The following is a 57,671-nucleotide window of genomic DNA, read 5'->3' on the forward strand; positions in this document are numbered from 1 at the left end:
CAGATGAGCCGGTTCCTGCCCCCGGAGAGCGGCGCCGGGCGCCAGTCCGCGGTGCTGGTCCTGTTCGGGGACGGGCCGCGCGGGCCCGAGCTGCTCCTCATGGAGCGGGCGAGCCAGCTGCGCTCGCACGGCGGCCAGCCGTCCTTCCCGGGCGGCGCCCTCGACCCCGAGGACGGCGACCCGGCGACGACCGGCCCCCTGCGGGCCGCGCTGCGCGAGGCCGAGGAGGAGACGGGGCTCGACCCGGGCGGCGTCCAGCTCTTCGGCGTACTGCCCCGGCTCTACATCCCGGTCAGCGGTTTCGTGGTGACGCCGGTGCTCGGCTGGTGGCGCGAACCCACGCCGGTGCGGGCGGTCGACAGCGGTGAGACGGCGCGGGTCTTCACGGTGCCCGTGGCGGATCTCACGGATCCGGCCAACCGCGCCACGGCCGTCCACCCGCGGGGCCACGCAGGCCCGGCATTCCTGGTCGAATCGGCGCTGGTCTGGGGCTTCACGGCAGGTGTGATCGACCGGATCATGCATTTCGCGGGGTGGGAGCGCCCCTGGGACCGAGCCAAGCGGGTGCCGCTCGACTGGCGCGCGTGACAGGCTGGGGCCCGTGAACGTGCTGGACATCCTGTTGCTGGTCGCCGCCGTGTGGTTCGCGATCGTCGGCTACCGCCAGGGCTTCGTCGTCGGCATCCTGTCGGTGATCGGGTTCCTCGGCGGTGGCCTCATCGCCGTGTACCTCCTCCCGCTCATCTGGGACCAGTTGACCGACGAGTCCCAGGTCTCGACGACGGCGGCCATCGCCGCGGTCGTCGTGGTGATCGTCTGCGCCTCGGTGGGCCAGGCCTTCACCACCCATCTGGGCAACAAGCTGCGCCGGTACATCACCTGGTCGCCCGCCAGAGCCCTGGACGCGACGGGCGGCGCCCTGGTCAACGTCGTGGCGATGCTGCTCGTGGCCTGGCTGATCGGCTCCGCGCTGGCCGGCACCGCGCTGCCCACGCTGGGCAAGGAGGTCCGCAACTCCAAGATCCTGCTCGGGGTCTCCAACGTGATGCCCCAACAGGCGTCCACCTGGTTCAGCGACTTCTCCTCGGTCCTCGCGCAGAACGGCTTCCCGCAGGTCTTCACGCCGTTCTCCAACGAGTCGATCACCGAGGTCCAGGCGCCCGATCCGAAGCTCGCCGGCAGCCCGGTCGCGGCCTCCGCCCAGAAGTCCATCGTCAAGGTCGTGGGCATGGCCCCGAGTTGCGGCAAGCGCCTCGAAGGCACCGGCTTCGTCTTCGCCGACCGGCGTGTGATGACCAACGCCCACGTGGTGGGCGGGGTCGAGGAGCCGACGATCCAGATAGGCGGTCAGGGACGCACCTACGACGCGAAGGTCGTGCTCTACGACTGGCGCCGCGACATCGCCGTCCTCGACGTGCCCGATCTGAAGGCGCCCCCGCTCCAGTTCACCTCGACCGACGCCCGCACCGGCCAGAGCGCGATCGTGGCGGGCTTCCCCGAGGACCACCCCTACGACGTCCGCTCCGCCCGCATCCGCGGCCGGATCAGTGCCAAGGGCCCGGACATCTACCACCGCGGCACAGTCCGCCGCGACGTCTACTCGCTGTTCACCACGGTCCGCCCCGGCAATTCGGGCGGCCCGCTGCTGACCCCCGAGGGCAAGGTGTACGGCGTGGTCTTCGCCAAGTCGCTCGACGATCCCGACACGGGATACGCGCTGACCGCCGACGAGATCCAGAGCGACATCCAGCAGGGCCGCACCGCGGGCCAGCAGGTCGACACCCAGCAGTGCGCCCTGTGACCCGCTGACGACGACGTTCCGACCCCCCGACGAGAAGGCTGCGATGCGACTGACGATCCTCGGCGGGGGCGGCTTCCGCGTCCCGCTCGTGTACGGCGCCCTGCTGCGCGACCACGCGCCCGGGCGGGTCACCGAGGTGGTCCTGCACGACCTGGACGCGGCGCGGCTGCACGCCATCGGCCGGGTCCTCGCGGACCGGGCGTACGGGATCGAGGACGCGCCCGCGGTGCGCACCACCACCGACCTCGACGAGGCGCTGCGCGGCACCGACTTCGTGTTCTCGGCGATCCGCGTCGGCGGCCTGGAGGGCCGGGCGGCCGACGAGCGGATCGCGCTCGCCGAGGGAGTGCTGGGCCAGGAGACGGTCGGCGCGGGCGGCATCGCGTACGGGCTGCGCACCGTGCCGGTGGCCGCCCACATCGCCCGCCGCGTCAAGGCGCTGGCCCCCGACGCCTGGGTCATCAACTTCACCAACCCGGCCGGCCTGGTCACCGAGGCGATGGCCGAGCACCTGGGCGACCGCGTGGTCGGCATCTGCGACTCGCCGGTGGGTCTCGCCCGCCGCGTCGCGCGGGCCGCCGGCGTCGACCCCGGCGCGGCGCGCCTCGACTACGTCGGGCTCAACCACCTGGGCTGGCTGCGCGGCCTGTACGACGGCGGGGAGAACGTGCTGCCGCGCCTGCTCGCGCAGGACGACGAGGTGCTGACCTCGTTCGAGGAGGGCAGGCTGTTCGGCGCGGAGTGGCTGCGCTCGCTGGGCTCGGTGCCCAACGAGTACCTGCACTACTACTACTTCAACCGCGAGGCGGTGGAGGCCTACCAGCGAGCCGGGCAGACCCGCGGCGCCTTCCTCAAGGACCAGCAGGAACGCTTCTACGCGACCGCCGAGACCGTTCCCGACGCCTCGGTGTGGGCGGCCTGGGACCGCACCCGGGCCGAGCGCGACGCCACATACATGTCCGCGAACCGCAAGGCCTCGGGCGGGGGCGAACGCGCCGCGGAGGACCTGGAGTCCGGCGGGTACGAGAACGTGGCGCTGGCCCTGATGCGGGCCATCGCGCGCGACGAGGCGGCCACGCTCGTCCTGAACGTGCGCAACGGATCGTCGCTGCGCGCGCTGGACGAGCGGGCCGTCATCGAGATCCCGTGCCGCGTCGACGCGCGGGGGCCGCGCCCGCTGCCCGTCTCACAGCTGACGGGCCATGAGGCGGGCCTGGTCGGCGCGGTGAAGGCGGTCGAGCGGTGCGTCCTGGAGGCGGCGTCGAGCGGCTCGGCGCGCGCGGCGGTGAAGGCCTTCGCGCTGCACCCGCTGGTCGACTCCGTCCAGGTCGCCCGCAGGCTCCTGGACGGCTACCGGGGCGTACACCCCGGACTCGGCTACCTCAGGACCGACCAGGCCGGCCCGGCCCCGCGATCCTAGGTCCGCGCGTGCCGCAGCCGGGCCGAGACCCAGCGTGCCCGGCGCCGCAGGATGCGCGGAATGCCCACCTCCCGGGAATCCGGGGAGGCGTGTGGCAGCCCTTGTTCCTGAGGGCCGCCCCTCTCGTACGAGACCGGCCCTGCGGCCGTTCGGCGGTTGCGTGCTGCATCACCGTAGTCGTGCGTCCAGCCCATACCCCGACGTCTGCCCGGGGCCCATGGTCGGTAACCGCTTCGGCGGGGGCCAATTGGCCTATGCGCCGGGCATTTGGCCGTTCGTAGGACAACCGTTCCCCCAGGGCCACCGTGCGTCAGCGATCCGGTTCCGGATCCTTCAGCCAGTTGACCAGTTCGGTCGAGAAGGCGACCGGATCCTCCTCGTGCGGGAAGTGCCCCAGACCGTCGAACAGCCGCCAGCGGTACGGGGCTTCGACGTATTCGCCCGATCCCGCGGCGCTGCGGGTGCGCATCACCGGGTCGAGGGAGCCGTGCAGGTGCAGCGTCGGCACCCGCACCGGGCGCTTCATCCGCCGGTTGAACTGGATGCCGTCGGGCCGCGCCATCGACCGGACCATCCAGCGGTACGGCTCGATCGAGCAGTGCGCCGTGGACGGGATGCACATGGCCCGCCGGTAGGTCTCCACGGCCTCGTCCTCGGGACGGCGCGGACCCGACCAGTCCCGTACGAGCCGCCCGACCAACGCGCCCTCGTCGGCGACCAGTTGACGCTCCGGCAGCCAGGGACGCTGGAAGCCCCAGACGTAGGACCCGGCCGCGGTCTGCTTGTGGTCGGCGAGCATCGCCGAGCGCCAGCGGCGCGGGTGCGGCATCGACGACACGACGAGCCGGCGCACCAGCTTGGGGCGCATCACGGCGGCCGTCCACGCCAGATAGCCGCCGAGGTCGTGGCCGACCAGGGCCGCGTCGGGCTCGCCGAGGGAGCGGACGACGCCCGTGATGTCGAGCGCCAGGTTGGCCGGGTCGTAGCCGCGCGGCGTGCGGTCGCTGCCGCCCACACCGCGCAGGTCCATCGCGACGGCCCGGTACCCGGCGTCGGCGAGCGCGGTCAGCTGATGACGCCACGTCCACCAGAACTGCGGGAAGCCGTGCAGCAGCAACACCAGCGGCCCGTCGCCGAGTTCGGCGATGTGGAAGCGGGCACCATTGGCGGCCACGTCCCTATGGGTCCAGGGACCATCGATGCGGACGGGGCTTCCGGTGCCGCCGGGGCTTCCGGTGCCGGTGTCGGGGGCGGTCATGCAGACGAGCGTGCCACAGTGGCGCCGCTGTCCGTGACCGTCACCTCGATGGTGGCCGGGCGCGGGTGCGGCTTGACGCCCTGGAGCGTGGCGGCCGTCGCCTTGGCCGAGGCGATCGACTTCTCCGGCGGCTTGACCTTCTTGAACTTGGTCACCGCCAGCACCCCGAGCAGCGCCGCGAGCAGCAGGAACGCGCCACCGACGATGAGGAACGACCAGGCGAGCCCGAGCCCCAGGTTGTGGATGCCGTACGCCGCCGCGAAGCTCAGCACCGGCAGCGAGAACAGGGCGAGCACCCCGGCCGTACTGATGGCGATGCCACCGATCGCCCCGCGCTTGACGTCCTGGCGCAGCTCCGCCTTGGCCAGCGCGATCTCGTCGTGCACCAGGGCCGACATCTCGGCGGTCGCGGAGGCGACCAGCTGACCGAGGCTGCGCTCGGCGCTGCCGGCGTTGTGGCTGGGGTCGCTCATCGCTGACTCCCTCATCTCTTCTCGGTTGCCGACGGGTCGATCACCGACGGTTCGGTCAAGACCAAAAGGTCCGTGGTCAGATCATGCCGGACTGTCGCCGTCGTCGCGCCCCGCCCCCGCCAGTTGCGCAAGCCGGCGGTGTTCCGCGGCCTTGTTCTCGTAGATCGCGGCCATCCGCAGGTGGTACTCGGGCTTGTCCGCCTCGTAGATGTCGGGGATGCCGTCCTGGTCGTCGTCGCGCTCCTCGTCGTCGACCAGCTGTCGGTACTTGCGCACCCGCAGCTTGAGCAGCACGGTGGCCAGCACCGCGGCGGTGAGCGACCCGACGAGCACGGCGGCCTTCACCTCGTCGGTCAGCTGCTCCTGGCCGTCGAAGGCGAGCTCCCCGATCAGGAGCGAGACCGTGAAGCCGATGCCGGCGAGGGAGGCCACGGCGAAGACGTCGGCCCAGGCCAGTCCCTCGTTCAGCTCGGCCCGGGTGAAGCGGGCGGCGAACCAGGTGCCGCCGAAGATGCCGAGCGCCTTGCCGACGACCAGACCGAGGACCACGCCCAGCGTCTCGGGACGGGTGAAGACGTCGGCCAGGGTGGAGCCGCTGATGCCGACGCCGGCCGAGAACAGCGCGAAGAGCGGCACCGCGAGCCCGGCCGACAGCGGCCGCACCAGGTGCTCGATGTGCTCGCCGGGGGAGTGCTCCTCGCCCTCGGTGCGGTGGCAGCGCAGCATCAGGCCCATCGCGACGCCGGCGATCGTGGCATGGACGCCGCTGTTGTACATCAGCCCCCAGATGACGAGCGCGAGCGGTACGTAGATGTACCAGCCCCGCACGCCCTTCCTGAGCAGCAGCCAGAAGACGGCGAGGCCGAGGACCGCGCCGCCCAGCGCGGCGAAGTCGAGGTCGCTGGTGAAGAAGACGGCGATGATCAGGATCGCGAACAGGTCGTCGACCACGGCCAGGGTGAGCAGAAAGGCGCGCAGCGCGGAGGGCAGCGATGTGCCGATGACCGCGAGCACGGCGAGCGCGAACGCGATGTCGGTCGCGGTCGGTACGGCCCAGCCGCCCAGGGATCCGTCCCCGAGGACGTTCACCAGGGTGTAGACGAGCGCGGGCACGGCCATGCCGCAGACCGCCGCGATCACGGGCAGCGCGGCGGCCTTCGGATCGCGCAGTTCGCCCGCGACGAGTTCACGCTTGAGTTCGATGCCGGCGACGAAGAAGAAGACGGCGAGCAGCCCGTCGGCCGCCCAGTGCTGGATCGAGAGGTCCAGGCCGAGCGCCCCGATGCCGAGGTGGAAGCCGCGTACCGACTCATAGCTCGCGCCCAGGGTGTTCGCCCAGATCAGGGCGGCGATGGCGGCCACCAGGAGCAGCACACCGCCGACCGTCTCGGCGCGCAGTGCCTCGGCGATGTAGGTGCGCTCGGGGAGCGGCAGGCGGCCGAGGAGCTTGCGGTTGCTGGGGGCGGGTGCGGTCACGGGGGCGGCCTCCGGTCGGTTCGGCGGGCATGGCTGAGCACATTGCCGACCAGACTTCCCGGCGCACCTGACGTTCCTGTCGCGTCCTTGACGCTTTGCTTAGATTACCTAACCTTACGGTCGGATGCGTCGTCCGGGTGGATCCAGTGATCATCACTTTAGGGGCAGAGCGGACACGCGGCGCGCGACAGGGGCCCGGCCGCGCCTGCGACCGGGCCCCCGCCGTGCTCCTGCCGCTCAGTCCTCGCTGGAGGCGCTCGGCAGCTTCGTCTGGATGAGCGCCATCACCGAGGAGTCGGTCAGCGTGGTGACGTCGCCCAGCTCACGGTTCTCGGCCACGTCGCGCAGGAGGCGGCGCATGATCTTGCCCGAGCGGGTCTTGGGCAGCTCGGCGACCGGCAGGACGCGCTTGGGCTTGGCGATCGGTCCGAGCGCTGAGCCGACGTGTGCGCGCAGCTCCTCGACCAGGCCCTCGGTCTCGGCCGCGCTGCCGCGCAGGATCACGAAGGCGACGATGGCCTGCCCGGTCGTCTCGTCGGCGGCGCCGACGACGGCGGCTTCGGCGACCGAGGGGTGCGAGACCAGGGCGGATTCGACCTCGGTGGTGGAGATGTTGTGGCCGGACACCAGCATCACGTCGTCGACGCGGCCGAGCAGCCAGATGTCGCCGTCGTCGTCCTTCTTGGCGCCGTCGCCCGCGAAGTACTTGCCCTCGAAGCGCGACCAGTACGTGTCGATGAACCGCTGGTCGTCGCCCCAGATGGTGCGCAGCATGGAGGGCCACGGCTCGGTCAGGACGAGGTAGCCGCCCCCGCCGTCCGGGACCTCGCGGGCCTCGTCGTCGACCACGGTCGCGGCGATGCCGGGCAGCGCGCGCTGGGCGGAGCCCGGCTTGGTCTCGGTGACGCCGGGCAGCGGCGAGATCATCATCGCGCCGGTCTCGGTCTGCCACCAGGTGTCCACGATGGGGCACGTGTCGGCGCCGATGTGCTTGCGGTACCACATCCACGCCTCGGGGTTGATCGGCTCACCGACCGACCCGAGGACCCGCAGACTGCTCAGGTCGAACTTGGCGGGGATGTCGTCGCCCCACTTCATGAACGTGCGGATCGCGGTCGGCGCGGTGTAGAGGATGCTCACGCCGTACTTCTGCACGATCTCCCAGAACCGGCCCTGGTGCGGGCTGTCCGGGGTGCCCTCGTACATGACCTGGGTGGCGCCGTTGGCGAGCGGCCCGTAGACGATGTACGAGTGCCCGGTGACCCAGCCGATGTCGGCGGTGCACCAGTAGACGTCGCTCTCGGGCTTCAGGTCGAACACCGCGTGGTGGGTGTACGCGGCCTGGGTGAGGTAGCCGCCGGAGGTGTGCAGGATGCCCTTGGGCTTACCCGTCGTACCGGACGTGTACAGGATGAACAGCGGGTGCTCGGCGTCGAAGGCGGTGGGCGTGTGCTCCACCGACTGGCGGCCGACGATGTCGTGCCACCACACATCGCGGCCCTCGGTGAACGCGGTGTCCTGGCCGGTGCGGCGCACCACGAGGACGTGCTCGACCTGCGGGCAGCGGGCCACGGCGTCGTCGATGGCGGGCTTGAGCGCGGACGGCTTGCCGCGGCGGTAGCCGCCGTCGGCGGTGATGACGAGCTTGGCGTCGGCGTCCTGGATGCGCGAGGCGACGGCGTCGGCCGAGAAGCCGCCGAAGACCACGGAGTGCGCGGCGCCGATGCGGGCGCATGCGAGCATCGCGACGGCCGCCTCGGGGATCATCGGCATGTACACCGCGACCCGGTCACCGGCCCGGACGCCCAGCTCGGTCAGGGCGTTGGCGGCCCGCGACACCTCGTCCTTGAGCTCGGCGTAGGTGATCGCGCGGCTGTCGCCGGGCTCGCCCTCGAAGTGGATGGCGACGCGGTCGCCGTGGCCGGCCTCGACATGGCGGTCGACGCAGTTGTACGCGACGTTCAGCGTGCCGTCGGCGAACCACTTCGCGAACGGCGGGTTCGACCAGTCGAGCGTCTCGGTCGGCTCGGTGGCCCAGGTCAGGCGCCGGGCCTGCTCGGCCCAGAAGCCCAGCCTGTCCGCCTCGGCCCGCTCGTACGCCTCCGCGGTCACGTTGGCATGCGCGGCCAGCTCGGAGGGCGGCGCGAACCGCCGCTCTTCCTTGAGCAGGTTGGCGAGGCTTTCGTTGCTCACGACATCTCCCTTTCCCAGGGCGTCTTCTGTGCGTATGTGTCCCGGCCATAGCTCATCAGTCCGGAGGGCCGGGTGACAAGAGCCTCCGGGAAATTGGTTTAGACCTGTAGGGGTTCCCGACCCTCGGCGGAGCACGGCGACGGCCCCTGCCACGGCGCGGAGGGCGCCGGACAGAGGCCGTACGGAAGTGCCGCGCGCGGCACGGATTCAGGCGGGCGTGTTCTCCAGGAGGTTGACGCCGACGCCCTCGAAGACCTCTTCGTGGTCGTCCGGGGAGAGCAGATAGGCCTGCGCCTCGCCGACGTGGAAGTACATGCCGTGCAGGGCGAGGGTGCCGGCCGCGATGGCCCGGGCCACCGACTCGTGCCGGCGCAGATGCTCCAACTGCTGGACCACATTGGTCAGACAGAGCTGTTCCACGGCGTCGGCGGGCAGCCGCCCGGCGATCCGGGCCCAGGCGTGCCGCCGGCTCGCCATCCGCTCCAGGCTCGGTGCGCCGTGCCGCAGCCAGCGCCGCAGCGGGGTCATCGGCGCCTCGGGCGCGCCGTTGAGCAGCGCCTGCATGGCGCCGCAGCCCGAGTGCCCGCACACGGTGATCGACTGGACGTGCAGGATGTCGACCGCGTACTCGATGGCCGCGGCCACCGAGTCGTCCGCGCCCGGCGGCGGGACCAGGTTGCCGATGTTGCGCACGGTGAACAGGTCGCCCGGACCGCTGGCCGTGATCATGCTGGTGACCAGGCGCGAGTCCGCGCAGGTGATGAAGAGCTGCTGAGGGCGCTGGCCCTCACGGGCGAGCCGGGCCAGCTCGTCCCGTACCAGCGGCGCGGTGTTGCGCTGGAACGAGCTGAGCCCGCTGGCCAGTTGGTGCCCCTGGACGGGCCGCGGCGGCTGGTCCTGGCAGTGGTGGTTGCGCCACGGCGTCCAGGGCCGGCAGCAGCTCTGGGACGCGGCGGCGGGCTCGGCCACCCGGGCGCCGGCCCGTCCGGTGACGCGGACCTTGCCGCCGCGCGCGTGATGCGCGTCCTGCCAGCTCTGCAGGGCTTCGAAGGCGGCGTGATCCATGAACGATCCGTCCAACTCCACGATGGTGTCCGCTCCTTGGGGGACATGGCCGAGCGTCCGGGTGAGCCGGGGCACGGCGAGAAACGTCAACTGGCCGCGGACGCGCACCAGATACCTGCCGTCGGTCTCCTCATGGGTGGTGATCCGCGTACGGGCGAGGCGGTGCAGCGCGACGGCGACGGCCACCGCGATGCCCAGGAGCACGCCCTGCAGCACACCGAGCAGCAGCACACCGCCGACGGCGGCCACGTACACCGGGAACTCGCGGTGCTTGTGGACGTTGCGGATGTGCGCGAGGTTGACCATCTGGATGCCGACCATCATCACGAGGGCGGCGAGCGCGGCCAGCGGGATCCGCTCCAGGACCGGGACGAGCAGCCCGGCCGCGAGCAGCACCCACAGGCCGTGCATCACGGTGGAGGCCCGGCCGGTGGCGCCGGCGCGGACGTTCGCGCTGCCGCGCACCGCGCCGCCGGAGACCGGCATGCCGCCGAGCAGTCCGGAGACCGCGTTGGCGATGCCCTGGCCGCGCAGTTCGCGGTCGAGGTCGGCGCGCGGGACGGTGCTGCCCGGCCGCTCGGCCGCGAGGCGGTCGACGGCGACCGCCGACAGCAGCGACTCCAGGCTCGCGACCAGCGTCACCGTGAGCACCGCGGTGAGGAGCCCGAGCACCGGGCCGTGCGGCACGGCGGGCAGGACGTGCGCGTCCCAGGAGGGCAGGTCGACCCGGGCGATGCCGGGGGCGGCGAAGGCGGCGACGGCGGTGGCCAGGACGACGCAGGCGAGCGCCGCGGGGATCGTGCGCAGGGCCTTGCCGACCCGCCCCGGCAGGCGCGGCCACAGCAGGAGCACGGCCAGGGTGAGCGCGCCGATGAGCGGCTCGGCCGGGCCGACCTGGGCCAACTGCCCGGGCAGCGCGAGGGCGTTGTCGACGGCAGAGCTCTGCGGGGAGCCGCCGAGGACGATGTGGAGCTGGGCGAGCGCGATGGCGGCGCCGATGCCGGCCAGGGTGCCGTGCACGATGGCGGGGCTGACCGCGAGGGCCGAGCGCGCCGCCTTCAGGGAGCCGAGGGCGACTTGGAGCAGACCCGCGCCGACCGTGATGGCGCAGGTGGTGCGCCAGCCGTACGACTGGATCATCTCGGCGGACACCACGGTCAGGCCGGCCGAGGGGCCGCTGACCAGGAGCGGCGAGCCGCCGAGCAGCCCGGCGACGATGCCGCCGATGCCGGCGGCGATGAGGCTGGCCTCCAGGGGTGCGTCGATGGCGACGGCGAGGCCGAGCGACATCGGGACGGCGAGCAGGAAGACGGTGATGGACGCCGACACATCGGCGCCCTTGATGCGCAAGCGGCGCCCGGATCCGTCTCCCGAAGGAGCGGAGCGGCGCGGTCGCCGGATGCGGGGCGGACGAGCTGGTGGCTGGGCGCGAGTGGGTACGCAAGCAGGCATGTTCCCGTCTCCTCCGGGGCAGCGCGGTCGCGGAACGAGGGGTCGCGGCCGTGGGTCACGGCAGTGCAGCGGCGGGATTCTCAACTCTCGGTAAACGAATCGTAATGCAGAGTAAAGCGACATAAGTGTTGTTTAGGGCAAACAGGCCAGCGATTCACTCTCAGGGATGAATAGGCAGCTTTTAGTTCGGCTTGTCGTGCCGAAATCGTTCAATGTGCATGCGACTTTTGCGGCGCCGTGACGGCATTCAACGCACGAAACCGCAAGGAAGAGGTGGGCGGATGATCGCCGCCAGGCATGTCAGGCACGCCGTGCACGCCCCGCGCATGGCCATGAGGATCGTCGTCGGAGTCATCGCCGCCGCCCTCGCCGCCGGAGCGGCGGGCTGTTCCGCGGGCAGCCCCGCCCCCGCCAAGCCGGGCACCCCGGCCGGACAGCAGGGCGCCGCTCCCCAGCTCGCCCCGCACGTCATCGGGGACGGCTCGACCGCGTACACCGGGCTCCAGCCGCACCTGCTCAAGCCGCAGAAGCTGAAACCGGGCCAGCAGCCCCCGCAGTTCGTGGTGTTCTCCTGGGACGGCGCCGGCGAGGACAGCCAGAAGCTCTTCTCGCACTTCCGCCAGGTCGCCAAGGAGTCCAACGCGACCATGACGTACTTCCTGAGCGGCGTGTACATGCTCCCGGACGCGAAGGCGAAGCTGTACACCGCGCCCAAGCACTCCGCCGGCACCTCGGACATCGGCTTCAACGACGTCAAGGGAATCAAGGACACCGTCACCCAGCTGCGCGCCGCGTGGCAGGAGGGCAACGAGATCGGCACCCACTTCAACGGCCACTACTGCGGGCCCGACGGCGGCGTCGGCACCTGGTCGGTGGACGAGTGGAAGAGCGAGATCGCCCAGGCCAAGTCCTTCGTGAAGAACTGGAAGACCAACTCCGGCCTGAAGACCGAGGCGCCGCTCCCCTTCGACTACGACAAGGAGCTCGTCGGCGGCCGCACCCCGTGTCTCGAGGGCCGCAAGAACTTCGTGACGGCCGCGGGCCAGCTGGGCTTCCGCTACGACACCAGCGCGGTCAACGACCAGGTGTGGCCGAAGAAGAACGACAACGGCGTCTGGGACCTGTCGATGCAGCTGGTGCCGGTCCCGGGCCGCGGCTTCGAGACGCTGTCGATGGACTACAACTTCTACATGAACCAGTCCAACGCGATGACCGGCGACGCCGATCAGCAGGAGGGCTGGGGCAACCAGATGCGCGACGGCCTGCTCCAGGCCTTCGACCGCTCCTACGCCGGCAACCGAGCCCCGCTGATCGTCGGCAACCACTTCGAGTCCTGGAACGGCGGCGTCTACATGAAGGCCGTCGAGGACACCATCCGCACGGTGTGCGTGAAGCGCGACGTGCACTGCGTCTCGTTCCGCCAGCTCGCCGACTGGCTGGACGCGCAGGACCCGCAGGTGCTCGCCAAGTTCCACTCGCTGAAGGTGGGCGAGGCGCCCAAGGGCGGGTGGGCAGCCCTGGAGGCCGCCCGGCCCGCCGTCCCGGCGAAGCCGGTCGCCCCGCTGAAGCCCGCGGAGCCGGCCGTCCCCGCCATCAAGCAGGCTGCGGCTCGCTGACCTCGTCCAGCAGCTCGCTGAGCACGAAGCCCGGGTCGACCTGCGCCGCCAGGTCGGCCCCGGTCTTCGCGTTGCCCCAGCTCTCCGCGTTCTTCAGGTGGAAGTGCACCATCTGCCGCGTGTAGCGGCCCCAGTCGCGGTCCGCGTACGAGTCGTCCGCCGCGTTCTGCAGCGCCTGGAGGGCCAGCCGGTTGTCGGCCTCCAGGAGTTCGAAGCGCGGCGGGCTGCCCTTCTCCATGGCGCGCACCCAGTCCGAGTGGCCGACCGTGACCAGCAGGTCGTCGCCGACCTCGGCGCGCAGGAAGTCCACGTCGTCCTGGCCCTGCACCTTGTTGCCGACGACCTTGAGCGCGACCCCGTAGTCCCGGGCGTACTCCTTGTACTGGCGGTAGACCGACACGCCCTTGCGGGTCGGCTCGGCGACCAGGAACGTCATGTCGAAGCGGGTGAACATGCCGGAGGCGAACGAGTCGGAGCCCGCCGTCATGTCGACGACGACGTACTCGTCCACCCCGTCCACCAGATGGTTCAGGCACAGCTCGACCGCGCCGACCTTCGAGTGGTAGCACGCCACCCCGAGGTCGGACTCGGTGAACGGGCCCGTCGCCATCAGGCGGATGTCCCCGTCGTCCAGCACGACGCGGCGCGCGCACGCCTCGAACACGGGGTTCGCCTCGCGCACCCGCAGCAGCCGCGAGCCGTGGCCGGGCGGCGTCGTCTTGATCATGGTGTCGGTGGAGGCGATCCGCGGGTTGGTGCCGCGCAGGTACTCCTTGATGAGCGGCAGGTGCGCGCCCATCGCGGGCAGGGCCGCGGCCTCCTCCTCGTCGAGCCCGAGCGCGGCCCCGAGGTGCTGGTTGATGTCGGCGTCGACCGCGACGACGGCGGCCTCGTTGGCGGTGAGGTGGCGGATGAAGAGCGAGGACAGCGTCGTCTTGCCGCTGCCGCCCTTCCCCACGAAAGCGATCTTCATGTTCACCAACGGTAATCGCATGGTGGCACAAAGTATGCGAGCCGAGTGAAGAAGACCACTCGAAGGTGGGGCGCGGCTTGCGGACGCGTAGCCTCCTTACCTATGAGTACGAACGCCGCTGACCCACTCGTCGCCCTCGGCGGGCTGCCGGGCGTCCCGGACGCCGTGGACTCCGTGCGCAAGGCCGTGGACCGCGTCTACGGGCACCGCGTGATGCGGCGCCGGAGCAACGAGATCACCTCGGAGGCGGCGCTGCGCGGGGCCCGCGGCAGCGCGGCCCTCTCGGGCGCGGACTGGGCCCTAGAAGAGGTGCGGCGGCGGACCGACTTCGGCAGCGAATCCGAGGCGCGCGCGGTCGGCGCGGCCCTTCGCCTGACCGCCGAGGCGGGTCAACTCCTGTCCATCTGGCGGCAGTCGCCGCTGCGCGTGCTGGCCCGGCTGCACCTGGTCGCGGCCGCCGACGCCGGTGACGCGGTCGGCCGGCCGCGCCGGCACGGCGAGCCGGTGGACGAGCCGCTGATCGAACTCCCGCTGCCCGACGCGGACGAGGTCGCGGGCCGCCTCGACGGCCTCTCCCGGCTGATCATCGCGGGCGGTTCGGCCCCCGCGCTCGTGACGGCCGCCATCGTGCACGGCGAACTCCTGGCGCTGCGCCCCTTCACCTCGTACAACGGCCTGGTGGCGCGCACCGCCGAGCGGATCGTGCTGATCGGCAGCGGCCTCGACCCGAAGGCGGTCTGCCCCTCCGAGGTCGGCCACGCGGAGCTGGGCCGGGCCGCCTACGCGGCGGCGCTCGACGGGTACGCGTCGGGGACGCCGCAGGGCATGGCGGCTTGGATCACCCACTGCGGCAAGGCCGTGGAACTGGGCGTGCGCGAGTCGACGGCGGTGTGCGAGGCGCTCCAGCGCGGCGCTGCCTGAGCGGGTGAACTCGGCCTGGGCGGCCGGGAAAAGGGTTGCGGCGGTATCGATGTCCGATACCGCCGCTGGCATGTTCACCGGGTTACCAAGCGTCCTCGAAAGTTGCCCATCAGGCCGGGATTCTCTGCCCGTTCACCTGGTGCGGCTGGCCCGTAATCGACGGGTCGACGTCGCGTGGGTGCTCGATGTCCATGCTCGGTCCGTGGGGCCTTGCTGCGTAGAAGGTGATCCTCTCGGATGTCCCAGGTCTCGCGGGCCGTTGAGTCCTTTCTACTCCCGTCCGGCCGGAAGCGAAACCCCTGATCACCGTTCTTTACTTTTAGCTTCAAACAGGGGTGAAACGGACGTCTGTGTACGGCGGCATCCCGTGCCCCGCGCATCCGCTGCCTCGCGCATCCCCGTCCCTGCGCCCCCTCTTCCTCGAATCCCTCGTGTCCCTCGGCGGAGGCGCTGTGCGCGCAGGCCGCCTCGCGCCGTCGGTCAGGCCGCCTCGCGCCGCCGGCTCGCGTACCAGACGAGGCCCGCCGTCGCGGCGGCGGCGCCGACGGCCGCGGCGGCGAGCAGTGCCGAACGCGGCGGCATCGAGAGGGCGGGCAGCCGCTGCTTGAGGCTGACCGGCCTGTTGAAGACGAGAATCGGCCACTGTCTCGCGGTCGCCTCGCGGCGCAGCGCCCGGTCCGGATTGACCGCGTGGGGGTGCCCGACGGACTCCAGCATGGGCACGTCGGTCGCCGAATCGCTGTAGGCGTAGCAGCGCGACAGGTCGTAGCCCTCGGACGCGGCCAGCTCCTTGACGGCCTCGGCCTTGGTCGGACCGTAGGCGTAGTACTCGACGTCGCCGGTGAAGCAGCCGTCGTCGCCGACCACCATCCTGGTCGCCACCACCCGGTCCGCGCCCAGCAGTTCGCCGATCGGCTCGACGACCTCGGCGCCGGAGGTCGACACGATCACCACGTCGCGGCCCGCGGCGTGGTGCTCCTCGATGAGGGAGGCGGCCTCGTCGTAGATGATCGGGTCGATCAGGTCGTGCAGGGTCTCGGCGACGATCTCCTTGACCTGCTGCACGTTCCAGCCCTTGCAGAGGGCGGACAGATACTTGCGCATCCCCTCCATCTGGTCGTGGTCGGCACCGCCGGCGATGAATACGAACTGCGCGTAGGCGGTGCGCAGTACGGCACGGCGGTTGATCAGCCCCCCTTGATAGAAGGACTTGCTGAAGGTCAGCGTCGACGACTTGGCAATGACTGTCTTGTCCAAGTCGAAGAAGGCGGCGGTACGCGGCAACGAGTGGTTTTCCACGAGGTCGAGCATAGGCGCCCACCATTCGGCGTAAGCTGTGGCGCGTGGGTTTGCCTGAGAAGGCTCTCGGGTACACCATGGAAGTCACGGATCGTTCGCGACCGTGCTAACCCGGCCCGACTCCTCCCCCCCCGAGTCGGCCGTGGGGACGACCCCCGCTCTCCCCCCCGGCGGGGGTCGTCGCATGTCCGGATGCGTTTTCGGCCCCGGTTCCGATCGTCTCCCCCTCTCTCAGGCTCTCGTGAGCCCGCCTCCTCCCTCTGAGAACTCGTCACTGTGCGTAGTCGTTGCGCTGCGCTCCGGAAGTCACCGGTATAGGTGAGCGGGATATTCACAAGGCGGTAGTTGTCCACAGATTCTGATCAAGATCCACATTATTTCGGGCCTCCCTCCACCGTGATTCCAGTTCGCGATGTGCGCGGACACGCAAATCACACGGAGAGGGGCCGAAAATCGTGGACGGAGTCATGGCTTCCGAACGACCGCCGGGCGCGGAAGGGCAGCGCGGCGGACCGCTGATCGTGACCGAGGACGAGGAACTGCTCGACGATCTGCTGCGGCTGTGCGCCGCGGCGGGCACCGAGCCTGAGGTGTGCCACGGGGTGCCGGGCCGGGGTGGCGGCTGGGAGAGTGCGCCGCTGGTGCTGGTCGGTGACGACGCGGCACGGCGGCTGCTCGGCTCGGCGCGCCGAAGCGGTGTGCTCCTGGTGGGCCGGGACCAGGACGACCCCGGGGTGTGGCAGGCCGCGGTGGAGCTCGGCGCCGACCATGTGCTGCGGCTGCCCGACGCCGAGCCCTGGCTGGTCGACCGGATCGCGGACGCGGCCGAAGGGGTCGGCCGCCCTGCCCTGACCGTCGGTGTGATCGGCGGGCGCGGCGGAGCCGGCGCCTCGACCCTGGCGTGCGCCCTCGCGGTGACCGCCGCCCGCGCCGGGCGGCGCACCATGCTGATCGACGGTGATCCCCTCGGTGGCGGCCTCGATGTGCTGCTCGGCGGGGAGCAGGCCGACGGCAGGCGGTGGCCGGATTTCGCCGCTTCACGCGGGCGGGTCGCCGGGGGCGCCCTGGAGGAGTCCCTGCCTCATCTGCACCGGTTGCGGGTCCTGAGCTGGGACCGGGGCGACTCGGTGGCCATCCCGGGCGAGGCCATGCGCGCCGTCCTCGCGGCGGCCCGCAGGCGGGGCGGCGTGGTCGTCGTGGACCTGCCGCGCCGGGCCGACGACGCGGTGGTCGAGGCGCTCGCCCAGCTCGACCTCGGCCTGCTGGTGGTGCCGGCCGAACTGCGCGCCGTCGCCGCGTCGGGCCGCGTCGCGGCCTCGGTCGGCATGGTGCTGCGCGATCTGCGCGCCGTGGTGCGCGGGCCCTTTGCGTCCGGGCTGGACGAACAGTGGGTGGCCGACGCGCTCGGGCTGCCGCTCGCGGGTGAACTCCCGCTGGAACCAGGACTGTTGGAGGCCCAGGAGAGCGGCGCTCCTCCAGGGAGCGAGCCACGGGGTGCCTTGGCAAGATTCTGTACGGCCTTCTGGGACCAGGTCCTCATCGGTGATCTCGCCGGGGGAGCGCTGTCATGAACGCGGGATGGGAAGCGGGACGGGCGGGCGCGTCTCCCCCTACACCGGCTCATGCGCAGGGTCAGGGGCCAGGGCCCGGGCCGGGACAGGTGCGGGGGCCGGGACAGGTCCATGGGCAGGCCACGGTCCACGCTCAGGGGTCCGTCGTCGGCGGCGCCCGGACGGTGGGACCGCCCGGCGGTGCTGCGGGCCCGCCCCTGCTCGACGCCGTACGCCGGCGCCTGGCCGAGAGCGGCGCCGAGCCCACCCCGGCCAGGGTCGCGGCGGCCCTGCGCGCCCAGGGGCGGCTGCTCGGGGACGCGGAAGTGCTCGGCGGAGCCCAGGAGTTGCGCTCCGAGCTGGTGGGCACGGGCCCGCTCGAACCGCTGCTCGCCGACCCCGAGGTGACGGACGTCCTGGTGTCCGGGCCCGACCGGGTCTGGGTCGACCGGGGCGGTGGCCTCGAACTGACCGGGATCCGCTTCGCCGACGCGGTGGCGGTGCGCAGGCTCGCCCAGCGCCTCGCGGCGGTCGCCGGGCGCCGGCTGGACGACGCGCGGCCCTGGGTGGACGCCCGGCTTCCGGACGGCACGCGGATGCACGCGGTCCTGCCCCCGATCGCCGTCGGCTCGGCCTGCCTCTCGCTGCGCGTGGTGCGGCCGAAGGCCTTCTCGCTCGCCGAACTCGCCGAGGCCGGGACGGTGCCGCCCGAGGCCGAGCCGCTGCTGCGGGGGCTCATCGACGCCCGGGTGTCGTTCCTGATCAGCGGTGGCACCGGCACGGGCAAGACCACCCTGCTGTCCACCCTGCTCGGCCTGGTCGGGACGGGCGAACGGATCGTGCTGGCCGAGGATTCGGCCGAGTTGCGGCCCGACCACCCCCATGTGGTGCGCCTGGAGTCGCGACCGGCCAACCAGGAGGGCGCGGGCCTCGTGACCCTGCGGGACCTGGTGTGCCAGGCGCTGCGGATGCGGCCCGACCGTCTGGTGGTGGGCGAGGTGCGGGGCGCCGAGGTGGCCGATCTGCTGAGCGCCCTGAACACGGGCCACGAGGGAGGTTCGGGCACGGTCCACGCCAATTCGGCGGCGGACGTGCCGGCCCGCCTCGAAGCGCTCGGCTCGGCGGCCGGGCTTGACCGGGCCGCGTTGCACAGCCAGGTGGCCGCCGCGCTCTCGGTGGTGGTCCATCTCGTACGCGACCGGGAGGGCCGGCGCCGGATCTCCGAGGTGTGCGTCCTGCAGCGCGATGCGGTGGGCCTGGTGCGGACCGTGCCTGCGCTGCGCTGGGGGGCCAAGGGCTGTGTGCGCGACGCGGGTTGGGAGCGGCTGCGGGCGCTGGTCGGGGGTGCGCTGTGACGGGTCTCGTGATGGGCCTTCCCGCCTGGGCCGCGATGTGCGCGGGGGCGGCGGCCTGGCTGTGGACGGGCCACGACCAGGGCGTGCGCAGGGCGCGGCTGATGTTCGCGGGCGCCGGAAGTGGCGGCGTCGGCGGCACCGATGTCGGCGTCGGTGCCGGTGCCGGTGTCGGCGTGAACGGCAGGACGGGCGGCGGGTTTTGGGCTTCGCCGCTCGGGCGGTGGCTTGAGCGGGTGCGTGATCCGGCGCGGCGGCGGGTGGAGTGGCTCTGTCTTCCCCTCGGCCTGGTGCTGGCCCTCCTGGGCGGATCGGTGCTGCCGCTGGTCGCGGCAGCCGCGGCCGTCCCGCTGGTGGGGCGCAGGCTGCGGGCCCGTGAGCGCGAGCGGGCCAGGGCGCGGCGGGCGGACGAGGTGATCGTCTGGTGCGCCGCGGTCGCGGGCGAACTGCGGGCGGGCCGCCAGCCCGGCCCCGCACTGGCCGTGGCCGCCCGCGACACGGCGGCCCTGGGGGCGGCGGCGGGGCCGGTGGTGGCGGCGGCCACGTTCGGCGGCGATGTACCGGGGGCGCTGCGTGAGGCGGCCGGGGAGCCGGGCGCCGAGGGCCTCGCCGGGATCGCCGCGTGCTGGCAGGTCGCGGTGGACGGCGGGGCGGGGCTGGCCCGCGGCCTCGAACGCATGGAGGGCGTGTTGCGCGCGGAGCGGGAGCAACAGGAGTCGCTGCGCGCCGAGTTGGCGGGGCCGCGCACCACGGTGCTGCTGCTCGCCCTGCTCCCGGTGCTCGGCCTGGTGCTGGGCACGGCGATGGGCGCGGCCCCGCTGCGGGTGCTGCTGCACAGCGCGGCCGGATTCGGCTGCCTGCTGGTGGCCGGGGTCCTGGAGGCCGCCGGAGTGTGGTGGGCGGCCCGGATCGTACGGGCGGGGGAGGAGCGATGAGCCTGCTCGGTCCGGATGTTGTCCACAGGCTGGGGGCAGTGGCGGGGCTCTCCGTTCTCGCCCTGTGGACGGTGTGGGAGGTGTCGCGGCGCCGCGAGGAACGCAGGGCACGGCGCCGCCTCGCCGGCCTGCTCGCGCTGACGGCTCCCGCCCGGCCCCGGCGCTCGTACGGGTACCGCGCACGGGCGGCCCGCGCGCGGCCCTGGGCCGCACCGCTCGGGGCACTCGCGGCCGGCTATGTGCTGATCGGCGGGGCGGTCGGGATCCTGGCCGGTTCGGCGGCGGCGTACGGGGCTTGGAAGTGGGGGCGCCGGCGCCGCGTCCGGGAGGGCTCGGCCGAGGAGCAGCGCACCCAGGCCCGTGAACTGCCGCTCGCCGCCGACCTGTTGGCGGCGTGCCTGGCGGCGGGGGCCGGCCCGGGCGAGGCGGCGGGAGCGGTCGGAGCGTCCTTGCAGGGCCCTGTCGGCGCACGCCTCGCGCAGGTCGCGGCCGAACTGCGCATGGGCGGTGAGCCCGCTGAGGCGTGGGGGAGGTTGGGCGCGATACCGGGAGCGGCCGAACTGGCCCGCTGTCTGGCCCGGGCGGCATTGTCCGGGGCTCCCGCGGCCGGCCCGGTCGCCCGGGTGGCCGAGCGCTGCCGGGCCGAACGGACGCGCCGGGCCTCGGCGCGGGCCAGGCGCGCGGGCGTACTGATCACCGGCCCGCTGGGCCTGTGCTTCCTGCCCGCGTTCCTGGCGGCGGGGGTCGCCCCGGTGGTGATCGGCCTGGCGGGCGGACTGCTGAGGCGGTGACGTGGGCCCCGCCCCTGCCTGCCCCTGCCCACGCCTTCGCACAACGCGCTATGCACAACGCGCCATGCACAGCACGTCACAGACAACACGTAGTCGAATCAAGGGAGTTGAGAGACATGAACGCACTCATGGACCAGCAGACGAACAGCGGCCGGCTGCGGATGCGGGCCTGGAGGCTCGCGCTGCGGCGCAGGATCCGGGGCGATGCGGGAATGTCGACGTCGGAGTACGCCGTCGGCACGATCGCGGCCTGCGCTTTCGCAGCGGTGCTGTACAAGGTCGTCACCAGCGGCGGGGTTGTGGACGGGCTGACCCAGCTGATCACCAAGGCGCTCAATGTCCAGTTCTGAGCGGCACGGGCGAGCTTATGGGCGAGGGCACGCACGAGCGCACGGACGACGGCATGGACGAGAGCGCGCACGACGGCACGGACGGCGGCACGGAGCGTGGCCAGGCGTGCGGGCCCGGGGGGACCGGGGCTTCGTGACGGCCGAGACGGCGGTGGCGATCCCGGCACTCGTCGGGTTCGCGCTCGCCCTGCTCTGGGCGCTGACGGCGGCCTCGGCGGAGATCCGGTGTGTGGACGCGGCCCGGGCCGGCGCCCGGGCGGTGGCCCGCTCCGAGCCGGAGGCCGTCGCGGTGGCGGCGGCGCGGTCGGCGGCGCCGGAGGGGGCTGCCGTCACGGTGCGGCGGGAGGGCGATCTGTGGCGGGTCAGGGTGGAGTCCGCCACGCCCGGGCCGCACCGCCTGGCCCTGACGCTGAGCGCGGAGGCGGCGGCCCTGGCCGAGGACACGGTGGGGGAGGTCTCGTGAGGGGGCTGGGCTCGGCGGGGTGGCGGGCCGCCGGCCCGGTGAACCGCCGCATTCTGGACGGGAGTTGCGATGGCCGGGGCTCGGGGAGTCGTGGCGGCTGCGGCTCGGGGAGTCGTGACGACGGGGGCTCTGGGGGTTGTGACGGCTGCGGCTCAGGGAGTCGTGATGACCGGGGCTCGGCCACCGTCTGGGTGGCGCTGACCGCGGCCACGATGTGCGCGGTGTTCGCGGCGGTGCTGTGCCTGGGGCAGGCCGTCGCAGCCCGGCACCGGGCGGGCGGCGCCGCGGACCTGGCCGCGCTCGCGGCGGCCGACCGGGCGCTGTGGGGAGCGCCGGACGCGTGTGCCAGGGCGGCGGAGGTGGCCCGCGCCCAGAGGACGGAGCTGGTGCGCTGCACGGTCACCGGAGAGGTCGCGGACGTCCGGGTACGGGCGAGGCTCGGCCCGTACGCCCCCAGCGTCAAATCCCGGGCCGGGCCGTCCCTCACGGTGCCAGGGGTGGCGGGGGTGGCGGGGGTGGCTGGAGCGGTGCCGTGAGGGTGAGGGCGGGCCGAGGGGGCCCGTCCGCGGCGGGCGGACTGCCCCCGGCACCTCGCCCGTTCACGGCGCGGGTGGCTACGACCAGGCACCCGGGGCGAGGCCAGGGCATCAGGGGGCGCGGCCAGGGCCCTCCGCACCCGAGCCAGGGCCACCGGGACCCGAGCCGGAGCCATCCGCACCCGAGCCAGGGCCACCGGGACCCGAGCCGGAGCCATCCGCACCCGAGCCAGGGTCATCCGCCCCCGAGCCAGGGCCACCGGGACCCGAGCCAGAGCCATCCGCACCCGAACCAGAACCCTCCACACCCGACTCGGGGTCTTGCGGGGCGCCGCGGAGGAGTTCGGTGAGGAGGCGGACGGCGCCTCGTTTGTGCAGGGGGTCGTTGCCGTTGCCGCACTTGGGGGACTGGATGCACGAGGGGCAGCCGGCCTCGCACTCGCAGGAGGCGATGGCCTCGCGGGTCGCGGCCAGCCAGCGGGCGGCGGTGTGGAAGGCGCGCTCGGCGAATCCGGCACCGCCGGGGTTGCCGTCGTACACGAAGACCGTCGGCAGCAGGGTGTCCGGGTGCAGCGGGATGGAGACGCCGCCGATGTCCCAGCGGTCGCAGGTGGCGAAGAGCGGGAGGAGTCCGATGGAGGCGTGCTCGGCGGCGTGCAGGGAGCCGCCGAGTATCTCCGGGGTGATGCGGGCGGCGTCGAGCTGGTCCTCGGTGACCGTCCACCACACGGCCCGGGTGCGCAGGGTGCGGGGCGGCAGGTCGAGCTTGGTCTCGCCGAGCACCTCGCCGGTGATGAGACGGCGGCGCAGGAAGGAGACGACCTGGTTGGTGACCTCGACGGAGCCGTAGCAGAGGCGGCCGGCTCCCCACGGGATCTCGGTGTCGGTGCTGAGGACGGAGATGGAGGTGGTGTCCCTGGCGACGGTCGAATAGGGCGGGCTGGCCTCTTCGACGAGGGCGACGGAGTCGTCCAGGTCGAGGTGGCGCACGAGGTAGGTGCGGCCCTGGTGGAGGTGGACGGCGCCGTCGTGGACGGCGGTGTGGGCGGCGGACGCGTCGACCGTGCCGAGCAGCCGTCCCGTCGCGGCCTCGACGACCTGGACCGGGTTCCCGCCGCCGCCCCGGATGTCGGTGAGGTCGGCGGCGCGCTCGCGGCGGGTCCAGAACCAGCCGTTGCTGCGCCGCCGCAGCAGCCCCGCCCGCTCCAGCTGGGGCATGAGCTCGGGGCTCGCCGGGCCGAAGAGGTCCAGGTCGTCCTCGGTGAGCGGAAGCTCGGCCGCCGCCGCACACAGATGGGGGGCCAGGACGTACGGATTGTCGGGGTCGAGCACGGTGGATTCGACCGGTTGGCGGAACAGGGCCTCGGGGTGGTGCACGAGGTAGGTGTCGAGCGGGTCGTCGCGGGCGATCAGGACGGCGAGGGCGCCCTGCGCCGAGCGCCCGGCCCGGCCCGCCTGCTGCCACAGGGAGGCCCGGGTGCCGGGGTAGCCCGCGATCAGGACGGCGTCGAGGCCGGAGACGTCGATGCCGAGTTCCAGGGCGGTGGTGGCGGCCAGGCCGAGCAGCTCACCGGAGTGCAGGGCCTGCTCCAGGGCGCGGCGCTCCTCGGGCAGGTAGCCGCCCCGGTAGGCGGCGACGCGCCGGGCGAGGGTGCGGTCCACCTCGTACAGGCGCTCCTGGGTGATCACCGAGATCAGCTCGGCGCCCCGCCGGGAGCGGACGAAGGCCACCGTGCGGACGCCCTGCACGGCCAGGTCGGTGAGGAGGTCGGCGGTCTCGGCGATGGCGGTGCGGCGTACCGGGGCGCCCCGCTCGCCGGGCAGCTCGGTGAGCGGCGGCTCCCACAGGGCGAAGACGAGTTCGCCGCGTGGGGAGGCGTCGTCGGCGACCTCCACGACGGGCAGGCCGGTCAGGCGCCCGGCGGCCACCGCGGGCTCGGCGGCCGTCGCGGAGGCCAGCAGGAACACCGGGTCGGAGCCGTAGCGGGCGCACAGCCTGCGCAGCCGGCGCAGGACCTGGGCGACGTGGGAGCCGAAGACACCGCGGTAGGTGTGGCACTCGTCGATGACGACGTAGCGCAGCGAGCGCAGGAAGGAGGACCACCTGGGGTGGGAGGGCAGGATGCCCATATGCAGCATGTCCGGATTGGTGAGGACGTAGTTCGCGTACTGGCGGACCCATTCGCGTTCCTCGACCGGGGTGTCGCCGTCGTACACGGCGGGCCGGATCGCGTGGCCCAGGGGGGCCGCGAGGGCCTTCACCGAGCGGCGCTGGTCGGCGGCCAGGGCCTTGGTCGGGGCGAGGTAGAGGGCGGTCGCACCGCGGCCGTTCGGGGCCTCGGAGCCGTCCAGGAGCGTGCTGAGGACGGGCGCCAGATAGGCGAGCGACTTGCCGGACGCCGTGCCCGTGGCGATCACCACCGATTCGCCGTTCAGGGCGTGCTCGGCGGCCGTGGCCTGGTGGGCCCAGGGGTGCTCGACGCCGGCGGTCCGGATGGCGTTGATCACTTCCGGCCGGATGAGGTGCGGCCAGACTGCATGACGGCCCGCCCGCGGGGGCAAGTGCTCCGTATGAGTGATGCGCGCAGCCCGGCCTGCCCTCGCGGCGAGCCGGTCGAGGACCATGCCGGGGGCGGGCCGTTCACCCGTGCCGTCGGCGGGTGTTCTGGGTCTGTGGTTGCTGGCCATCGGCACCGAGTGTGTCACTGGCGTAGCGGACAATGGTCCCAAGGCGTCGTGCATGGCTGCCGGTAAGTGATTGAATGCCATCGCGGCTGGCGATCCGTTCTCTGGCTCCGCCGGGGAGTCTCAGGGGGCGGCCGCTCGATAGCAAGGTGCTGGAGGATCCGTGGACCTGTCCCTGTCGACTCGCAATGTGTCCGGCCCTGGTGGCGACCGTACGGTCGTCGAGGTCGGTGGCGAGATTGATGTGTATACCGCGCCCAAGCTGCGCGAGCAGTTGGTCGAGTTGGTGAACGACGGCAGTTACCACCTGGTCGTCGACATGGAGGGCGTGGACTTCCTCGACTCCACCGGCCTGGGCGTGCTCGTCGGCGGGCTCAAGCGTGTGCGCGCCCATGAGGGCTCGCTGCGTCTGGTCTGCAACCAGGAGCGCATTTTGAAGATCTTCCGGATCACGGGGCTCACCAAGGTGTTCCCGATCCACGGCTCGGTCGACGAGGCCGTCAACGCGACCGACTGACGGCAGCCGTCCTTCGACGGCTCCGGAGGAAGGACAGGGGCGCCGGGCGGCTTCATGGCCCGGGGCCCCTGAGATGTACGCCCGTACGTTCGAGGGGGATCGCCCATGGCCACCGTTGAACTCCGTTTCAGTGCCCAGCCCGAACACGTCAGGACGGCCCGTCTGGTGGCGGCCGCCGTGGCGCGCCGGGCCGGGGTCGACGAGGCAGTGCTCGACGAGGTCAGGCTCGCCGTCGGCGAGGCGTGCAGCCGTGCGGTCGGGCTGCACCGTTCGCACGGGGTCGACGCCCCCGTCCGCGTCGTGCTGACCGAGGAGGAGAAGCTCTTCTCCATCGAGGTCGGCGACGAGGTGCCGGGATCGGGCGGCGGCGCCGCGGCGGTGCCGGGGGTGCGCGGTTCCGAGCCCGATGAGCTGGACGACGGCGCGGAGGACGAAATGGGCCTCGCCGTCATCAGTGGGCTCGTGGACGATGTGGAGGTCAGGTCGGGCGAGTCCGGGGGCATCATCCGGATGAGCTGGCCGACCACACCGGTCACGGTGCTTCCCTGATCCACTTCTTTTTGATATTGAGACGGGCCCTGCTGAGCAGGGCCTTTTTCATTTTTGATCAATAATCAAGAGTCCCATCCGGAGATCGTTGATCAAGCGTCAATGCCTTTGCCCCATTACCGCTTTCGGGGGCACTTTCGTGACCGGATCGCTCCCTGGTGAGCCGATGGATGAGCCGATGAAGGTCAATTCCATTTGCGGCGCCCTGTTTTGATCGTGTTCCGCTACCTACAATCCGTCCACATCTTGAGCTCTGAGCGTCAAGGAGGACGAATGGCGGGGCTCTTCAACCCAACGGAACTCGACCACCCCACATCCCTGGCCGCCGCGGTACTGACCGACGGCAACCGGATGATCGTGATCGTCATCGCGGCCGTCGCACTGGCGGCCCTGATCGTCGCCCAATTGCTGGTTCGCCAGGTCCTCGCCGCAGGCGAGGGCACCGATTCGATGAAGAAGATCGCGGCGGCCGTCCAGGAAGGCGCGAATGCCTATCTGACCCGGCAGTTGCGCACCCTCGGCGTCTTCGCCGTCGTGGTGTTCTTCCTGCTGTTCCTGCTGCCGTCCGACAACTGGTCGCAGCGCGTGGGCCGTTCCGTGTTCTTCCTGATCGGTGCCGTCTTCTCGGCGACGACGGGATACATCGGGATGCGCCTCGCCGTACGCGCGAATGTGCGCGTCGCGGCAGCCGCCCGGGAGGCGACACCCGCCGAGGGAGAACCGGAAAAGGACCTCACCTCGGTCTCGCACAAGGCCATGAAGATCGCTTTCCGTACGGGCGGCGTCGTCGGCATGTTCACCGTGGGCCTCGGCCTGCTCGGTGCCTCCGTCGTCGTGCTCGTGTACGCGGCCGACGCGCCCAAGGTCCTGGAGGGCTTCGGGCTCGGCGCCGCGCTCATCGCGATGTTCATGCGTGTGGGCGGCGGCATCTTCACCAAGGCCGCGGACGTCGGCGCCGACCTGGTCGGCAAGGTCGAGCAGGGCATCCCCGAGGACGACCCGCGCAACGCCGCCACCATCGCGGACAACGTGGGCGACAACGTCGGCGACTGCGCCGGCATGGCGGCCGACCTGTTCGAGTCGTACGCCGTGACGCTGGTCGCGGCACTGATCCTCGGCAAGGCGGCGTTCGGCGACCTCGGTCTCGCCTTCCCGCTGATCGTCCCGGCGATCGGCGTGGTCACCGCGATGATCGGCATCTTCGCGGTCGCCCCGCGGCGCGCCGACCGCAGCGGAATGTCGGCCATCAACCGCGGGTTCTTCATCTCCGCGGTCATCTCGCTGGCCCTGGTGGCCGTCGCCGTCTTCGTCTATCTGCCGTCCACCTACGCCCAGTTGAACGGCGTGACGGACGACGTGATCAAGGGCCACGACGGCGATCCGCGGATCCTGGCTTTGGTGGCCGTCGCCATCGGCATCGTCCTCGCGGCGCTGATCCAGCAGCTGACGGGGTACTTCACCGAGACCACCCGGCGCCCCGTCCGCGACATCGGCAAGTCCTCGCTCACCGGACCCGCCACCGTCGTCCTGGCCGGTATCTCCATCGGCCTCGAATCGGCCGTCTACACCGCCCTGTTGATCGGTCTCGGCGTGTACGGGGCCTTCCTGCTCGGCGGCACCTCGGTGATGCTCGCGCTGTTCGCGGTGGCGCTGGCCGGCACCGGCCTGCTCACCACGGTCGGCGTGATCGTGGCCATGGACACCTTCGGGCCGGTCTCCGACAACGCCCAGGGCATCGCGGAGATGTCCGGCGACGTCCAGGGCGCGGGCGCCCAGGTGCTCACCGACCTGGACGCCGTGGGCAACACCACCAAGGCCATCACCAAGGGCATCGCCATCGCCACCGCCGTCCTCGCGGCCGCCGCGCTGTACGGCTCCTTCAAGGACGCCATCGGCACGGCCGTCAACGACGTCCACGCCAAGGCGAACGAACTGACCCTGAGCATGGACATCTCGCAGCCCAACAACCTCGTCGGGCTGATGCTGGGCGCCGCGGTCGTCTTCCTCTTCTCGGGGCTCGCGATCAACGCCGTGTCCCGGTCGGCCGGCGCGGTGGTCTTCGAGGTGCGGCGGCAGTTCCGCGAGCACCCCGGGATCATGGACTACAGCGAACAGCCCGAGTACGGACGGGTCGTCGACATCTGCACCAAGGACGCGCTGCGCGAACTGGCCACCCCCGGCCTGCTCGCGGTGCTCGCCCCCATCGCCGTCGGCTTCACTCTCGGCGTCGGCGCGCTCGGCTCCTACCTCGCGGGCGCGATCGGCACCGGCACCCTGATGGCGGTGTTCCTCGCCAACTCCGGTGGTGCGTGGGACAACGCCAAGAAGATGGTCGAGGACGGGCACTTCGGCGGCAAGGGCAGCGAAGCCCATGCCGCCACCGTCATCGGCGACACCGTCGGCGACCCCTTCAAGGACACCGCGGGCCCGGCGATCAACCCGCTGCTCAAGGTGATGAACCTGGTGGCGCTCCTGATCGCGCCGGCCATCGTCAAGTTCAGCTACGGCGACGACGCGAGCGCCGTGGTCCGCGGGATCGTGGCGGCGCTGGCCATCCTGGTCATCATCGGCGCGGTGTACGTGTCGAAGCGGCGCAGCGTGGCCGTGGGTGACGACGGAAACAACGAGCGGGTCGCGAAGTCGGCCGACCCGGCGGTGGTTTCGTAACCGCGGCAAGCACAAAGGGCGGGCGGACGGTGGGGTTTGACACACCGTCCGCCCGTTCGGCTTGGTGCAAATGGCTGCAATAGGGGGCACATCACACGGACGTCAAGCGTTTGTCGCCCACTTGGCGTGTATGTTCCGGGGCCGAGAGCCTTGGAAGGGACCAAACCGGTGAACAAGAAGCTTGCAGCCGCACTGTCCGGCGGTGCGGTACTGATGCTGACGTTGTCGGGCTGCAGCGACGACTCGAGCAAGAAGGTCGACGACTGGGCGAAGACCTTCTGCAACACGGCCCAGCCGCAGTTCAAGAAGATCACCGACGCGAACGCCTCGATCCAGGCGCAGACCCGCGACGACAGCAAGCCGGCCGATGTGCAGAAGACCGACTCGGCGGCGTTCCAGCAGATCTCGGACGCCTACAAGGCGTTGGGCGCGGCCGTCGACAAGGCCGGCGCCCCGCCCGTCGAGGACGGCGCGACCACGCAGCAGGAGGCCGTCAAGGAGCTCAACGCCTCCTCCGTCTCCTACGCGAACCTCAAGAAGAAGGTCGACGCGCTCAACGCCGGCGACCAGGCCGCGTTCGCCAAGGGCCTCGAGGACATCGCGACCGAGCTCGGCAAGATCAGCTCGACGGGTGACGCCTCCCTGAAGAAGCTGGAGTCCGGCGACGTCGGCAAGGCCATGCAGAAGCAGCCCGGCTGCCAGAAGCAGACGCCGTCCTCCCCCGCGCCTTCCGGCTCGGGCGCGGGCGCGCCCGCCGACAAGGCCTCGCCCTCCGGATCACCGTCCGGCTCCGCCTCGCCCTCGGGTTCGGCCTCGCCGTCCGCGAGCGCCAAGTCGTAGCCCGTACGCCCTCGATCGTGGCCCGGACCCCGCACGGGGGCCGGGCCACGGTCATGAGGCGGTGATTGTCACAGGCAGCCGCCACAATGGCGGGGTGAGTACGACCAGCCTTCCCGCGTCCGGTCACGCAGCCCGCCTGCGCGACGCCCTGCTCGCCGCCGCCTTCACCGCCGACGGCCTGCTCGACCTGCTCGGCGCGCCCGCCTACGCGGCGCTGGCCCGCGGCGAGACCGTCCCCGCCCTGCGCGCCACCCGCGGGCGGAGTCCGCTCGACACCCTGGTGCGGCTCTTCCTGCTCCAGCGGCCCGTCGGCGAACAGGACGCGCGCGCGGCCCTGCCCCTGGAGGAGGCGCTCGCCGACGGCTGGGTGGTCCGGGAGGGCGAGGCGCTGCGCGCCACCGTGGACGTGCGCCCCTACGGCGGCCCCGAGGGGCAGGACTGGTTCATCGTCTCCGACCTCGGCTGCGCCGTCGGCGGGGCGGGCGGCGCGAGCGGGCGTGACGAGGCGATGGTGCTCGGCGTCGGCGGAGCCTCCACGACCCTGGCCGGCATCACGGTCCGCCGGCCCGTCGGCTCGGCCCTCGACCTCGGCACCGGCTCCGGCATCCAGGCCCTGCACGCGGCCCAGCACGCCACCCGCGTCACCGCGACCGACCTGAACCCGCGCGCCCTCGACTTCACCGGGCTCACCCTCGCCCTGTCGGGTGCGCCGCGGGCCGAGCTGCGCGCGGGGTCCCTGTACGAGCCGGCGGGCGAGGAGACGTACGACCTGATCGTGTCCAACCCGCCGTTCGTCATCTCCCCCGGCGCCCGGCTCACCTACCGGGACGGCGGCATGGGCGGGGACGATCTGTGCCGCACGCTCGTTCAGCAGGCGGGGGAGCGGCTCAACCCCGGCGGGTACGCCCAGTTCCTGGCCAACTGGCAGCACGTCGAGGGCGAGGACTGGCAGGACCGGCTGCGCTCCTGGGTGCCGCGCGGCTGCGACGCCTGGATCGTGCAGCGCGAGGTCCAGGACATCACGCAGTACGCCGAGTTGTGGCTGCGCGACGCCGGGGACCACCAGGGCGACCCGGCCCGCTACGCCGAGCGCTACGAGGCGTGGCTCGACGAGTTCGAGGCGCGCGGGACCAAGGCGGTCGGCTTCGGCTGGATCACCCTGCGCCGCACCGACAGCGACCGGCCGTCCATCGTCACCGAGGAGTGGCCGCACCCCGTCGAGCAGCCGCTCGGCGACACCGTGGCGGCGCACTTCGAGCGCCAGGACTATCTGCGCCGCACCGACGACGCGGCGCTGCTCGCCGACCGGTTCCGCCTGGCCGGCGAGGTGGTGCAGGAACAGGTGGGCCCGCCCGGCGCCGAGGACCCGGAGCACGTGGTGCTGCGGCAGAACCGCGGCATGCGCCGGGCCACCAAGGTCGACACGGTCGGCGCGGGCTTCGCGGGCGTCTGCGACGGCCAGTTGCCGGCGGGCCGCATCCTGGACGCGATCGCCCAGCTCATCGACGAGGACCCGGTCCTGCTGCGCGACCGCACGCCCGAGGCCATCCGGCTCCTGGTGGAGCAGGGCTTCCTGGAGCCGGTGACGGACTGACGCGCCCGCCCGGCACCCGATCCGGTGTGAAACGGCGCACCCCGACGGGGCGCCCACCCGGGCTCACCGGCGCCCCCCGGGACCACCGGTGCCCACCCGCGACCACCCCGGCCGGGCCGGATTCGTGCGGGGGATCTGGCTGAAATGCACGGGAACGGGTGACCGTTCACCCGGCGTTTCCCGGCAGGCGGCCCGCGCTCCGCCCTGGGGTGCGCCGCGCCGCCCAGGATCGCGCCCATGGACGTCATGGGTGGGACCGAAGCGGGGCCGGCCGTCTTCGCCGGTGCGGTGTTCGCGCTGTTCGGGGGCGCTCTGCTGCTGTGGACGGCGGTGTGCGCGCGGCGCGGGACGCCGGTCGCGGACGGGGCGCCGCCGGTCCCCGCCGCGGTGGCCGCGAGCGCCTCCGGGGCCGCGTTCCTGCTGCTCGGCCTGTGGTGCTTCACTCGCATCTAGCCCGAAAGGGGATGAAACGCTTTTCGGAAGGCTTCGGGACGGTCCGGGCGGCAGGATCGCGGTAAGTCGGGTTACCGTTCGAGTGGCCGCTGCGGGCTTTTGCTGTTTGACACGGGGGCGGGTTGTACCGTCACACTCCGCAGCGTCACGTACTGACCACCCGAGTGCCGACCGGAGAGAAGAGCGAAGTTGTCCCCGACCAGCGAGACCGCAAAGGGCGGCCGCCGACTCGTCATCGTCGAGTCTCCAGCCAAGGCGAAGACGATCAAGGGCTACCTCGGCCCCGGTTATGTCGTCGAGGCGAGCGTCGGGCACATCCGCGACCTGCCGAACGGCGCCGCCGAGGTGCCCGAGAAGTACACCGGCGAGGTACGCCGCCTCGGCGTGGACGTCGAACACGACTTCCAGCCGATCTACGTCGTCAACGCCGACAAGAAGGCCCAGGTCAGGAAGCTCAAGGAGCTCCTGGCCGAGTCCGACGAACTCTTCCTCGCCACCGATGAGGACCGCGAGGGCGAAGCCATCGCGTGGCACCTCCAGGAAGTCCTCAAGCCCAAGGTCCCGGTCCACCGGATGGTCTTCCACGAGATCACCAAGGACGCGATCCGCGACGCCGTCGCCAACCCGCGCGAGCTCAACCAGCGCATGGTCGACGCCCAGGAGACCCGCCGCATCCTCGACCGCCTCTACGGCTACGAGGTCTCGCCGGTCCTGTGGAAGAAGGTCATGCCGCGGCTGTCCGCCGGGCGCGTCCAGTCCGTGGCCACCCGTCTCGTGGTGGAGCGGGAACGCGAGCGCATCGCCTTCCGTTCAGCCGAGTACTGGGACCTGACCGGGACGTTCTCCACCGGCCGGGCGGGCGACGCCTCCGACCCGTCCACCCTGGTGGCACGGCTCAACACCGTCGACGGCCGGCGCGTGGCGCAGGGCCGTGACTTCGGCCCCGACGGGCGGCTCAAGAGCGACGTCCTGCACCTGGACGAGGCGAACGCGCGCGCCCTGGCCGCGGCGCTGGCCGACTCCTCCTTCGCCGTGCGCGCGGTCGAGTCCAAGCCCTACCGCCGCTCGCCGTACGCCCCGTTCCGCACCACCACGCTCCAGCAGGAGGCCTCGCGCAAGCTGGGCTTCGGGGCGAAGGCGACCATGCAGGTCGCCCAGAAGCTGTACGAGAACGGCTTCATCACTTATATGCGTACGGACTCCACGACGCTGTCCGACACGGCGGTCAACGCCGCCCGGGCGCAGGTGACCCAGCTGTACGGCGCCGACTACCTGCCGGACAAGCCGCGCACCTACGCCGGGAAGGTCAAGAACGCGCAGGAGGCGCACGAGGCGATCCGTCCTTCGGGTGATCGTTTCCGCACTCCGGCCGAGACCGGTCTGACGGGCGACCAGTTCCGCCTCTACGAGCTGATCTGGAAGCGCACCGTCGCCTCCCAGATGAAGGACGCGGTCGGCAACTCGGTGACCGTGAAGATCGCGGGCCGGGCGAGCGACGGCCGCCAGGCCGAGTTCACCGCCTCCGGCAAGACGATCACCTTCCACGGCTTCATGAAGGCCTACGTCGAAGGCGCCGACGACCCGAACGCCGAGCTCGACGACCGCGAGCGCCGGCTGCCCCAGGTCGCCGAGGGCGACGCCCTGTCCGCCGAGGAGATCTCGGTCGACGGCCACGCCACCAAGCCGCCGGCCCGCTACACCGAGGCCTCCCTGGTCAAGGAGCTGGAAGAGCGCGAGATCGGGCGTCCCTCGACGTACGCCTCGATCATCGGCACGATCCTGGACCGCGGCTATGTGTTCAAGAAGGGCACCGCGCTCGTCCCCTCCTTCCTGAGCTTCGCCGTCGTCAACCTCCTGGAGAAGCACTTCGGGCGGCTCGTCGACTACGACTTCACCGCCAAGATGGAGGACGACCTCGACCGCATCGCGCGCGGCGAGGCCCAGGCGGTGCCGTGGCTGAAGCGTTTCTACTTCGGCGAGGGCGACGCGGCGACGGCCGGCACGGCCTCGGCCGCCGGCAACGGCGACGGCGACCACCTCGGCGGGCTCAAGGAGCTCGTCACCGACCTCGGCGCCATCGACGCCCGCGAGATCTCCTCCTTCCCCGTGGGCGAGGGCATCGTGCTCCGCGTCGGCCGCTACGGCCCGTACGTCGAGCGGGGCGAGAAGGACGCCGAGGGCCACCAGCGCGCGGACGTCCCCGAGGACCTGGCGCCGGACGAGCTGACCGTCGCGTACGCGGAGGAACTGCTCGCCAAGCCGAGCGGCGACTTCGAGCTGGGCGCGGACCCGGTGAGCGGTCATCAGATCGTCGCCAAGGACGGCCGCTACGGCCCGTACGTCACCGAAATCCTGCCCGAGGGCACCCCGAAGACCGGCAAGAACGCGGTCAAGCCGCGCACCGCCTCGCTCTTCAAGTCGATGTCCCTGGACACGGTCACCCTCGACGACGCCCTCAAGCTGATGTCGCTGCCGCGTGTCGTCGGCGCGGACGCCGAGGGCGTCGAGATCACCGCGCAGAACGGCCGCTACGGGCCGTACCTGAAGAAGGGCACCGACTCGCGCTCCCTGGAGACCGAGGACCAGCTCTTCTCCATCACGCTCGACGAGGCCCTGGCGATCTACGCCCAGCCCAAGCAGCGCGGCCGAGCCGCCGCCAAGCCCCCGCTCAAGGAGCTCGGCGTCGACCCGGTCAGCGAGAAGCCGGTGGTGGTCAAGGACGGCCGCTTCGGCCCGTACGTCACCGACGGCGAGACCAACGCGACGCTGCGGACCGCCGACAGCGTCGAGGAGATCACGCCCGAGCGCGGCTTCGAACTGCTCGCCGAGAAGCGTGCCAAGGGGCCCGCCAAGAAGACGGCGAAGAAGGCCCCCGCGAAGAAGACGGCGGCCAAGAAGACCGCCACCGCCAAGAAGGCGCCCGCCAAGAAGACGGCCGCGGCCAAGACCACCGCGGCCAAGACGACGGCCGCCAAGAAGGCCCCGGCGAAGAAGTCGGCCGCCAAGAAGACGGCCGTCTCGGAACAGTAGGTCCCGTACGCGCGAAGGGCCGGAGGCAACCGCCTCCGGCCCTTCGCGTCGTGGGGCGCGGTGGAGTCCCGCCGGAGCACGGGTGGTTGCGCCCGTCCATATGTTCGGGCACCCCCGCAAGGACCGGCGGGCTCCGGATAGGCTGGGCGGATGACGCGAGGAGCCGAGCAGCCAACGGACGTGAGCCCCACCTCCGACGCCCTAGCCGCAGACTCACGCGAGCGCGCCGTGCGCGCCCTGCTGCGCATCCCCCCGCTGCGGCGGCTGTGGAGCGCCCAGCTCGTCGGCCAGATCGGTGACACGCTCGCCGTTCTGGTCACGCTGCTGCTGGCGTTGCAGGCCGCGATGCAGCAACAGTCGTTCGGCGGTGGTTATCGGGGTGCCGCGTTCGCGGTCGCCGCGGTGCTCGGCGCCCGGGCCCTGGCGACGGTGCTCTTCGGCGCCGCGCTGCTCGGCCCGGTCTCCGCGCTGACCGCGCCGGGCGGACCGCTCGACCGGCGCTGGACCATGGTCGGGGCCGACGGCGTACGCGCCGCGCTGCTGATCGTCGCGCCGCTGTGGATCGACTGGACGCCCCGCAACGCCCTGCTCCTCATCCTCGTCACCGCCTTCCTGACCGGCGTCGCCGAACGGTTCTGGACGGTCGCCAAGGAGAGCGCCGCCCCGGCCCTGCTGCCCGCGCCACCCCTGGAGGGCGCCGCCGTACGGCCGTTGCCCGACCACCTCGACGCGCTGCGCAGGCTGTCGCTGCGCACGGCCTTCGTCGCCGTGCCGCTGGGCGCACTCGCCCTGCTCGTCGCCGCCCTCATCAGCAACCTGCTCGGCACCGGCGTCGACTGGTTCAAACTGCACCAGGCCGCCCTCGCCTCCTACCTGGCCGCCGGGCTCTTCGCCGCGTCCATCTCCGTGGTCGCCCTGCTCGAACTCCCCGCCACCCAGACCCCCCGCGCCCGCTCGCCGCTGGAGGGACTGCGCAGGCCCAGCGCCGGCAGCGGCCCCGACAAGGGGCGTACCGGATCGCTTCCGCTGCTCGTCCTCGCCTGCGCGTCGGTCGCCGCCGCCATCGCCGCGGCCGCATCCGTCGCCGTGCTGCACGCCGTGGACCTGGGCGGCGGCCCGGCCGCGTTCGCCCTGCTCGTCCTCGCCCTCACCGGCGGCACGGTGCTCGGCATCCGCACCGCGGGCGCGATCCTGCCGGTGCTCTCGCGGCGGCGGCTGCTCTCGCTCGCCATCGCCGTCACCGGCGTCGCCCTGCTCGCCATAGGTCTCGTGCCCGACCTCGCGACCGTGCTGTTCATCGCGCTGCTCGCGGGCACCGCCGCCGGTGTCGCGGCCGGCACCGGACACGTACTGATCGACCAGGAGACCGAGGAGTACCGCAGGGCCCGCACCACCGAGCACCTCCAGGCCGTCGCCCGGGTCGCGATCGGGCTCGGCGCCATCGTCGCCCCGCTGCTCGCCGCGGCCATCGGCAGCCACCGCGTCGAGTCGGGCTCGTTCGTCTTCGCGCACGGCGGCGCCGGCTTCACCCTGATGCTGGTCGGCGCGCTGCTGCTGCCCGTCGGCGCGGTCGTCCTCGCCAAGGCCGACGACCGCCAGGGCGTGCCGCTGCGGCGCGACCTGGCCGACGCGCTGCGCGGGGCCGACCCGGCGCAGGCCCCCGCCGCGACCGGCTTCTTCATCGCCCTCGAGGGCGGCGACGGCGCCGGCAAGTCCACCCAGGCCGAGGCCCTCGCCCAGTGGATCAGGGCCAAGGGCCACGAGGTCGTGGTCACCCGCGAGCCCGGCGCCACGCCCATGGGCAAGCGGCTGCGCTCGATCCTGCTCGACGTGTCGTCGGCCGGGCTGTCCAACCGGGCCGAGGCCCTGCTGTACGCGGCCGACCGCGCCGAGCACGTCGACTCGCTGGTACGGCCCGCCCTGGAGCGGGGCGCGATCGTCATCTCGGACCGATACATCGACTCGTCCGTGGCCTACCAAGGCGCGGGCCGCGACCTGTCCCCGACCGAGATCGCCCGGATCAACCGCTGGGCCACGGGCGGCCTGGTCCCCCATCTGACCGTGCTGCTCGACGTCGCGCCCGAAACCGCGCGCGAGCGGTTCACCGAGGCGCCGGACCGCCTGGAGTCGGAGCCGCCGGAGTTCCACGGCCGGGTCAGGTCCGGGTTCCTCACCCTGGCCGCCGCCGACCCCGCGCGCTACCTGGTGGTCGACGCGGGCCAGGAGCCCGAGGCCGTCACCACCGTCGTACGCCACCGGCTCGACCGGATGCTGCCGCTCTCCGAGGCCGAGATCAAGGCCCAGGAGGAGGCGCGCAGGAAGGCCGAGGAAGAGGCCCGCAAGCGCGCCGAGGAAGAGGCCGCGCGCAAGGCCGAGGAGGAGCGGCTGGAGCGCGAGCGCCAGGAGCAGCTCGCCAAGCTGCGCGCCGAGGAGGAGGAGCGCAAGCGGCGCGAGCTGGAGGAGGCCCGCCGCCGCGAGGAGGAGCGCCAGGCGGAGGAGGCCCGGCAGCGGGCCGAGGAGGCCGAGCGCCTCGCCGAGGAGGAGCGCGTCCGGCGCGAGGCCGAGGAGAAGGCGCGCGCCGCCGAGCAGGAGCGGCTGCGCCAGCAGGCCGAGGAGGAGGCCCGGCTGCGCGCCGAGGCGGAGACCCGCCGCCTGGAGAAGCAGCGCAGGGCCGAGGAGGCGTTGCTGCGCGCGGAGGAGGCCCGCCGTCTGGCGGAGGCCGCGGCGGTCGCCGCCGCGAAGGAGGCCGCCGCCAAGCAGGCGGGGGCCGCGGCGGGCAGCGCGTCCGGGGCGCTCGGCTCCACTGGTTCGAGCAGCCCGAGCGGATCGAGCCGGTCGACGGGGGCTGCCCGGCCCGCCGGTTCGGCCGGTGCCGAGCGCACCGACCGCACCGTCAGCACCGAGCGACCCGCCGGCCCGGGCGGGGGCGCGGCCTCTGCCGCGCCGTCCGACACCGACTCGGAGACCACGGTGACGACCCCGCTCATCAGCCCGAACGAGGTCACCCAGCCCGTTCCGGTGGCCGAACCCGCTCCGGTGGCCGAGCCCAACGAGGTCACCCAGCCCGTGCCGGTGCCCGAGGCGCCGGCGACGGGGGCCGGCCGGGGCCGCACCCCGGACGCCGACGAGACGACGGTCCTGCCCTCGGTACGGGACACCGGCCGGGCCGGCCGGCCCTCCGCGGGGGACGCCGCGCGGGACGCCCGGGCCGCCGACGAGACCGCGGTGCTGCCGCCGGTGCGCGGAACCGACCCCGCCGACCGGATGCCGCCGGGCCTCTTCCGCGACGAGCGGGACGCCGGACACCAGGCCGAGGGCGGCAACGAGCGCACCCGCGAACTGCCCCAGATCGACCCGGCCACCGGCCAGGAACGCCGGCGCCGCCGCTCGGACTGGGCGGAGGAGACCCCGCTGGACGACCTGCCGTCGCTCGCCGACGAACTGCTCGGCCCGCGCGACGACGAGGACGACGACCAGCGCGGAGGCCGGCGCAAGCGCTGACCCCGGGTGGGGCTGTCCGAAGCTCCCCGCTTCGTGCCTGTACGCAGAGCCATCTGCGTGCAGGCACGATCGTTTCCGGGCCCGCGCTTCCCTAGAGTTGTGGTGTGCCCGGGCACCGCTCGGGCGCCGGGAACGCGGGCGCCCGCTGTCAGTGGGGTGCCGCACAATGGGGCAGAGCAGTCACCGGAAGCACAGCGGTCAGCGGAAGCGCAGCAGTCAGCGGAAAGCCGGCAGGCACCGGGAAGCAGAGCAGGCACCGGACGGCGCAGCAGTCACCGGAGGGACGAAGGGGCAGAAGATGGCCGTGTGGGACGACCTGGTGGGCCAGGAAAAGGTGCAGGAGCAGCTGGGCGCCGCCGCCCGGGACGCCGATGCGCTGGTCACCGCCGAGCGTTCCGGCGAGCCGCGCCCCGAGGCCTCGAAGATGACGCACGCCTGGCTGTTCACCGGGCCCCCCGGCTCGGGCGGCCCCGCCGCGGCCCGCGCCTTCGCCGCCGCCCTCCAGTGCGTGAGCCCGGATCGCGCGCTGGGCGGCGCACCCGGCTGCGGCTTCTGCGACGGCTGTCACACGGCCCTGATCGGCACGCACGCCGATGTCACGGTCATCACCACCGAGGGCCTCACCGTCGGCGTCAAGCAGACCCGCGAGCTGGTGCGCGGCGCCCAGATGTCGCCCTCCGGCGGGCGCTGGCAGGTGATCATCGTCGAGGACGCCGACCGGTTCACCGAGCAGGCGGCCAACGCCGTCCTCAAGGCCGTCGAGGAGCCCGCCCCCCGCACGGTGTGGCTGCTGTGCGCGCCCTCCCTCGAGGACGTGCTGCCCACCATCAAGTCCCGCTGCCGCCATCTGACCCTGCGCACCCCGCCGGTGGAAGCCGTCGCCGACGTACTGATCCGGCGTGACGGCGTAGAACCCGACATCGCGTACGCCGCCGCCCGCGCCACCCAGGGCCACATCGAGCGGGCCCGCCGCCTGGCCACCGACAGCGCGGCCCGCGCCCGCAGAGCCGCGGTCCTGAAGGTGCCGCTGCGGGTGGACGACGTGGGCGGCTGCCTCAAGGCGGCCCAGGAACTCGTCGACACCGCGGCGGAGGACGCCAAGCAGATGGCCGAGGAGGTCGACGTCAAGGAGACCGAGGACCTCAAGGCCGCGATGGGCCAGGTCGCCGGGGGCCGCATGCCGCGCGGCACCGCCGGCGTGATGAAGGAGCTGGAGGACAAGCAGAAGCGCCGCAAGACCCGCACCCAGCGCGACAGCCTGGACCTGGCGCTGAGCGAGCTGACCGGCTTCTACCGCGACGTCCTGGCCCTGCAGTTGGGCACGGGCGTGGCACTGGCCAACGAGGACGTACGGGACGCGGTGGACCGGGTGGCCCGCGCCTCCGCCCCCGAGCGCACCCTGCGCCGCATCGAATCGATCCTCGCCTGCCGCGACGCCCTGGACCGCAACGTGGCGCCGCTCCTCGCGATGGAGGCGATGACGCTGTCCTTGCGCGCGGGGTAGGGGGCGGCGCAGGAAGGGCGGGCGGGGTTGACCGGCCTCACCCGTACGAGCCGCGCGGTCGCGCACCGCGTACTTCGCGTCACCGGGCGGATACGCTCCGCAGATGGACCCAAGGCGCCTGCTTCGTACCTCAGCCATCGCCGCCGCGACGGCCGGCCTGCTCATCTCCGGCTGCTCGTCGGGCAGTTCGTCCACCTCGGCGTCCGCGCGCGGCGCCGACCAGGCGGGCCCCTCCGGCGCCGCGACGCCCAGGGCCCTCGCCCCGTACTACGCGCAGAAGCTGAGCTGGCGGGCCTGCGGCGTGGCCAAGTTCGAGTGCGCCACGATGAAGGCGCCGCTCGACTACGCGAAACCCGACGGCCCCTCGGTCGACCTGGCCGTCGCCCGGGTGAAGGCGACCGGCCCGGGCAAGCGCATCGGCTCGCTCCTGGTGAACCCGGGAGGCCCGGGCGGCTCCGCGGTGGGCTACCTCCAGTCGTACGCGGGCATCGGCTATCCCGCGCCGGTGCGGGCCCGCTACGACATGGTGGCCGTCGACCCGCGCGGCGTGGCCCGCAGCGAGCCCGTCGAATGCCTGACGGGTCCGCAGATGGACGCGTACACGCAGGTCGACCAGACCCCCGACGACCCGGCCGAACAGGCCGCGCTGGCCCAGGCGTTCAAGGACTTCGCCAACGGCTGCCGGGCCAAGTCCGCGAAGATCCTGCCCCACGTCTCGACGGTCGAGGCGGCCCGCGACATGGACGTCCTGCGCGGGGTGCTGGGCGACCGGAAGCTGTACTACGTCGGTGCCTCGTACGGCACGTTCCTCGGGGCGACGTACGCCGAGCTCTTCCCGTCGCGCACGGGGCGGCTCGTCCTGGACGGTGCGATGGACCCCTCGCTGTCGTCGCTGGACATGAACCGCGACCAGACGGCGGGCTTCGAGACCGCCTTCACGTCGTTCGCCGCGGACTGCGTCAAGCAGAAGGGCTGCCCGCTGGGCACCGAGTCCGTGGCGGACGCCTCGGACCGGCTGCGGAGGTTCTTCAAGGCGACCGACGCCAAGCCGGTCCCCACCGGCCAGAGCCGTCAGCTCGGCGAGGCCCTGGCGACCACGGGGGTGATCGCCGCGATGTACGACGAGAGCGCGTGGCCCGAGCTGCGCACGGCCCTGACCCGCGCCATGGACGGCGACGGCTCCGGCCTGCTGACCCTGGCGGACTCGTACTACGAGCGGGACGCCGCCGGGAAGTACGCGAACCTGATGTTCGCCAACGCCGCCGTGAACTGCCTCGACCTGCCACCCTCCTTCAGCGGGACCGGCGAGGTGACCGCCGTCCTGCCGTCCTTCGAGAAGGCCTCCCCGGTGTTCGGCGACGGCTTCGCCTGGTCCGGGCTGAACTGCACGTACTGGCCGGTGAAGGCCACCGGCGCACCGCACCGCATCGAGGCGAAGGGCGCCGCCCCGATCCTGGTCGTCGGCACCACCCGCGACCCGGCGACCCCGTACAAGTGGGCCCAGTCCCTCGCCGCCCAGCTCTCCTCGGGCACGCTGCTCACCTACGAGGGCGACGGCCACACCGCGTACGGCCGCGGCAGCGACTGCATCGACACCGCGATCAACACCTTCCTCCTCGACGGCACCCCGCCCGCCAAGGGAAAGCGCTGCTCGTAGCCCGCCCGAGCGCCGACCGGCCCTGGTCGGGAGCACTCCAGAAACTGTGTAGACTTGGCGACGCTGCTGCTCGCACCATGGTGCGCAGGGCGGTGCCGCCTTAGCTCAGTTGGCCAGAGCAACGCACTCGTAATGCGTAGGTCTCGGGTTCGAATCCCGAAGGCGGCTCCAGAAGGACCCCAGGACTCACTCGCCGTGACCTGGGGTTTTTCTTATGTCCGGCGGCGCCCGTCCGCTTCGTCGGTCGCCGGCCGGTCGCCGACTGGTGGTCAAGACCAATTTGCCGCGGACCATTGTGCAATCACCGACGCGGATCTTTGACTCAATCCATGGAACCCGGCCCGCGGAAGTCGTGTCGCGGACTCCCATACCCAGGGACAGCCGGAACATGTACACTCGCCCGAAGATTGAACCTGGTGGATTTTGCCGACCCAGTCCTGGCCGAGTCAGGGCCCCGGCAAGTTCCTCTCGGCCTGATGACATTCACTTCGTGTGATGCTCATGGTCCGTAGTGGTTCAGGAAACTGGTCGGGGGGCTGGTGGAATGACAGAGGCTGCAGGCGCTATTACCGAATCGGTCGGCGTGGGCCGTGGGGAATGTCAGGTCGTGCAAGGCAAAGAGGTTTCCGGGCAGGGGTGCGGTGCGTGCCTTTCGGTGTTTTCCTTCGGGAGAGCCGACCAGGACGCGCCGCCCGTGAGCGGCGGACCAGCGCAGCGGCGGACGGGCCGTGGCGTCGCTGGGCCCCGTGCCCGAGACCGGCATGCTGGACGAACCGCTCAGGTATTCCTCGGACCGCGTCTCTGCGACTCTCTGTTCGCGCGCCGAGTCCGGCACAGCATAATCCATCACAGGAACCGGCCGGCCGTCATCATGGAATGGAATTCACCAGCGTTCTGGTGATGCAAAGCATTCGTTCTGGTGATGCAAAAAAGCCGTCACCGACCGTCAAGTCCATTGACCAGGTCCTGTTCTGTCTGATGCTATCCAAGGAAAACTGGTGCCGCAAACCTTGCTGAGCATTCCTTGCTGAGCGTCCATGGCCCTAGGCGGCCAGGGGGCGATTTCTCCGAGCCAACGGTCCCCGTAGTCGATGAATTGGACCACTGCATTATTCATGCCCTGCGTATTGACGGTCGGGCGCCATTCAGCCGGATCGCCGAAGTGCTGGGCGTCTCCACACAGACAGTCGCCCGTCGCTACGGCCGGCTGAGCAGCGAGCTGGGGCTTCGCGTCGTCGGGGTGGTGAACCCGCGGCAGCCGTCGAGCGGGAAGTGGATCCTGCGGCTCACGGCCAGCCCGAGCACCGCGCAGAGCGTGGCGTACAGCCTGGCCCGGCGGGACGACACCACCTGGGTGCGGCTCGTGTCCGGGGGGACCGAAATCTGCTTCGTGATGAACTCCGCGGCGCACCACACGCTGCTGTTCCGCGAAATCCCCCGGGTGGCCAACATCGCCGAGGTCTCGGCGCACCGCCTGCTGCACACCTATCTGGGCGGTCCCACCGCATGGCAGGGACATACGACCGCGCTCAGCAGAGAGCAGCAGGAACAACTGCGCCGAGCGCCGGAGGTGTCGGACGACACCGAGGAGCCCAAAGCGCGCGCGGCCCTGACCCAGGGCGACGGGCATCTGCTGGCGGCGTTACAGAACAACGGCCGTATCAGCTACACGGATCTCGCCGCCGAGACCGGCCAGTCCTCCTCGACGATTACCCGCCGCCTCGCCGCATTACAGGCCGGCGGCATGCTCACCTTCGACGTGGAAATAAGCGCGGAGGTGTACGGCATCACCACACAGGCGCTGCTGTGGATGTCGGTTGCTCCCGCGCACCTCAACAAAGTGGCGAGCACCATGATCCAGCACAAGGAGCTGGCCTTCCTCGCCTCCACCACCGGCCCGACCAACCTGGTGGCCCTCGTCCTGTGCAAGAGCCCCGGCGAACTGCACGACTACCTGGCCCGCAGGCTGAGCGCGCTGGACTCCATCCGGATGCTGGAAACCAGTCCCGTCCAGCGGACCTTGAAGACGTGCAGTCCCTTCCTGCACAGCAACCCGCGCCGCCAGGACGCCATCTGACGGCCCATCACATCAGGTCCACCGCCGCACCCCCTCGGGTGCGGCGGTTCTTTCGCGGGCCCGGGGCGTCAGCCGCCGTAGGCGAGGTCGGCGATGCGTTCGGCGAGCATGATCGTGGTGAGGTTGGTGACGCTGGAGGGCACGTACGGGATGACCGAGGCGTCCACGACGCGCAGGGCGTCCAGTCCGTGCACGGCGCCGCGCGCGTCGACGACGGCCCGGGGCGAATCGGCGGCGCCCATGGGGACGGTGGAGGTCGGGTGCCCGTAGACGGACAGGTGGGACTCGACGATGCGCAGCAACTCCGCGTCGTCGTCCGGTAGTTCGTCCGGCACCAAGAGCCCGTCGAGCAGGGGCGCGAGCGCCGGGCCGCGGGCCAGGTCGCGGGCCGTGCGTACGCCTTCGAGCATGCGCCGGCGGTCGCGCGCGGTGCCCAGGTAGTTGTGGTCGATCAGCGGCTGGGACAGCGGATCGCGGTCGGCCAGGCGCAGCGTGCCCCGCGCGTCGGGCAGTACGAGCGCCGTGGACAGGGCGAGGACGCCGCCGGGCGGCATGAACGGGGCCCCGTTGGGATGCACGGCGACGATGTTCAGGTCGAGTTCGCCCTCCGCGGCCTCGCTGGAGGCGGTCCACAGCAGCGCGCCGAGGGCCGGCGACATCCCCGACCGCCCCGGGGCGAGTGCGTGGACCGCGGCGAAGAAGGGGTGGTCCTGGAGGTGCCGGCCGACGGGCAGGTCGGCGAGGGGCCGGATGCCGAGCGCCGCGAGGTCGCCGGCGGGCCCGATGCCCGAGCGCAGCAGGATCGCGGCGCTTCCGTAGGTCCCGGCGCACAGGACCACCTCGGCGGCGTCGTGCACGCTCCCCTCGGCGGTGACCACTCCCGTCGCAGTGCCGCCGCGGAACAGGACCCGGTCGACGGTGACGGCGCCGTGCACGGTCAGGTTCGGGCGGGCGCGCACCTCGGGGGTGAGGTAGACGAGGGCGGTGTTCTGCCGGACCCCGTCCAGGACGTTGACGGCGAAGGCACCGACGCCGGCCTGTTCGGCCGCGTTGAAGTCGGCGATCCGCTTGTGGCCACGGGCGACCGCGGCGTCGATGAAGCCCCGGTGGGCCGGGGTCAGCTCGGAGTCGGCGAGCTGGCGCACGGGCATCGGCCCGCTCCGCCCGTGGAACTCGTCCTGGCCGGTCGGGGTGTTCTCCAGGGCGCGGAAGTAGGGCAGGACGTCGGCGTAGTTCCAGTCGTCGAGCCCGTTGTCGGCCCAGCGGGCGAAGTCGCGGGCCCGGGCGCGCAGGGCGGCGCCGGCGTTGACGGCGGAACTCCCGCCGATCACCTTGCCGCGCAGAGCGGCGATTTCGGGGCTCAGCCGCCCGCCCCGCGCGGTGTAGCCCCAGTCGTGGTCGAGATCGGCGATGCGGTTGGCGTCGAGCAGCGCGGTGGGGAACCGGTCGGGCCCGTAGTCGGGCCCGGCCTCCAGCAGGACGACGCGCCGGGCGGGGTTCTCGCTCAGGCGCGCGGCGAGCACGGCGCCGGCCGACCCGCCGCCGACTATCAGGACGTCGGCCGGTTCGACAGAGTGGGACAAGGGAGGGCCCTTTCGCTCTCGTGGGAGGTCCCGTCGGGCAGGGAGATGCCGTCGGGGGTGTGCCGTCAGGGGCGGTCGGCGGGCAGGGGACGTCCGTCCCGTACGACGCCCTTGTTCCGCATCAGGAAGTCGGCCAGGTAGCCGTCGTGCGGCACCGAGGGATCCATCCAGTACGTGGGCAGGCCCCCCAGGTACAGGTTGCTGATGGTCGGCTCGTCGAGCAGGCGGTCGATGAGCGGGGTGTCGTGGGTCATCGCGTTGAGCACGAGCGTGTTCCTCAGCGGGCCCGTGCCGGCCTCGCGCGTCCACGGCGCGATCCACACGCAGGGGAACGGCAGCTCGACCCCCGCCTGCGCCGCGGCCGGGTCGTCGAGCTGGTGCACGGCCGGCGTCAACGCGGCGCTCCCGTCCCCGAGTTCGGCCACGACGCCGTCGCCGCCGAGCCAGGGCCGGGTGCCCGCCGCCTTCTTGAGCAGGTACGCCTCGATCGCCCGGGCGAGGGCGAGCGGCTGGACGGGCAGGACGGCCTTGTCGTCCTCGGGCGGCAGACAGGGCATCGCGGACAGCCGCGCCGCGACGGCCTCGGCGAGCGGAGCCGGGTCGCCCTCCACGAAGACGGCCGTCGTGTTCACACATCCGGTCCCGCCGTGACCGCTCACTGACGCGACGATCACGTCCAGGTGCTCGCGCCAGTCCACGTCCGCCGTGATGAGGATCTTCGACCGGCCCGGCCCCTGCGGCAGCACGGTCGCGGCCCCGCCGTACGCGCGGGTCACCTCCTCACCGCCGTACACCATTCCCAGGTCGGCGCCGCGCAGGACGGCGTCGGCGCCGGCGTGGTCGGTGGGCAGCAGCACCACCTGGTCGTCGGCGAACCCCGCCTCGCGCAGGGCCGTCACCAGCCGGTGCGGGGTGAAGGGGTCGCGGCTCGACGGGCGGACCGCGACGCGGTAGCCCAGCGCCAGTGCCTCCGGCCAGATGCTGTGGGTGCCGGGATGGTTGCCCGCCGCGTGCACGGCGAACACGTCGCCGCGCCGCGTCCACACCGAACGCCCGGTGCGGGTCAGCGGATCGCGCCAGTGGTCGACGGAGCCGCGCGGGCGCGCGGACTGGACGCTCGCGTGCGCCGCCGCCACCCGCTCGGCGACCGTCCCCGTCGCCGCGACGACGGAGGAGATCGGGACTCCGCCGGCTCGGCTGACCGCGTACTGGTACTCCTCGACGCTCAGGCCGTCGATCGTCGCCGTCGCGAACAGTGTGGCCGCGCGGATCATCGCGTCGGCCCGTTCGTCGGCCGGCATGCGGCCGCCCCGGCGCAGCGCCGCCATGGTGCGGTTGACGTACAGCGGAGGCACGAGGCTCAGTTCCGCGAGGGCCGCGCCCGTCACGTCGGTGACCGTCTGCCGGTTGGTGGCGCGGTAGGCGCCCGTCGCGCCGAGCGCGGGGAGGTCGATCATCAGTAGACCCCCTCGATGACGTCCTCGTCCTCGAACACCGCGACCGTGGAGATGTCGGCGACCGCGTCCCCGACCGCGCCCGCGGCCTGCGGGATGCGCGTGGCCAGGTCGCGTTCCAGGTTGCTGGGCAGCAGGAAGGACTTGCTGACGTGGTTGACGAGCACCCGGCCGCGTTCGCCGTGGGCCACCGGCGCCAGGGTCTTGGGATCGACGACCGCGAAGGTCACGTAGGGGGAGAACGAGTCGAAGACGCACGGGTCGTCGAGGGAGATCCCGGCCCGCTCGCCCGCGACCCCGATGATCATCGTGCTGCCGTACTCGCCGCACAGCGCGACCTCGGGGAACACCTCGGACTTGAAGATGCGCCGTGAGTCGGCGTCCATCTGCGTGCCGCCCCATCTGATGCACTTCACCCGCTCGTTCACCAGGGCCACCAGCTTCTCGTCCCGCGCGAGACGTTCCAGCAGCGGTGGCGTGATGGTGAGCAGACCGACGTCCTGCGTCCGCAGCACGTCGGCGGCCTGGTCGATGAGGTGCTGGGCATAGGCGTCGACCTGGTCGCGCCGGCCCTCGGCGATGAGCCGCTTCACCCAGCGCGGATCGAGGTCGATCGTGAAGCCGTGGCGGCCGTGCGTCACGGCGTGGTGGCGGAACAGGGCGCCCACGACGTGCGGCCCGGTCGGGATGATGCCCAGCCAGTTCGCGCCGCGCGGCACGCCGTGCCGGTCGAGGTTCGCGTTGCTCCACCCCACCATGCGGTCCAGCCAGTCCCGCATCAGCACGACCCGCTTGGGGGCGCCGGTGGTGCCGCCGCTCTCGAAGAACCCGATCACGTCGGGCCGTTGCCCGTAGCCCCGGGGAATCAGGTCCTCGCCCCGGACGTCACGGAGCTCACCGGCCACGTTCGGGAAGAGCCGCAGGTCCTCGTGCGTCTTGACGTCGGCCCGCGGATCGAAGCCGAGCGTCGCGGCCCGGTCCAGCCAGAACGCGCAGCCCGTCTCGGGATTGAAGTGCCACTCCATGGCGGCGCGGACGAACTCGTCCGGATCGGGCCGGACGTCGAACGGAAGGTCCAGTATCTGTTCTGCGGTGAAGGACAAGGTCTCTCCCTTGGAGAAGGATCGGGGAAGAAGTCGGGTGGCTCCGAGGACCACGGCGACAGCGGTGCGGCGCGGGACGCGGGCGCCGGAACGGTGGGCCGCGGGGAGGGCGGACTACGGCTGCAGCCGGCTCGTACGCCAGGCGGGCGCGGCGCGGTCGTAGCGCAGCCTGCGGTGCAGCCGGTCCGAACTCGCGCTCCAGAACTCGACGACGTCGGGCTCCAGCCGGTAGCCGACGAAGAACTCCGGCCGGGGCTGCGGCGAACCGGTCAGCTCCAGGGCGCGGGCCCGGGAGCGCAGGGCCTCGACGTCCTCCAGCGGCTCACTCTGCCGGGTGACCGTCGACATGGCGTGCAGCGGAACCGCCCGGGCGGACCACAGGGCGTCGCACTCGGCGTCGGACAGCAGCACGACCGGGCCGGAGAGAATGATCTGCTGACCGGTCTCCCTCCAGTACAGCAGCCCCGACGCCCAGCCCGTCTCGGCCAGTTCGCGTCCTTTCTGGCTGCCGCTGTGGCTGGTGAACACCACTCCCAGGTCGGTGACCTCGGTGATGGCGACCACCCGGCTGGAGGCGCGGCCACGCGCGTCCGCGGTGGCCAGTGCCAGCGCGCTGGGCTCGCGGACCCCCGTCTCCCGCGCCTCGCGCAGCCAGTCGCGCACCAGCGGAAGCGGCTGCGACGGCGGCTGCTCGTACTCCGGGAAGGGGAGGTCGACCTTCCCGCTGAGGGACTCGAATCCACTTGCGTCCACGAAAGGACTCCTCGCTAGACATTGATCGTTCCCTCGGCGACCACGACGGCGTGCCCGCCGACGCGGACCGAGCGGATCGATTCGCCGACCCCCTCGGCGATCGCCCTCATGACCGACGCGCGTCCCATCTCCACGCCCTGGGTGATCGTGATCTCCCGCCCGTACTCGGCGAAGCCGTGCCGGGCCAGGTGGATCGCGAGCGGCCCGGCGGCCGAACCGGTGGCCGCGTCCTCGACCACGCCGTAGGCGGGCGAGAACATCCGCGTGCGCCAGCCGTCGCCCGCCGGGGCGAAACAGTTGGCGGCCATGTCGGGGAAGCGCGAGAGGGCGCGGTGGTCCGGGTGCAGGGCGGAGAGCGCCTCGACGTCGGGCAGTCCGACGAAGACGTGACGCGGGCCGTTGTGGTAGATCTCGACCGGCGCCGTCGCCGCTTCGACCCCGAGCGCGGCCAGCAGGTCCGCGGCGAACTCGTAGGGCTTCGCCACCGGAACCGGCTGCTCCATCCGCACCCATGCCGCGCCGTCGCGGGAGCCCAGCTCGAACGGGATGACGCCCATCGCCGTTTCCAGCCGCAGCCTGTCGCGTCCCCAGGTCCGGCCGAGCGCGCAGGCCGTGCCGAGCAACGGGTGCCCGGCGAAGGGCAGTTCGTTGACCGGGGTGAAGATCCTGATCCGTGCGTCGCCGCCCTGCTCGGCCGGCAGGACGAAGGTGACCTCGGAGAGGTTCATCTCCTTGGCGATGCGCTGCATCGTGGCGCCGCTCAGATCCGCGCTGTCGAAGAAGACGGCGACCGGGTTGCCCAGCAGCGGCTCGCTGGCGAAGGCGTCTACGACCATGTACGGGTGCATGTCAGTGCTCCGGGGCTCGTGCGGGTGCCGGGGGTAGGGCGGAGAAGGCGGGGCCCGAAAGGTCGATCCCCTCGGCCACCGCCGCCACGTCGAAGCCGACGCGGTGCTCGGGTGCGTACCCGATGAGTTCGGCCGCCCGGTTGGGCGGCAGCGGCTGCTCGGCCGCGGCGGCCGAGTCCCACCACATGACCGCGCCCCACCGGCCGCGTTCCCGGTCGGCGATCCACAGCTTCAGGCGCAGCCCCTCGACCTCGCGCCACGGCTCGACGGAGCCGTCGCGGAGATCTTGTTCCAGGGAGTCGACGGTCTGCTGCGAGTCGGCCAGGTCCCACCAGGCGACGGTCACCCTCATCGGCCCATCACCCCGTGGATCGCCTCACGGATGATGCGCGGGCCGTCCACGGTGAGCACCGACTCGGCGTGGAACTGGACGGAGGCGAAGCCCGGCCCGCGCAGCGCGTTCACCTCGCCGCTCTCCTGGTCGCGGCTCACCTCGACCTCGCCGATCCCGTCGACCACCCGCTTGCTCACCGCGCTGTGCGCGGCGAACGTGTTGTAGAAGCCCACGCGTTCGCGCACGCCGAACAGTTCGATCTCCCGCTGCACGCCCTGGTTGGGCACCTCGCGGCGGTGCAGAGGGAAACCCAGCCGGGTGCTGAGCACCTGATGGCTCAGACACACCGCCAGCATCGGCCGGCGGCTCGCCAGCACGGCGTCGATCGACTCCCGCAGCTTGACGATCTTGGGGTGGGAGGTCAGCCGCGGATCGCCCGGGCCGGGGCCGAAGACCGTCAGGTCGTAGGCCCCCACGTCGTACGGCTCGTCGAAGCGGCGGATGTCCACGGACAGCCCCAGCGACCGCAGCTGCTGGCCGAGCATCGCGGTGAAGGTGTCCTCCGCGTCCACGACCAGGACCGACATGTCGTCCAGCAGCGCGCCGGCCGGCGGGCCGTCGTGGGTGTCCCGCAGCCAGAAGCCGGCGATCCGCTCGTTGCGGTGCTCCAGCGCGGAGCGGACCCCGGGGTCGGCCCCGAAGCCGGACGACGGGCCGGACCCGAGCGCGCCCAGCAGGGTCGCCAGCTTGATGTGGGTCTCGGCGGCCTCGGCCATCGGGTCGGAGTGGCGCACCAGGGTGGCCCCCACGGCGATGTTCAGGCGCCCGCCGGGATCGATGTCGGCCGTGCGGATCAGGATCGCCGAGTCCAGCGTCTGCCGTCCGCCCGCGTCCCGTCCGAGCAGTGCGGCGACCCCGCTGTAGTAGCCGCGCCCGGTCGGCTCGTGGCGCCGGATGACCTTGGCGGCGCTCTCCAGCGGGCTCCCGGTGACGGTCGGGGCGAACATTGTCTCGTGCAGGATCTCCCGCACGTCGCGGCCGGTCCGGCCCTCGATCAGGTACTCGGTGTGCGCCAGCCGCGCCATCTCCTTGAGGTACGGACCGTGGACGCGCCCCCCGTCCTCGCACAGCCGGGCCATCATCTTCAGTTCCTCGTCGAGGACCATGTACAGCTCGTCGGTCTCCTTGGTGTCGGCGAGGAACTCCATGACCCCCTGCCGGGTCGGGCCGCCGGCCGGATACCGGTAGGTGCCGCTGATCGGGTTCATGACGGCCGTGCCGCCGGCGAGCGAGACGTGGCGCTCCGGCGTCGCACCGACGAGCGTGGTGCGCCCGGTGTGGATGATGAACGTCCAGTAGGCCCGCTCCTCGCGCTCCAGCAACCGCCGGAAGAACGACAGGGCGCTCGCCGGCGAGTAGTCACCGATGTCCGCGACGAACGAACGCTTCATCACGAAGTTGGCGCCCTCGCCGGTGCCGATCTCCTCGGTGACGATCCGGCGCACCATCTGCGCATAGGCCGCGTCGTCCAAGTCGAAGTGCCCGCCGGTCAGTTCGGTCGGGACCTCGGGGAAGCGGGCCAGCGCCTCGGCGAGCGGCACCGTGTCGCGCGCGGTGAGGTCCATCGCGAGCAGGGGCGTGCCGTCGTCCCGCGCGGCGAAACCGCGCTCGGCCAGCTGCCGGTAGGGGACGAGCACCAGGGTGTCGAGCGCGGGGCCGGGCCCGGAGCCGTCGGCCACCGGGATGTCGGCCAGCGACGCGTACTCGCTCACCCGGCCGGCCAGGACGTCCAGCGTGCCGGGGGTACCGCTCTCGGGACGGTGGATGATCGCGAAAGCGGGCAGTTCCAGGCCGAGGACCTGGTCGAGCAGCGCGCTCACGAGAGCACGTCCTCGGTGCGGACCACCATCGCGCAGCAGCGTGCCGCGTATTCGAGGGTCAGCCGGTGGTGGGCGGCGGAGAAGTCGCCGAGCGCGTCGGCGACCAGGAAGGGCTGGATGTCGTGGGAGAAGGCCTCCAGCGCGGTCGACAGCACACCGACATGGGCGTAGACGCCGCAGATGATCAGCTGGTCGCGATGGAGCGCGCGCATCCGCTTCAGCATCTCGGACCCGAAGAACGCGCTGTAGCGCCACTTCGTGCTCATCCAGTCGTCCGCGTCGGGCCGCAGTTCGGGCACGACCGCGCGTTCGGTCTCGTCCGTGCACATGCCCGGACCCCAGAAGTCCTTCAGGAGCCCGCGCTGACCGTCCGTCATCCCGCCGGGCTGTGCGGTGTAGGCCACCGGCACGCCCAGCCGGCCGCAGCGCTTCTTGAGATCGGCGATGTTGCTCACCAGTTCGCCGCGCATGCCGTCCTCGAAGGGCTTGAGGAAGTAGCTCTGCATGTCGTGGATGAGCAGCACCGCCCGGTCCGGGTCGACGGTCCAGCGCACGGTGTTCTCCAGCAGCGCACCCCTCGGCGGCAGTCCGTACGGCGCGATCGGCGGTATTCCCGTCATCAAAAGGCTCCCTTGCTAGGAATCTCAGTACTCGGACCACGCCGAGACCACCTTGATGGCCTGGGGGGTGTTGAGCCGCGGATCGCACAGGCTGGTGACGGGACCCGACCCCAGCTCGGCCGGGTCCAGCACGCACTCGGTCACCTCGTCGGGGGTCGCCTCCAGGTGCAGGCCCCCGGCCACGGCACCGGCCAGGTCCAGGACCCGCCGGAAGCCGCGGACCTCACGGGCGACGGTCTCCACCAGCCGGTACTTGGTGCCGTCCGCCGCGGACTCGGTGTTGCCGTGCATCGGGTCGCTCAGCCAGATCACCGGGTGCCCGGCCGACTGCACGGCTTCGACGAGCGGCGGCAGCCTGTCGGCGACGAGATCGGCGCCCATCCGCACGATCAGGGAGAGCCGGCCCGGCTCCCGCTCCGGGTCGAGCCGGCCGCACAGCTCGACGACGTCGGCGACGGCCATGGACGGGCCGACCTTGCAGGCGACCGGGTTGGCCACCCGGGCGAGCAGGGCGACGTGCGGCCCGTCGATCTGCCGGGTCCGCTCGCCGATCCACGGCCAGTGCGTGGAGCCGAGCAGGTGCCGGCCGCCGTCGAGTTCCCGGAGCATCGACGTCTCGTAGTCCAGGAGCAGCGCCTCGTGGCTGGTCCAGACGACAGGTCCGTCGAGCGGGGGCGGCGCCCCGACCCAGCCGAGCCGCATCATGATCTCCCGCGCGGCCATGTACCCCGTGAGCATGCGCAGCGGATCGGGGCGCCTGCACTCCTGGCTGGGCTCCGGTCCGTTGATCATGTGCCCGAAGAAGGACGGGAGTTCGTCGTCGCCGAGCCTTTCGACCCCGCTGGAGCGGGGCTTGCAGAACTGCCCCGCGATGCGCCCGACCCGCAGGACCGGCCGGCCGGTGGCGTTCTCCAGGTTCTGGGCGAGCAGATCGATGAGTCGGGTCTTGCTCCTGATGTGCTCGGCGGTGCACTCGGCCGGGTCCTCCGCGCAGTCTCCGGCCTGTAGTACCTGCGCCTCGCCGGTGGCGACGCGGGCCAGGTGGGAACGGAGGTCCTCCACCTGCGCCGCGGTCACCAGCGGTGTGACGGACGACAGCATCGCCCGTACGAGCTCGACCTGTGCGGGGTTGTCCCACGCGGGCTGATGGCGCGCCCGGGATCTCTCGGTGGCGGCAAGGATGTTGCCCATAACGACCTTCTCCATTGATGGCACGGAAGACGCCCGGCTCACGGCGTTCAGGTCGGTATGTCGGCGCGCTTGACCTGGGGGACGGCGATGCCCAGGGCCCTGAACTGCTGGCAGGGGTTCATGAACTCGCGCTGGCGCTTGATCTTCCCGTCCTCGAACAGGAAGGAATGCAGGAAGTGATTGCGGTAGTGGCCGTCCGGATAGTCGGCGAAGCGGATCGTCCCCTCGCCGTCGCATTCGACCCAGAACTGATTGGGGTCCTGCGTGTCGAAGATCTCGACGTTGGTCCAGACCCAGTCGGGGAAGCACTTGAGCGACCATTTCCCGTGGTCGCCCAGCCGGTCCCGGCCCGTTATGACGATGGGCTCTCCGGTTTCGGTGGTCCAGAGTCCACCGGTGCCGTCCTCGGTGAACAGGAGATGCCGGCGCAGGCGGTCCTGCCCGCGGGTATTCATGTACTGCGCCACGATCGCGCGGTTGCTCGTTCGGAGTTCCGCGTCGGCGCGTGAGCTCGACAGCGTATCGGTCTTTTCGGCGGTTCCGGAGATGTCGACCATGAGATCTTCCTGTAGTGCCGGAAAAGCGGGATCACGGCGCGCACAGGGGCAGACACGATCGATCATGACAACGCCGAAAGAGCGCAATCATGCAGTGGTTCATGAGATTTTCTTGAGCCCCCCTCCCGTGCACGACGGGTATGCGAGATTTTGGCCATCCCGCGGCTGGTTCGGGAAGCCGATCACCACTGTCTGGCCGAAAAATTCCAGCGGATATCACCGTCTGGGGAATCTGCTCCATGGCGGGGGCGAGTCTGCCCCGGTGGGCGCGAAAGGATCTTGTGCGGGGCGGGCCGGGGGGCCAGGTCCGGTGGGGCCGATGGGGTCCGTGGGGGCGCGAGCGGGGCGTGGGGCGAGGGCGGGGCGGGCGCCTCTCTATAGAGGGGTGGCCTCTCTCCGGGGTCGGCCTCTATATAGGGGAGCCGGGGAAGGCGGGGTGGGTCGGCCCGGCAGCCCGCGTGCCCGGCGGCCCGCGTGCCTGTCCGCCCGCCTGCCTGTCCGCCCGGCCGCCCGCCTGCTGGCTCGCCCGCCTGCCGGCGCGCCTCCTCCGGGCCGCCGGGCGCCCCGGACGTGAATTTCGGCCACCCGAGCCGCGCCCCATGGAACGAACAGGCCAATACGGCGCCACCTGCGGCGGCCCAAGCCGGGGGCCACTTATGTTCGCGGTGCGCACCGACATCTCGGTGATTTCCATGGCGAAGGATTCACGAAACCGCCGCTCGGGCACCGCCCGCGAGCGCCCGTACAACGCACGGGATACCCCACACAAGACACCCGCCCAACCAGAAGGAATTCCAGTGAAGCGTATCGGTGAACATGCGGTGGTGCTGGGTGCGAGTATTTCGGGTCTGCTGGCCGCCCGGGTGCTCTCCGAGGCGTTCGACCGGGTGACGGTGATAGAGCGTGACCAATTGCCGGACGGGCAGCGCACGCAGCGCCGGGGCGTGCCGCAGGGGCGGCACGCCCATGGTCTGCTCTCGAAGGGCGCGAAGATCTTCGAGGAGTTGTTCCCCGGAATACTCGACGACTTCGTCTCCGGCGGCGCACCCGTCATCGACGGCCCCGCCGAACTGCGCATGCGACTGGGCGGGCATTTGCTGTGCATGGAAGGCGAGTACGCCGATCTCTCCCGCACGTATCAGCCGAGCCGGCCGCATTTGGAGAGCCGGCTCCGCGCCCGTATCGGGGCGCTCGCGAAAATCAAGCTGATCGACCAGTGCCAGGTGACCGGCCTGGAGACCACTCCGGACAACGGCATGGTCACCGGGGCGCGCGTCAGATACGCGGGCACCGGCTCGGAGGACGTGATCCTCGCCGACCTGGTGGTGGACGCGACCGGCCGGTCGGGACGGACCACCAAGTGGCTGGTCGAGATGGGGTACGAGCCGCCGGCCGAGGAGCGCATCGACGTCGACATCATGTACACCAGCCGGTATCTGCGGCCGGCCCCGGGCTCGATGGGCCGCGAGAAGGTCGTGATCATCGGGCACGCTCCGGGGAGCCCCATGGGCGCGGAGTTCCTGGAGGAAGAGGACGGCCGCTGGGTCCTGACGCTGATCGGCTACCGCGATCACCACCCGCCGACCGACCCGGCCGGGTGGGTGGAGTTCGCCAGGCCGCTGGTGCCCGACCACGTCTTCGCGGCGATACGCGACGCCGAACCGCTCAGCGAGATCTCCGCGCACCGCTTCCCGGCGAGCGTGCGCCGCCGCTACGAGAAGCTGACCCGATTCCCGCGCAGGCTGCTGGTGGTGGGCGATGCGATATCCAGCTTCAACCCCATCTACGCCCAGGGGATGACGGTCGCCTCGCTCCAGGCGATGGCGCTGCGCGATTCGCTCGGGGGCGACCTGGACCAGGTCGCGCAACGGTTCTTCCGCAAGGCCGCCAAGCCCATCGGTGTCGCCTGGAAAATGGCGACCGGCAGTGACCTGGCCCTGCCGCAGATCGAGGGCCCGAGGCCACTTCCGGTGCGACTCATCAATGCCTATATGGACAAGGTGCTGGCCGCAGCCGAAACGGACATGGTCGTGACCGAGAAGTTCCTGAAAGTCCAGTACCTGCTCGAACCGCCGACGACCCTGTGCACCCCGGGCGTCATGTGGCGTGTGATGACGAGAAATCGCCGGCGGCGCTTCCCGGCACAGACCAGCTAACGGAGGTAATTCCATGCCCCTCTCCATTGCCGACAAAGTCCTTCGGCTGTCCCTGACCACCTTCTCGTTCCTCGACGCGTCGCAGTTCTTCCCGGCGCTCTCCACGTACAAGGTCGACAGGACCTTCGAACTCGCCGAGTTCGAGGAGGCCATGAAGCACTTCTTCCGGGGGAACCCGCTCTTCTCCAAGTGCCGGCTGGTGGAACTCACCTTCGACTCCCCGGAGGACTTCCCGCTCTCGTCCTTCCAGGAACTCCTCGCGGAAAGGTACGAAAGCTACTACGACAGTTTCCTGCTCGCTTCCGTCACCTACCGCTCCGATCCGCACCGGCAGGGCATCTTCACCTGCGTGCCGTTCCCGCTCCAGGACGGCTACAAGACCTTCCGTTTCCACCAGGCGCTGATGAGGACCCTCAAGACGCGGGAGGACGGCTTCCAGATCACCCAGGGTCTCGCCGAACTGGGCATCCGGGCGGACGAGTTGGCGGACTTCCTGCCGTCCCCGGAGGCCGTACCCTCCGGCGCGAACAAGGAACTCCCCGTCACGTTCACCGAAAGCATCGACCCGCCGACCAGGATCGGGCCCTTCCTGGACCGGATGCGCAGGGATTTCCTGGCCCGCGACAGCGGGAACATGTTCGTCCTCAAGAACAGCCTGTACTCCCCGAAACTGCCCCTCGGCAATTCGCTCCAGTTCCTGACGGTGCCGCGAAGCGTCATCGAGCAGGGCTCGGGAATGCAGATCCGTGACTACTACCGCGCCGAGGAGCAGCGGCAGATGGACCTGCTGTCCCGCGTCGAACTGCGGGACGACTTCATCGAGGCCGGGCGGGCCAGGATCGGGGGGATGGTCGCCACGCCCGATGTTTTCGCCGTCAACAACTACGGCAATGTCTCGGCCCACGACGGTTCGGACATCGAGGCGGACCGGGGCACACTCGTGCGGTACGAGTGGCACATGCCGATCATCGTGCTGGGGCTCACCGTGGGCATGAGGTCCGGACTCTCGTGGACCATCACGATTCGCGACAAGGCGTTCAACTTCGCGACGGTCAGGACCCCTTCGCGGGACGAAGCCGTCGAGGCGGCCGTCGGGAACAATCCGGCGGCATCCGTCGCATGAACCGCCGGCGTGCCGCTAGTATCCGCACGGTGTTCCGGACGGTGGGAAAGTGCGGAGCGGTATCGCGCAAGAACATTGATTGTTCATGAATTGGCGAAGCTTTCGCCAAACAGTCAAGGCCCGCTCGTTTTCTGTCAGTCGGGTGGCCGGGGGCGCACGCCCGCGGCCACCCGACCCGCGTCTCCGCCTCCGCGGCCCACCGCGGACCCAGCCCGATGGACGCGCCGCGCGACCGGCAACGATGCCGCGAGCAGACCCGAGAGGCCCTTTCGATGAGTGACCCCACCCCGCAGACGTTAACCCTCGCAGACGACCTGACCATCACGCGGATGGGATACGGCGCGATGCAGCTGACCGGTCCCGGCGTCTTCGGCCCGCCCAAGGACCGCACGCGGGCGGTCGCCGTGCTGCGTGCGGCGGTCGAGCTCGGCATCACCCACATCGACACCAGCGACTTCTACGGGCCGGCCGTCGTCAACGAGCTGATCAAAGAGGCCCTGCACCCCTATCCGGCCACGCTGCACATCGTCACGAAGGTCGGCGTCCGCCGCAGCGCCACCGGCGGCTGGATCACCTCCTTGGATCCGGCCGACCTCAAGGCCCAGGTCCACGAGAACCTCCGGCACCTCGGCCTGGAGAGTCTGGACGTGGTCAACCTGCGCACGGCCTCGTTCGACGGCGACGGGTCCTCCGTCGCCGAGCCGTTCGGCGCCCTGGCCGACCTGCGCGAGCAGGGCCTGATCCGCCACCTCGGCCTCAGCGGGATCACCGGCGCCCAGCTCACCCAGGCCCAGTCGATCGCGCCCGTGGTCTGCGTGCAGAACAGGTACAACCTGGTCGACCGGGCCGACGACGACCTGGTCGACCGCTGCGCCGAGGAGAACATCGCCTATGCCGCGTTCTTCCCCCTGGGGGGCGCGTTCGACCCGCTGCGCTCACGGATCCTGCGCGACGTGGCGCGCCGCGTCGGCGCCTCGGAACAGCAAGTGGCGCTCGCCTGGCTGCTGCGGCGCTCGCCGTCGATGGTGCTGATCCCGGGAACGTCCAGCGTCGCGCACCTGCGGGAGAACA

The 57,671-nt window shown here is 71.7% G+C and carries 45 protein-coding genes and 1 tRNA gene (2 of these 46 cut by a window edge); 27 read left to right on the plus strand and 19 right to left on the minus strand.

The window, feature by feature from the left end; all coding sequences use genetic code 11:
* The 3 genes in view from ACGF3I_RS19770 to ACGF3I_RS19780 are tightly spaced (at most 43 nt apart) and all read left to right on the plus strand, a layout consistent with a single transcriptional unit that may run on beyond the window.
* Nucleotides 1-588: the 3' portion of an NUDIX hydrolase gene (locus ACGF3I_RS19770; RefSeq protein WP_393133721.1), read on the plus strand. It extends 279 nt beyond the left edge of the window; the window shows 588 of its 867 coding nt (coding positions 280-867); the start codon falls outside the window, past its left edge; the stop codon is at nt 586-588.
* A 13-nt stretch (nt 589-601) separates the two neighbouring features.
* Complete coding sequence (locus tag ACGF3I_RS19775; protein WP_393133723.1) at nt 602-1,801, plus strand: MarP family serine protease; 1,200 nt, start codon at nt 602-604, stop codon at nt 1,799-1,801.
* Between the two features lie 43 nt (nt 1,802-1,844).
* Nucleotides 1,845-3,221, plus strand: coding sequence for a 6-phospho-beta-glucosidase (locus ACGF3I_RS19780; protein ID WP_393133725.1), 1,377 nt, complete (start codon nt 1,845-1,847; stop codon nt 3,219-3,221).
* On the opposite strand, the gene ACGF3I_RS19785 is transcribed toward ACGF3I_RS19780, so the two are convergent.
* The 6 genes from ACGF3I_RS19785 to ACGF3I_RS19810 form a co-directional block, all read right to left on the minus strand.
* Complete coding sequence (locus tag ACGF3I_RS19785) at nt 3,218-3,415, minus strand: hypothetical protein (RefSeq protein WP_393133727.1); 198 nt, start codon at nt 3,413-3,415, stop codon at nt 3,218-3,220. The genes ACGF3I_RS19780 and ACGF3I_RS19785 overlap by 4 nt on opposite strands.
* Nucleotides 3,416-3,531: 116 nt before the next feature.
* Entirely contained in the window at nt 3,532-4,479 is a 948-nt protein-coding gene (locus tag ACGF3I_RS19790) for an alpha/beta fold hydrolase (protein WP_393133729.1), read from the minus strand.
* Complete coding sequence (locus ACGF3I_RS19795) at nt 4,476-4,952, minus strand: phage holin family protein (RefSeq protein ID WP_393133731.1); 477 nt, start codon at nt 4,950-4,952, stop codon at nt 4,476-4,478. Before ACGF3I_RS19795 ends, ACGF3I_RS19790 begins: the two co-directional genes overlap by 4 nt.
* A gap of 81 nt (nt 4,953-5,033) precedes the next feature.
* Entirely contained in the window at nt 5,034-6,428 is a 1,395-nt protein-coding gene (gene nhaA, locus ACGF3I_RS19800; RefSeq protein ID WP_393133733.1) for a Na+/H+ antiporter NhaA, read from the minus strand.
* A gap of 237 nt (nt 6,429-6,665) precedes the next feature.
* Nucleotides 6,666-8,621 (minus strand): acetate--CoA ligase, encoded by a 1,956-nt coding sequence (gene acs, locus ACGF3I_RS19805; protein WP_393133735.1) that lies wholly within the window; start codon nt 8,619-8,621, stop codon nt 6,666-6,668.
* A gap of 207 nt (nt 8,622-8,828) precedes the next feature.
* On the minus strand, nt 8,829-11,138 hold the full coding sequence (locus ACGF3I_RS19810) for a SulP family inorganic anion transporter (protein WP_393133737.1): 2,310 nt from the start codon (nt 11,136-11,138) through the stop codon (nt 8,829-8,831).
* 281 nt (nt 11,139-11,419) lie between these two features.
* Between ACGF3I_RS19810 and ACGF3I_RS19815 the strand changes: the two genes are divergently transcribed.
* Nucleotides 11,420-12,754 (plus strand): hypothetical protein, encoded by a 1,335-nt coding sequence (locus ACGF3I_RS19815; protein ID WP_393133739.1) that lies wholly within the window; start codon nt 11,420-11,422, stop codon nt 12,752-12,754.
* On the opposite strand, the gene ACGF3I_RS19820 is transcribed toward ACGF3I_RS19815, so the two are convergent.
* A complete protein-coding gene (locus ACGF3I_RS19820; RefSeq protein ID WP_393133741.1) occupies nt 12,732-13,727 on the minus strand; it encodes an ATP-binding protein in 996 nt (331 codons plus the stop codon). The two genes, ACGF3I_RS19815 and ACGF3I_RS19820, sit on opposite strands and share 23 nt — an antisense overlap.
* Before the next feature lie 102 nt (nt 13,728-13,829).
* On the opposite strand from ACGF3I_RS19820, the gene ACGF3I_RS19825 reads away from it, so the two are divergent.
* A complete protein-coding gene (locus ACGF3I_RS19825; RefSeq protein ID WP_393133743.1) occupies nt 13,830-14,648 on the plus strand; it encodes an oxidoreductase in 819 nt (272 codons plus the stop codon).
* A gap of 480 nt (nt 14,649-15,128) precedes the next feature.
* Here ACGF3I_RS19825 and ACGF3I_RS19830 read toward each other — a convergent pair whose 3' ends face one another.
* Nucleotides 15,129-15,959, minus strand: a complete 831-nt coding sequence (locus tag ACGF3I_RS19830) for an HAD family hydrolase (RefSeq protein WP_393133745.1) — start codon at nt 15,957-15,959, stop codon at nt 15,129-15,131.
* 443 nt (nt 15,960-16,402) lie between these two features.
* On the opposite strand from ACGF3I_RS19830, the gene ssd reads away from it, so the two are divergent.
* The 7 genes from ssd to ACGF3I_RS19865 all read left to right on the plus strand — a co-directional run bounded on the left by ssd (nt 16,403) and on the right by ACGF3I_RS19865 (nt 21,924).
* The gene (gene ssd, locus ACGF3I_RS19835; protein ID WP_393133747.1) at nt 16,403-17,518 is read left to right on the plus strand and encodes a septum site-determining protein Ssd; all 1,116 of its coding nucleotides are present in this window, start codon (nt 16,403-16,405) and stop codon (nt 17,516-17,518) included.
* 164 nt (nt 17,519-17,682) lie between these two features.
* Nucleotides 17,683-18,852: a TadA family conjugal transfer-associated ATPase gene (locus ACGF3I_RS19840; protein ID WP_393133749.1), complete on the plus strand. Its 1,170-nt coding sequence runs from the start codon at nt 17,683-17,685 to the stop codon at nt 18,850-18,852.
* An 11-nt stretch (nt 18,853-18,863) separates the two neighbouring features.
* Nucleotides 18,864-19,784: a type II secretion system F family protein gene (locus tag ACGF3I_RS19845; protein ID WP_393133852.1), complete on the plus strand. Its 921-nt coding sequence runs from the start codon at nt 18,864-18,866 to the stop codon at nt 19,782-19,784.
* Nucleotides 19,781-20,575 (plus strand): type II secretion system F family protein, encoded by a 795-nt coding sequence (locus ACGF3I_RS19850; RefSeq protein ID WP_393133750.1) that lies wholly within the window; start codon nt 19,781-19,783, stop codon nt 20,573-20,575. Before ACGF3I_RS19845 ends, ACGF3I_RS19850 begins: the two co-directional genes overlap by 4 nt.
* 116 nt (nt 20,576-20,691) lie before the next feature.
* Nucleotides 20,692-20,925, plus strand: coding sequence for a DUF4244 domain-containing protein (locus tag ACGF3I_RS19855; RefSeq protein WP_393133752.1), 234 nt, complete (start codon nt 20,692-20,694; stop codon nt 20,923-20,925).
* Nucleotides 20,926-21,058: 133 nt separating this feature from the next.
* Nucleotides 21,059-21,388, plus strand: coding sequence for a TadE family type IV pilus minor pilin (locus tag ACGF3I_RS19860; RefSeq protein WP_393133754.1), 330 nt, complete (start codon nt 21,059-21,061; stop codon nt 21,386-21,388).
* Nucleotides 21,389-21,426: 38 nt separating this feature from the next.
* A complete protein-coding gene (locus tag ACGF3I_RS19865; RefSeq protein ID WP_393133854.1) occupies nt 21,427-21,924 on the plus strand; it encodes an Rv3654c family TadE-like protein in 498 nt (165 codons plus the stop codon).
* Nucleotides 21,925-22,035: 111 nt separating this feature from the next.
* Here the strand turns inward: ACGF3I_RS19865 and ACGF3I_RS19870 are convergent, their stop codons facing one another.
* Nucleotides 22,036-24,693, minus strand: a complete 2,658-nt coding sequence (locus tag ACGF3I_RS19870; RefSeq protein ID WP_393133756.1) for a DEAD/DEAH box helicase — start codon at nt 24,691-24,693, stop codon at nt 22,036-22,038.
* Between the two features lie 79 nt (nt 24,694-24,772).
* On the opposite strand from ACGF3I_RS19870, the gene ACGF3I_RS19875 reads away from it, so the two are divergent.
* The 12 genes from ACGF3I_RS19875 (at nt 24,773) to ACGF3I_RS19930 (ending at nt 42,998) form a co-directional block, all read left to right on the plus strand.
* Entirely contained in the window at nt 24,773-25,126 is a 354-nt protein-coding gene (locus tag ACGF3I_RS19875; protein WP_053728100.1) for an STAS domain-containing protein, read from the plus strand.
* A gap of 105 nt (nt 25,127-25,231) precedes the next feature.
* A complete protein-coding gene (locus tag ACGF3I_RS19880; protein ID WP_393133758.1) occupies nt 25,232-25,675 on the plus strand; it encodes an ATP-binding protein in 444 nt (147 codons plus the stop codon).
* 273 nt (nt 25,676-25,948) lie between these two features.
* Nucleotides 25,949-28,342, plus strand: coding sequence for a sodium-translocating pyrophosphatase (locus tag ACGF3I_RS19885; protein ID WP_393133760.1), 2,394 nt, complete (start codon nt 25,949-25,951; stop codon nt 28,340-28,342).
* 168 nt (nt 28,343-28,510) lie between these two features.
* Nucleotides 28,511-29,182, plus strand: a complete 672-nt coding sequence (locus tag ACGF3I_RS19890) for a small secreted protein (RefSeq protein ID WP_393133762.1) — start codon at nt 28,511-28,513, stop codon at nt 29,180-29,182.
* A gap of 94 nt (nt 29,183-29,276) precedes the next feature.
* A complete protein-coding gene (locus ACGF3I_RS19895; protein ID WP_393133764.1) occupies nt 29,277-30,776 on the plus strand; it encodes a methyltransferase in 1,500 nt (499 codons plus the stop codon).
* Nucleotides 30,777-31,013: 237 nt separating this feature from the next.
* Entirely contained in the window at nt 31,014-31,229 is a 216-nt protein-coding gene (locus tag ACGF3I_RS19900; RefSeq protein ID WP_393133766.1) for a hypothetical protein, read from the plus strand.
* 189 nt (nt 31,230-31,418) lie between these two features.
* Entirely contained in the window at nt 31,419-34,259 is a 2,841-nt protein-coding gene (topA, locus tag ACGF3I_RS19905) for a type I DNA topoisomerase (protein ID WP_393133768.1), read from the plus strand.
* 150 nt (nt 34,260-34,409) lie between these two features.
* Nucleotides 34,410-37,760, plus strand: coding sequence for a dTMP kinase (tmk, locus tag ACGF3I_RS19910; protein WP_393133770.1), 3,351 nt, complete (start codon nt 34,410-34,412; stop codon nt 37,758-37,760).
* Nucleotides 37,761-38,058: 298 nt separating this feature from the next.
* Nucleotides 38,059-39,264 (plus strand): DNA polymerase III subunit delta', encoded by a 1,206-nt coding sequence (locus ACGF3I_RS19915; protein WP_393133772.1) that lies wholly within the window; start codon nt 38,059-38,061, stop codon nt 39,262-39,264.
* A gap of 103 nt (nt 39,265-39,367) precedes the next feature.
* Nucleotides 39,368-40,921: an alpha/beta hydrolase gene (locus ACGF3I_RS19920; RefSeq protein ID WP_393133774.1), complete on the plus strand. Its 1,554-nt coding sequence runs from the start codon at nt 39,368-39,370 to the stop codon at nt 40,919-40,921.
* Nucleotides 40,922-41,015: 94 nt separating this feature from the next.
* Nucleotides 41,016-41,092, plus strand: a tRNA-Thr gene (locus ACGF3I_RS19925).
* 925 nt (nt 41,093-42,017) lie between these two features.
* Complete coding sequence (locus ACGF3I_RS19930) at nt 42,018-42,998, plus strand: Lrp/AsnC family transcriptional regulator (RefSeq protein ID WP_393133776.1); 981 nt, start codon at nt 42,018-42,020, stop codon at nt 42,996-42,998.
* A gap of 68 nt (nt 42,999-43,066) precedes the next feature.
* Here the strand turns inward: ACGF3I_RS19930 and ACGF3I_RS19935 are convergent, their stop codons facing one another.
* The 10 genes from ACGF3I_RS19935 to ACGF3I_RS19980 form a co-directional block, all read right to left on the minus strand.
* Nucleotides 43,067-44,581, minus strand: a complete 1,515-nt coding sequence (locus ACGF3I_RS19935; protein WP_393133778.1) for a GMC family oxidoreductase — start codon at nt 44,579-44,581, stop codon at nt 43,067-43,069.
* 65 nt (nt 44,582-44,646) lie between these two features.
* On the minus strand, nt 44,647-46,038 hold the full coding sequence (locus ACGF3I_RS19940; protein WP_393133780.1) for an aldehyde dehydrogenase family protein: 1,392 nt from the start codon (nt 46,036-46,038) through the stop codon (nt 44,647-44,649).
* Nucleotides 46,038-47,138, minus strand: a complete 1,101-nt coding sequence (locus tag ACGF3I_RS19945; protein WP_393133782.1) for a phenazine antibiotic biosynthesis protein — start codon at nt 47,136-47,138, stop codon at nt 46,038-46,040. The genes ACGF3I_RS19940 and ACGF3I_RS19945 overlap by 1 nt, the downstream gene beginning before the upstream one ends.
* Nucleotides 47,139-47,252: 114 nt before the next feature.
* Nucleotides 47,253-47,891, minus strand: a complete 639-nt coding sequence (phzG, locus tag ACGF3I_RS19950; RefSeq protein ID WP_393133784.1) for a phenazine biosynthesis FMN-dependent oxidase PhzG — start codon at nt 47,889-47,891, stop codon at nt 47,253-47,255.
* A gap of 14 nt (nt 47,892-47,905) precedes the next feature.
* On the minus strand, nt 47,906-48,739 hold the full coding sequence (locus tag ACGF3I_RS19955; protein WP_393133786.1) for a PhzF family phenazine biosynthesis protein: 834 nt from the start codon (nt 48,737-48,739) through the stop codon (nt 47,906-47,908).
* 1 nt (nt 48,740) lies between these two features.
* On the minus strand, nt 48,741-49,091 hold the full coding sequence (locus tag ACGF3I_RS19960; protein ID WP_393133788.1) for a hypothetical protein: 351 nt from the start codon (nt 49,089-49,091) through the stop codon (nt 48,741-48,743).
* Complete coding sequence (locus ACGF3I_RS19965) at nt 49,088-50,953, minus strand: anthranilate synthase family protein (RefSeq protein ID WP_393133790.1); 1,866 nt, start codon at nt 50,951-50,953, stop codon at nt 49,088-49,090. The genes ACGF3I_RS19960 and ACGF3I_RS19965 overlap by 4 nt, the downstream gene beginning before the upstream one ends.
* Entirely contained in the window at nt 50,950-51,573 is a 624-nt protein-coding gene (locus ACGF3I_RS19970) for an isochorismatase family protein (protein ID WP_393133792.1), read from the minus strand. Before ACGF3I_RS19970 ends, ACGF3I_RS19965 begins: the two co-directional genes overlap by 4 nt.
* Before the next feature lie 24 nt (nt 51,574-51,597).
* The gene (locus ACGF3I_RS19975; RefSeq protein WP_393133856.1) at nt 51,598-52,764 is read right to left on the minus strand and encodes a 3-deoxy-7-phosphoheptulonate synthase; all 1,167 of its coding nucleotides are present in this window, start codon (nt 52,762-52,764) and stop codon (nt 51,598-51,600) included.
* A 47-nt stretch (nt 52,765-52,811) separates the two neighbouring features.
* The gene (locus ACGF3I_RS19980; protein ID WP_393133794.1) at nt 52,812-53,321 is read right to left on the minus strand and encodes a PhzA/PhzB family protein; all 510 of its coding nucleotides are present in this window, start codon (nt 53,319-53,321) and stop codon (nt 52,812-52,814) included.
* A 797-nt stretch (nt 53,322-54,118) separates the two neighbouring features.
* Between ACGF3I_RS19980 and ACGF3I_RS19985 the strand changes: the two genes are divergently transcribed.
* The 3 genes from ACGF3I_RS19985 to ACGF3I_RS19995 all read left to right on the plus strand — a co-directional run.
* Nucleotides 54,119-55,477 carry an FAD-dependent oxidoreductase gene (locus ACGF3I_RS19985; RefSeq protein WP_393133796.1) on the plus strand — a complete coding sequence of 453 codons (1,359 nt, stop codon included), beginning with the start codon at nt 54,119-54,121 and terminating at the stop codon, nt 55,475-55,477.
* Nucleotides 55,478-55,490: 13 nt separating this feature from the next.
* Nucleotides 55,491-56,600 carry a hypothetical protein gene (locus tag ACGF3I_RS19990; RefSeq protein WP_393133798.1) on the plus strand — a complete coding sequence of 370 codons (1,110 nt, stop codon included), beginning with the start codon at nt 55,491-55,493 and terminating at the stop codon, nt 56,598-56,600.
* Between the two features lie 272 nt (nt 56,601-56,872).
* A protein-coding gene (locus ACGF3I_RS19995; RefSeq protein ID WP_393133800.1) for an oxidoreductase crosses the window boundary here: on the plus strand, nt 56,873-57,671 show its 5' portion. The gene runs 65 nt beyond the window's last position; only the first 799 of its 864 coding nucleotides appear in the window; its start codon is at nt 56,873-56,875; its stop codon lies beyond the right edge, outside the window.

Source organism: Streptomyces sp. NPDC048111, from assembly GCF_043202815.1.
In the GTDB taxonomy this organism is placed as follows: Bacteria; Actinomycetota; Actinomycetes; order Streptomycetales; family Streptomycetaceae; genus Streptomyces.

Coding starts and splice junctions, on each gene's coding strand:
- ACGF3I_RS19780 (WP_393133725.1), top strand. CDS start 1,845: ATGCGACTGACGATCCTCGGCGGGGGCGGCTTCCGCGTCCCGCTCGTG.
- ACGF3I_RS19785 (WP_393133727.1), bottom strand. CDS start 3,415: ATGGGCTGGACGCACGACTACGGTGATGCAGCACGCAACCGCCGAACG.
- ACGF3I_RS19790 (WP_393133729.1), bottom strand. CDS start 4,479: ATGACCGCCCCCGACACCGGCACCGGAAGCCCCGGCGGCACCGGAAGC.
- ACGF3I_RS19795 (WP_393133731.1), bottom strand. CDS start 4,952: ATGAGCGACCCCAGCCACAACGCCGGCAGCGCCGAGCGCAGCCTCGGT.
- ACGF3I_RS19810 (WP_393133737.1), bottom strand. CDS start 11,138: ATGCCTGCTTGCGTACCCACTCGCGCCCAGCCACCAGCTCGTCCGCCC.
- ACGF3I_RS19815 (WP_393133739.1), top strand. CDS start 11,420: ATGATCGCCGCCAGGCATGTCAGGCACGCCGTGCACGCCCCGCGCATG.
- ACGF3I_RS19820 (WP_393133741.1), bottom strand. CDS start 13,727: ATGAAGATCGCTTTCGTGGGGAAGGGCGGCAGCGGCAAGACGACGCTG.
- ACGF3I_RS19825 (WP_393133743.1), top strand. CDS start 13,830: ATGAGTACGAACGCCGCTGACCCACTCGTCGCCCTCGGCGGGCTGCCG.
- ACGF3I_RS19830 (WP_393133745.1), bottom strand. CDS start 15,959: ATGCTCGACCTCGTGGAAAACCACTCGTTGCCGCGTACCGCCGCCTTC.
- ACGF3I_RS19845 (WP_393133852.1), top strand. CDS start 18,864: ATGGGCCTTCCCGCCTGGGCCGCGATGTGCGCGGGGGCGGCGGCCTGG.
- ACGF3I_RS19850 (WP_393133750.1), top strand. CDS start 19,781: ATGAGCCTGCTCGGTCCGGATGTTGTCCACAGGCTGGGGGCAGTGGCG.
- ACGF3I_RS19855 (WP_393133752.1), top strand. CDS start 20,692: ATGAACGCACTCATGGACCAGCAGACGAACAGCGGCCGGCTGCGGATG.
- ACGF3I_RS19870 (WP_393133756.1), bottom strand. CDS start 24,693: ATGGCATTCAATCACTTACCGGCAGCCATGCACGACGCCTTGGGACCA.
- ACGF3I_RS19880 (WP_393133758.1), top strand. CDS start 25,232: ATGGCCACCGTTGAACTCCGTTTCAGTGCCCAGCCCGAACACGTCAGG.
- ACGF3I_RS19885 (WP_393133760.1), top strand. CDS start 25,949: ATGGCGGGGCTCTTCAACCCAACGGAACTCGACCACCCCACATCCCTG.
- ACGF3I_RS19900 (WP_393133766.1), top strand. CDS start 31,014: ATGGACGTCATGGGTGGGACCGAAGCGGGGCCGGCCGTCTTCGCCGGT.
- tmk (WP_393133770.1), top strand. CDS start 34,410: ATGACGCGAGGAGCCGAGCAGCCAACGGACGTGAGCCCCACCTCCGAC.
- ACGF3I_RS19915 (WP_393133772.1), top strand. CDS start 38,059: ATGGCCGTGTGGGACGACCTGGTGGGCCAGGAAAAGGTGCAGGAGCAG.
- ACGF3I_RS19920 (WP_393133774.1), top strand. CDS start 39,368: ATGGACCCAAGGCGCCTGCTTCGTACCTCAGCCATCGCCGCCGCGACG.
- ACGF3I_RS19940 (WP_393133780.1), bottom strand. CDS start 46,038: ATGATCGACCTCCCCGCGCTCGGCGCGACGGGCGCCTACCGCGCCACC.
- ACGF3I_RS19955 (WP_393133786.1), bottom strand. CDS start 48,739: ATGCACCCGTACATGGTCGTAGACGCCTTCGCCAGCGAGCCGCTGCTG.
- ACGF3I_RS19960 (WP_393133788.1), bottom strand. CDS start 49,091: ATGAGGGTGACCGTCGCCTGGTGGGACCTGGCCGACTCGCAGCAGACC.
- ACGF3I_RS19970 (WP_393133792.1), bottom strand. CDS start 51,573: ATGACGGGAATACCGCCGATCGCGCCGTACGGACTGCCGCCGAGGGGT.
- ACGF3I_RS19975 (WP_393133856.1), bottom strand. CDS start 52,764: ATGGGCAACATCCTTGCCGCCACCGAGAGATCCCGGGCGCGCCATCAG.
- ACGF3I_RS19980 (WP_393133794.1), bottom strand. CDS start 53,321: ATGGTCGACATCTCCGGAACCGCCGAAAAGACCGATACGCTGTCGAGC.
- ACGF3I_RS19990 (WP_393133798.1), top strand. CDS start 55,491: ATGCCCCTCTCCATTGCCGACAAAGTCCTTCGGCTGTCCCTGACCACC.